At 63.1% G+C, this 57,065-nt stretch carries 50 protein-coding genes and 1 other RNA gene (1 of these 51 running past the window's edge); 33 read left to right on the forward strand and 18 right to left on the reverse strand.

All coding sequences use genetic code 11. From position 1 onward, the window contains the following. Positions 1–388, forward strand: a 388-nt coding sequence (locus tag BN1136_RS03560) for a glutathione S-transferase family protein (RefSeq protein ID WP_043808063.1), incomplete at its 5' end; no start/stop codon positions are given. A 130-nt stretch (positions 389–518) separates the two neighbouring features. Here the strand turns inward: BN1136_RS03560 and asnB are convergent. The 3 genes from asnB to BN1136_RS03575 form a co-directional block, all read right to left on the reverse strand. Next, complete coding sequence (gene asnB, locus BN1136_RS03565) at positions 519–2,183, reverse strand: asparagine synthase B (RefSeq protein ID WP_043759785.1); 1,665 nt, start codon at positions 2,181–2,183, stop codon at positions 519–521. A gap of 204 nt (positions 2,184–2,387) precedes the next feature. Then, positions 2,388–2,756 carry a cupin domain-containing protein gene (locus BN1136_RS03570; protein WP_043759787.1) on the reverse strand — a complete coding sequence of 123 codons (369 nt, stop codon included), beginning with the start codon at positions 2,754–2,756 and terminating at the stop codon, positions 2,388–2,390. Between the two features lie 140 nt (positions 2,757–2,896). After that, entirely contained in the window at positions 2,897–3,646 is a 750-nt protein-coding gene (locus BN1136_RS03575; RefSeq protein ID WP_043759790.1) for an HAD-IIA family hydrolase, read from the reverse strand. A gap of 201 nt (positions 3,647–3,847) precedes the next feature. On the opposite strand from BN1136_RS03575, the gene BN1136_RS03580 reads away from it, so the two are divergent. Further along, positions 3,848–4,867: an adenosine deaminase gene (locus BN1136_RS03580; RefSeq protein ID WP_043759792.1), complete on the forward strand. Its 1,020-nt coding sequence runs from the start codon at positions 3,848–3,850 to the stop codon at positions 4,865–4,867. 96 nt (positions 4,868–4,963) lie between these two features. Here BN1136_RS03580 and BN1136_RS03585 read toward each other — a convergent pair whose 3' ends face one another. From BN1136_RS03585 to BN1136_RS03595, 3 genes are all read right to left on the reverse strand, one after another. Then, positions 4,964–6,073 (reverse strand): alkene reductase, encoded by a 1,110-nt coding sequence (locus BN1136_RS03585; RefSeq protein WP_043759794.1) that lies wholly within the window; start codon positions 6,071–6,073, stop codon positions 4,964–4,966. A 170-nt stretch (positions 6,074–6,243) separates the two neighbouring features. Then, positions 6,244–7,785 (reverse strand): TerC family protein, encoded by a 1,542-nt coding sequence (locus BN1136_RS03590; protein WP_043808065.1) that lies wholly within the window; start codon positions 7,783–7,785, stop codon positions 6,244–6,246. Positions 7,786–8,134: 349 nt separating this feature from the next. Further along, positions 8,135–9,061, reverse strand: coding sequence for a cation diffusion facilitator family transporter (locus BN1136_RS03595; protein ID WP_043759797.1), 927 nt, complete (start codon positions 9,059–9,061; stop codon positions 8,135–8,137). A 169-nt stretch (positions 9,062–9,230) separates the two neighbouring features. Between BN1136_RS03595 and ydiJ the strand changes: the two genes are divergently transcribed. From ydiJ to BN1136_RS03625, 6 genes are all read left to right on the forward strand, one after another. Further along, on the forward strand, positions 9,231–12,287 hold the full coding sequence (gene ydiJ, locus BN1136_RS03600) for a D-2-hydroxyglutarate dehydrogenase YdiJ (protein WP_043759800.1): 3,057 nt from the start codon (positions 9,231–9,233) through the stop codon (positions 12,285–12,287). Beyond that, positions 12,287–12,775, forward strand: a complete 489-nt coding sequence (locus tag BN1136_RS03605; protein ID WP_043759803.1) for a hypothetical protein — start codon at positions 12,287–12,289, stop codon at positions 12,773–12,775. Before ydiJ ends, BN1136_RS03605 begins: the two co-directional genes overlap by 1 nt. A gap of 126 nt (positions 12,776–12,901) precedes the next feature. Then, positions 12,902–13,363 carry a hotdog fold thioesterase gene (locus tag BN1136_RS03610; RefSeq protein ID WP_043759805.1) on the forward strand — a complete coding sequence of 154 codons (462 nt, stop codon included), beginning with the start codon at positions 12,902–12,904 and terminating at the stop codon, positions 13,361–13,363. Positions 13,364–13,543: 180 nt separating this feature from the next. Beyond that, complete coding sequence (locus BN1136_RS03615; RefSeq protein WP_043759808.1) at positions 13,544–15,436, forward strand: DEAD/DEAH box helicase; 1,893 nt, start codon at positions 13,544–13,546, stop codon at positions 15,434–15,436. Between the two features lie 309 nt (positions 15,437–15,745). Continuing rightward, a complete protein-coding gene (locus BN1136_RS03620) occupies positions 15,746–16,228 on the forward strand; it encodes a putative pterin-binding protein (RefSeq protein WP_043759810.1) in 483 nt (160 codons plus the stop codon). A 1-nt stretch (position 16,229) separates the two neighbouring features. Then, complete coding sequence (locus BN1136_RS03625; RefSeq protein ID WP_043759812.1) at positions 16,230–18,146, forward strand: putative bifunctional diguanylate cyclase/phosphodiesterase; 1,917 nt, start codon at positions 16,230–16,232, stop codon at positions 18,144–18,146. A 96-nt stretch (positions 18,147–18,242) separates the two neighbouring features. On the opposite strand, the gene BN1136_RS03630 is transcribed toward BN1136_RS03625, so the two are convergent. Together BN1136_RS03630 and rnt are read right to left on the reverse strand one after the other, a co-directional pair. Then, positions 18,243–19,565, reverse strand: coding sequence for a Na+/H+ antiporter family protein (locus BN1136_RS03630; protein WP_043759814.1), 1,323 nt, complete (start codon positions 19,563–19,565; stop codon positions 18,243–18,245). 265 nt (positions 19,566–19,830) lie between these two features. Next, entirely contained in the window at positions 19,831–20,490 is a 660-nt protein-coding gene (rnt, locus tag BN1136_RS03635) for a ribonuclease T (RefSeq protein WP_043759816.1), read from the reverse strand. Between the two features lie 145 nt (positions 20,491–20,635). On the opposite strand from rnt, the gene BN1136_RS03640 reads away from it, so the two are divergent. Continuing rightward, positions 20,636–22,609 carry a methyl-accepting chemotaxis protein gene (locus tag BN1136_RS03640; RefSeq protein WP_043759818.1) on the forward strand — a complete coding sequence of 658 codons (1,974 nt, stop codon included), beginning with the start codon at positions 20,636–20,638 and terminating at the stop codon, positions 22,607–22,609. 68 nt (positions 22,610–22,677) lie between these two features. Continuing rightward, the gene (locus BN1136_RS03645) at positions 22,678–23,553 is read left to right on the forward strand and encodes a flagellar protein MotY (protein WP_197068419.1); all 876 of its coding nucleotides are present in this window, start codon (positions 22,678–22,680) and stop codon (positions 23,551–23,553) included. Positions 23,554–23,662: 109 nt separating this feature from the next. On the opposite strand, the gene suhB is transcribed toward BN1136_RS03645, so the two are convergent. Further along, the gene (gene suhB, locus BN1136_RS03650; protein WP_043759823.1) at positions 23,663–24,466 is read right to left on the reverse strand and encodes an inositol-1-monophosphatase; all 804 of its coding nucleotides are present in this window, start codon (positions 24,464–24,466) and stop codon (positions 23,663–23,665) included. A gap of 200 nt (positions 24,467–24,666) precedes the next feature. On the opposite strand from suhB, the gene BN1136_RS03655 reads away from it, so the two are divergent. From BN1136_RS03655 to emrD, 8 genes are all read left to right on the forward strand, one after another. Then, positions 24,667–25,122: a hypothetical protein gene (locus BN1136_RS03655; RefSeq protein WP_043759824.1), complete on the forward strand. Its 456-nt coding sequence runs from the start codon at positions 24,667–24,669 to the stop codon at positions 25,120–25,122. 180 nt (positions 25,123–25,302) lie between these two features. Further along, complete coding sequence (locus tag BN1136_RS03660) at positions 25,303–25,911, forward strand: glutathione S-transferase family protein (protein WP_043808066.1); 609 nt, start codon at positions 25,303–25,305, stop codon at positions 25,909–25,911. A gap of 31 nt (positions 25,912–25,942) precedes the next feature. Further along, the gene (locus tag BN1136_RS03665) at positions 25,943–26,605 is read left to right on the forward strand and encodes a glutathione S-transferase family protein (protein ID WP_043759826.1); all 663 of its coding nucleotides are present in this window, start codon (positions 25,943–25,945) and stop codon (positions 26,603–26,605) included. A gap of 195 nt (positions 26,606–26,800) precedes the next feature. After that, on the forward strand, positions 26,801–28,327 hold the full coding sequence (locus BN1136_RS03670) for an ABC transporter substrate-binding protein (protein WP_043759827.1): 1,527 nt from the start codon (positions 26,801–26,803) through the stop codon (positions 28,325–28,327). Next, entirely contained in the window at positions 28,324–29,286 is a 963-nt protein-coding gene (locus tag BN1136_RS03675; RefSeq protein ID WP_043759828.1) for an ABC transporter permease, read from the forward strand. The genes BN1136_RS03670 and BN1136_RS03675 overlap by 4 nt, the downstream gene beginning before the upstream one ends. Positions 29,287–29,288: 2 nt before the next feature. Beyond that, positions 29,289–30,095 (forward strand): ABC transporter permease, encoded by an 807-nt coding sequence (locus tag BN1136_RS03680; RefSeq protein ID WP_043759830.1) that lies wholly within the window; start codon positions 29,289–29,291, stop codon positions 30,093–30,095. Continuing rightward, complete coding sequence (locus BN1136_RS03685) at positions 30,092–31,522, forward strand: ABC transporter ATP-binding protein (protein WP_043759832.1); 1,431 nt, start codon at positions 30,092–30,094, stop codon at positions 31,520–31,522. Before BN1136_RS03680 ends, BN1136_RS03685 begins: the two co-directional genes overlap by 4 nt. A gap of 274 nt (positions 31,523–31,796) precedes the next feature. Further along, positions 31,797–32,996 (forward strand): multidrug efflux MFS transporter EmrD, encoded by a 1,200-nt coding sequence (gene emrD, locus BN1136_RS03690; protein ID WP_043759833.1) that lies wholly within the window; start codon positions 31,797–31,799, stop codon positions 32,994–32,996. A 161-nt stretch (positions 32,997–33,157) separates the two neighbouring features. Here emrD and ssrS read toward each other — a convergent pair. Both ssrS and zapA read right to left on the reverse strand, forming a co-directional pair. Then, positions 33,158–33,340: non-coding RNA, 6S RNA (gene ssrS, locus BN1136_RS19640), on the reverse strand. 16 nt (positions 33,341–33,356) lie between these two features. Beyond that, positions 33,357–33,689 (reverse strand): cell division protein ZapA, encoded by a 333-nt coding sequence (gene zapA, locus BN1136_RS03695; protein ID WP_043759835.1) that lies wholly within the window; start codon positions 33,687–33,689, stop codon positions 33,357–33,359. Between the two features lie 173 nt (positions 33,690–33,862). Between zapA and BN1136_RS03700 the strand changes: the two genes are divergently transcribed. The 6 genes from BN1136_RS03700 (at position 33,863) to gcvP (ending at position 42,224) form a co-directional block, all read left to right on the forward strand. Further along, a complete protein-coding gene (locus BN1136_RS03700) occupies positions 33,863–34,432 on the forward strand; it encodes a UPF0149 family protein (RefSeq protein WP_043759838.1) in 570 nt (189 codons plus the stop codon). 192 nt (positions 34,433–34,624) lie between these two features. Beyond that, positions 34,625–35,848 carry a 2-octaprenyl-6-methoxyphenyl hydroxylase gene (ubiH, locus tag BN1136_RS03705; RefSeq protein ID WP_043759840.1) on the forward strand — a complete coding sequence of 408 codons (1,224 nt, stop codon included), beginning with the start codon at positions 34,625–34,627 and terminating at the stop codon, positions 35,846–35,848. 98 nt (positions 35,849–35,946) lie between these two features. Then, the gene (locus BN1136_RS03710; protein WP_043759843.1) at positions 35,947–37,167 is read left to right on the forward strand and encodes an FAD-dependent 2-octaprenylphenol hydroxylase; all 1,221 of its coding nucleotides are present in this window, start codon (positions 35,947–35,949) and stop codon (positions 37,165–37,167) included. 381 nt (positions 37,168–37,548) lie between these two features. Next, positions 37,549–38,646, forward strand: a complete 1,098-nt coding sequence (gene gcvT / locus BN1136_RS03715) for a glycine cleavage system aminomethyltransferase GcvT (protein WP_043759846.1) — start codon at positions 37,549–37,551, stop codon at positions 38,644–38,646. Positions 38,647–38,724: 78 nt separating this feature from the next. Then, positions 38,725–39,114, forward strand: a complete 390-nt coding sequence (gcvH, locus tag BN1136_RS03720; protein ID WP_042076214.1) for a glycine cleavage system protein GcvH — start codon at positions 38,725–38,727, stop codon at positions 39,112–39,114. A gap of 233 nt (positions 39,115–39,347) precedes the next feature. Continuing rightward, positions 39,348–42,224 (forward strand): aminomethyl-transferring glycine dehydrogenase, encoded by a 2,877-nt coding sequence (gene gcvP, locus BN1136_RS03725; protein WP_043759848.1) that lies wholly within the window; start codon positions 39,348–39,350, stop codon positions 42,222–42,224. A gap of 87 nt (positions 42,225–42,311) precedes the next feature. Here the strand turns inward: gcvP and BN1136_RS03730 are convergent, their stop codons facing one another. Further along, positions 42,312–42,800, reverse strand: coding sequence for a VOC family protein (locus tag BN1136_RS03730; protein WP_043759850.1), 489 nt, complete (start codon positions 42,798–42,800; stop codon positions 42,312–42,314). A gap of 47 nt (positions 42,801–42,847) precedes the next feature. Beyond that, on the reverse strand, positions 42,848–43,060 hold the full coding sequence (locus BN1136_RS03735) for a hypothetical protein (protein WP_043759852.1): 213 nt from the start codon (positions 43,058–43,060) through the stop codon (positions 42,848–42,850). A 427-nt stretch (positions 43,061–43,487) separates the two neighbouring features. Here BN1136_RS03735 and BN1136_RS03740 point away from each other — a divergent pair, with 427 nt between their 5' ends. Further along, the gene (locus BN1136_RS03740) at positions 43,488–44,237 is read left to right on the forward strand and encodes a class I SAM-dependent methyltransferase (RefSeq protein ID WP_043759854.1); all 750 of its coding nucleotides are present in this window, start codon (positions 43,488–43,490) and stop codon (positions 44,235–44,237) included. Positions 44,238–44,342: 105 nt separating this feature from the next. Here the strand turns inward: BN1136_RS03740 and BN1136_RS03745 are convergent, their stop codons facing one another. Further along, on the reverse strand, positions 44,343–44,588 hold the full coding sequence (locus tag BN1136_RS03745) for a hypothetical protein (protein WP_043759856.1): 246 nt from the start codon (positions 44,586–44,588) through the stop codon (positions 44,343–44,345). A 110-nt stretch (positions 44,589–44,698) separates the two neighbouring features. Between BN1136_RS03745 and BN1136_RS03750 the strand changes: the two genes are divergently transcribed. Then, positions 44,699–46,009 (forward strand): MFS transporter, encoded by a 1,311-nt coding sequence (locus BN1136_RS03750; protein ID WP_043759858.1) that lies wholly within the window; start codon positions 44,699–44,701, stop codon positions 46,007–46,009. 68 nt (positions 46,010–46,077) lie between these two features. Here BN1136_RS03750 and ahpF read toward each other — a convergent pair whose 3' ends face one another. From ahpF to BN1136_RS03765, 3 genes are all read right to left on the reverse strand, one after another. Next, positions 46,078–47,664, reverse strand: a complete 1,587-nt coding sequence (ahpF, locus tag BN1136_RS03755) for an alkyl hydroperoxide reductase subunit F (RefSeq protein ID WP_043759860.1) — start codon at positions 47,662–47,664, stop codon at positions 46,078–46,080. A 142-nt stretch (positions 47,665–47,806) separates the two neighbouring features. Beyond that, positions 47,807–48,373 carry an alkyl hydroperoxide reductase subunit C gene (gene ahpC / locus BN1136_RS03760; RefSeq protein WP_043759863.1) on the reverse strand — a complete coding sequence of 189 codons (567 nt, stop codon included), beginning with the start codon at positions 48,371–48,373 and terminating at the stop codon, positions 47,807–47,809. Positions 48,374–48,991: 618 nt separating this feature from the next. Continuing rightward, entirely contained in the window at positions 48,992–49,438 is a 447-nt protein-coding gene (locus BN1136_RS03765; RefSeq protein ID WP_043759865.1) for a CBS domain-containing protein, read from the reverse strand. A 211-nt stretch (positions 49,439–49,649) separates the two neighbouring features. Here BN1136_RS03765 and queA point away from each other — a divergent pair, with 211 nt between their 5' ends. From queA to nlpI, 7 genes are all read left to right on the forward strand, one after another. Beyond that, positions 49,650–50,717, forward strand: a complete 1,068-nt coding sequence (queA, locus tag BN1136_RS03770) for a tRNA preQ1(34) S-adenosylmethionine ribosyltransferase-isomerase QueA (RefSeq protein ID WP_043759867.1) — start codon at positions 49,650–49,652, stop codon at positions 50,715–50,717. A 117-nt stretch (positions 50,718–50,834) separates the two neighbouring features. After that, a complete protein-coding gene (gene tgt / locus BN1136_RS03775; RefSeq protein WP_043759869.1) occupies positions 50,835–51,971 on the forward strand; it encodes a tRNA guanosine(34) transglycosylase Tgt in 1,137 nt (378 codons plus the stop codon). A gap of 50 nt (positions 51,972–52,021) precedes the next feature. Next, entirely contained in the window at positions 52,022–52,357 is a 336-nt protein-coding gene (gene yajC, locus BN1136_RS03780) for a preprotein translocase subunit YajC (RefSeq protein ID WP_010675070.1), read from the forward strand. An 18-nt stretch (positions 52,358–52,375) separates the two neighbouring features. Next, entirely contained in the window at positions 52,376–54,229 is a 1,854-nt protein-coding gene (gene secD, locus BN1136_RS03785) for a protein translocase subunit SecD (RefSeq protein WP_043759871.1), read from the forward strand. A 9-nt stretch (positions 54,230–54,238) separates the two neighbouring features. Then, positions 54,239–55,186, forward strand: a complete 948-nt coding sequence (secF, locus tag BN1136_RS03790) for a protein translocase subunit SecF (protein WP_043759873.1) — start codon at positions 54,239–54,241, stop codon at positions 55,184–55,186. A 101-nt stretch (positions 55,187–55,287) separates the two neighbouring features. Next, positions 55,288–55,656, forward strand: a complete 369-nt coding sequence (locus BN1136_RS03795; protein WP_043759874.1) for a rhodanese-like domain-containing protein — start codon at positions 55,288–55,290, stop codon at positions 55,654–55,656. Positions 55,657–55,746: 90 nt separating this feature from the next. Further along, a complete protein-coding gene (gene nlpI / locus BN1136_RS03800) occupies positions 55,747–56,679 on the forward strand; it encodes a lipoprotein NlpI (protein WP_280634145.1) in 933 nt (310 codons plus the stop codon). A 133-nt stretch (positions 56,680–56,812) separates the two neighbouring features. Here nlpI and BN1136_RS03805 read toward each other — a convergent pair whose 3' ends face one another. Further along, positions 56,813–57,065 carry the 3' end of a U32 family peptidase gene (locus BN1136_RS03805; protein WP_043759878.1) on the reverse strand. The gene runs 620 nt beyond the window's last position, so 253 of the gene's 873 nt are visible here — the last part of the coding sequence; its start codon lies beyond the right edge, outside the window; it ends in the stop codon at positions 56,813–56,815.

Genomic DNA, 57,065 nt, shown 5'->3' on the forward strand with positions numbered 1-57,065 from the left:
GTCCGCCCCCCTGGAGCGGGCCCGGGTGCGCCAGATCGTCAACATGATCGCCTGCGACATTCACCCCCTCAACAACCTGCGGGTGCTGAACTACCTGGGGGAGCACTTCAGGGCGGGCAAGGAGCAGGAAGCGGCCTGGTATCGCCACTGGATTGACGAGACCTTCAGCGCCCTGGAGCAGTTGCTGATGACCACCGCCGGCATCTATTGCGTCGGCAACGAGGTGACCCTGGCGGACTGCATGCTGGTGCCCCAGGTCTACAACGCCCGCCGCTTCGACATGACCCTGGACGACTACCCCACCATCAATCGCATCGTCGCCAACTGTGAACAGCTGCAGGCCTTTATCAAGGCCGCCCCCGCCAATCAGCCGGATGCGCAGGTCTGATGCCAGGGCATCCGTTTCGGTAGGCGCACAGTGCCGTGCTCGACAGATCGGGCGATAGCCGTGACGAATGGCTGACATGAAAAAGCCCCTCTCAGGAGGGGCTTTCTGCTATCCGGGGCTGTGCCTTGGCTCAGTAACCCTGCTGGTGGACGTCCATCACGGCGCGACCGGACGGGTCGGCCATCTCCTTGAACTTGGCATCCCACTCCAGCGCGGTGGGGGTGGAGCAGGCGACCGACTTGCCGTAGGGCACGGTGCGGGCGGCGGACTCCAGCGGGAAGTGCTCGTCGAAGATGGCACGGTAGTAGTACGCCTCCTTGGTGAGCGGGGTGTTGATGGGGAAGCGGAACGCCGCCGCCTCGAACATCTGATCCGTCACTTCCTGCTCGACCATGGCTTTCAGGCTGTCGATCCACGAATAACCTACGCCGTCGGAGAACTGCTCCTTCTGGCGCCACGCCACCTCGTGGGGCAGCAGATCCTCGAAGGCTTCCCGCAGGATGTGCTTCTCGATCTTGCCCTTGCCGCACATCTTGTCGGCGGGGTTCAGGCGCATCGCCACGTCCATGAACTCCTTGTCGAGGAAGGGCACGCGACCCTCCACGCCCCAGGCGGCCATGGACTTGTTGGCCCGCAGGCAGTCATAGAGGTGCAGGGCAGACAGCTTGCGCACCGTCTCCTCGTGGAACTCTTTAGCGTTCGGCGCCTTGTGGAAGTAGAGGTAGCCGCCAAACAGCTCGTCGGAGCCTTCGCCCGAGAGCACCATCTTGATGCCCATCGCCTTGATGTAGCGCGCCATCAGGTACATGGGGGTGGAAGCGCGGATGGTGGTGACGTCATAGGTCTCGAGGTGATAGATGACGTCCCGCAGGGCATCCAGCCCCTCCTGCACCGTGAAGTGGATCTGGTGGTGGATGGTACCCAGATGATCGGCCACCTTGCGGGCTGCGGCGAGATCCGGGGAGCCTTCCAGACCCACGGCGAAGGAGTGCAGCTGGGGCCACCAGGCTTCGCTCTTGCCATCGTCTTCCACCCGGCGGGCGGCGTAGAGCTTGGTGATGGCGGAGATGACGGACGAATCCAGACCGCCGGAGAGCAGCACGCCGTAGGGCACGTCACACATCAGCTGGCGCTTGACTGCCGCTTCCAGAGCGGCCTTGAGCTCGGCTCTGTCGCTCTGGTTGTGCTCGACCGCACCGTATTCCATCCAGTCGCGCTTGTACCACTGTTTGAGCTCGCCATCCTTGCTCCACAGGTAGTGTCCCGGCGGGAAGGTTTCGACGCTCTTGCACACCGGCACCAGGGCCTTCATCTCGGAGGCGACATAGAAGTTGCCGTGCTCGTCGCGGCCGGTGTAGAGGGGGATGATCCCCATGTGGTCGCGACCGATGAGGTAGGCGTCCTGCTCGGCATCGTAGAGGATGAAGGCGAAGATGCCGTTCAGATCGTCCAGGAAGGCGGGGCCCTTCTCCTTGTAGAGGGCGAGCAGCACCTCGCAGTCGGAGTGGGTCTGGAAGCGGAAGTCGACCTTGAGGTTCTTCTCCAGCTCCTTGTGGTTGTAGATCTCGCCGTTGACGGCCAGCACGTGGGTGCGCTCGGGGTTGTACAGGGGCTGGGCGCCGTTGCCCGGGTCGACGATGGCCAGGCGCTCGTGCACCAGGATGGCCTTGTCGGAGCTGTAGACGCCGGACCAGTCAGGCCCGCGGTGACGCAGTCGCTTGGACATCTCCAGGGCCGATTTGCGCAAGGTGGCGGAGTCGGTCTTGATGTCCAGAATGCCGAAAATAGAACACATTGGCGGTAATCCTCTTGATTTTTATATGAGCCCCCCACGTTTGGGCTCGAAATTCCATTTACATTCCTCGCCAATCACAATGCCTAGCGGAAAACCCTTTTGCAAGCGGGAAAACCGCAGAAAATCATGCCGTAAGCGTCAAGCTGCGCCAGGGGATGGCGACCGTCCGGCCGCCGGGGAAGGGGAGTGAGGTTGACGTGCGCGTCAGGTCGCGGCGGGTTCGAAGATCACGTAGAGCTTGCGGCAGGGGACCAGGGTCTCCCACTCGCCGACAAAACCGGCGGGAATGACGAACTGATCCCCGGGTTTCAGGTGCAGCTGGCCGCCCTGGCCGTCGTGGATGCAGGCCTCGCCCTCCAGCATCTGGCAGTATTCGTGCTCGGTGTAGTGCACGGCCCAGCGGCCCGCCTCGCAGGACCAGAAGCCCACGTGAAACTGCTGGCTGGGGTCGGAGTAGTGATTCCAGGCGGTCTGAGATGGGTTGCCCGCCCTGATGCGATCCCTTGCCGGCATCAGCGGGGTGGGGGAGACGGCGTGCTTGTCCAGCAGGATCCAGTCGTTCAGGCTCTTCATGGTGCGTCCTTGCGGTGGCGGGGAGCATCCTGCTCCCGTTTAGTTTGTTTAACAATGTTGCGCTTACGTTAAACGATGACGGCCCCCTTGCCAAGGGGGCCGTGCTGGTGGGTTGCCGTCCGGGCGAGGTGGCGAGGGGATCAGACGATGTCGATGTCGACCACGGAGTCGAAGATGTGGTTCGGCCTAAACGGCATGCGGTCGATGTCCGCCACCTTGCTCACCCCAGAGAGCACCAGTACCGTCTCGAGACCGGCCTGGAAGCCCGCCAGGATGTCGGTGCGCAGGTTGTCGCCGATGATGATGGTGTTGTCGGAGTGGGCCTCCATCCGGTTGAGCGCCGCGCGGATGATCCAGGCGCTCGGCTTGCCCACGTAGAACGGCTTCTTGCCGGTCATTCGCTCGATGGGGGCGCACAGGGCGCCGCAGGCCGGGTACATCAGGGGGCCGTGGGTATCCGGGTTGGTGGCGATGAAGCGGGCACCCTGATCCACAAACTTGGCGCCCAGCTGCATCATGCTCCAGTTGTAGTTGCGGGTCTCGCCCACCACCACGAAGTCGGGGTCGATGTCGGTGATGGTGAAACCGGCCTTGTAGAGCTCGTGGGTCAGGGCCCCTTCACCGATCACATAGGCCTTCTTGCCATCCTGACGCTTGAGAAAATCGGCGGTCCCCATGGCGGAGGTGTAGAAGCACTCCTCGGGCACCTCGATGCCGGCGGAGCGGAAGCGGTTTTGCAGATCTTTCTGGGTCTGGGCCGGGTAGTTGGTGAGAAACAGCAGCTTGCTGCCCTGCTCCAGCAGGCGGTGGACGAAGCGATCGGCACCGGGCACCAGATCGTTGTTGTGCAGGATGACGCCGTCGATGTCGCAGATGACGCTTTTCTTCATGAATACTCCTTGTCGGGCACAGGCGCGGGGGCGAAGGCTCCCACCTTTTAATGTCTTCAATCGGTTATGGTTTTTGTGTCGCCATTATAAGGCGCTTTGATGACAAGTCTCCCTTGGTGCGACAGATGGGTGCACAATGAAAGGGAAGGAGGGCGTCGCCCTGGCCACGCTCGAAGCGGATCTGACGATGGAGCCGTCACCATGGATACCTTTATTGCCGATTTGCCCAAGCTGGAACTGCACCTGCACATCGAGGGCACCCTGGAGCCCGAGCTGATGTTCGCCCTTGCCCGGCGCAATGGCGTGGCGCTGCCCTGGCCCGACGTGGCGAGCCTGCGCACCGCTTATGAGTTCGACAGCCTGCAATCCTTTCTCGACCTCTACTATCAGGGGGCCAGCGTGCTGGTCACCGAGCAGGACTTCTTCGATCTCACCTGGGCCTACCTCGAGCGCTGCGTGGCGGATCACGTGGTCCACGTGGAAATTTTCTTCGATCCCCAGACCCACACCGCCCGCGGCATCCCCTTCGAGACGGTGCTCGGCGGCATAGAGCGGGCGCTGAAGGATGGCGAAGAGGCCTTCGGCATCAGCTGGCGGCTCATCATGAGTTTCCTGCGCCATCTGAGCGAAGAGGAGGCGTTCGCCACCCTGGCGCAGGCCGAGCCGCACCTCGCGCGTCTGCACGGGATTGGTCTGGATTCGAGCGAGCTGGGCAATCCCCCCGGCAAGTTTGCCCGGGTGTTTGCCCGATGCCGCGAGCTGGGGCTGCCGGCGGTGGCCCATGCGGGGGAGGAGGGGCCGGCGGACTACATCTGGCAGAGCATCCAGGAGCTGCAGATCCGGCGCATCGATCACGGGGTGCGCTGCAGCGACGAGCCCGAGCTGGTGCGCTACCTGGCGGATACCCGGCTGCCGCTCACCGTCTGTCCGCTCTCCAACGTGCGCCTCAGGGTGTTCGACGAGATGGCGCATCACAATGTGCTGCACCTGCTGGAGCAGGGGCTCTGCGTCACCATCAACTCCGACGACCCCGCCTATTTCGGCGGCTACATGGGGGCGAACTTCCAGGCCCTGGCCGACGGGCTTGGCGCCAGCCGAGAGCAGCTCTGCCGCCTGTGCCTCAATGCGGTGGAGGCCAGCTGGCTCGATCTGGCCGACAAGGTGCGTCTGACCCGGGAGATCCGCGGCTATGCCGCGACCCACGGGGTGATCCTGCACTGATGGCCCGCGTCAGCCTGCCGCCCGCGCAATACGCACAATAAAAGAGAGGCCCGCCAGAAATGGCGGGCCTCTCTCGTCTCAGGGGGGGGCCGAGGATCAGGCCCCTTCGGCCTCATAGACGGGGTAGTCGATCAGCCCCTTCTCGCCGCCGCCAAACAGGGTGGCGGGATCGTGGGGGGCGAACGGGTAGCCGTGACGCAGGCGGTTCGGCAGATCCGGGTTCGCCACGAAGGGGCGGCCGAAGCCTATCATGTCCGCCCAGCCCGCCTCGATGGCGGCACGCGCCCGCTCACCGTCGTACTTGCCCGCATAGATGAGGGTGTTGGGGAAGGCATCCCTCAGCCCCTGCTTGAAGCTCTCTGCCATCAGGGGGGCGTCGTCCCAGTCCGCCTCGGCAACGTGCAGGTAGGTGACATTGAGGCGGCCCAGCAGGCGGGCGGCGGCCAGATAGGTCTCCTGCGGATTGGCGTCGACGGTGCCGTTCAAGGTGGTGAGCGGTGCGAGGCGCACCCCAACCCGATCGGCGCCGATCTCGTTGCAGACCGCCTCGGTCACCTCTTTCAGGAAGCGCAGCCGGTTCTCAAGGGATCCGCCGTAGCCGTCGGTGCGGGCGTTGGATTCGGAGTCGAGGAACTGGTTGATGAGGTAGCCGTTGGCGGCGTGCAGCTCGATGCCGTCGAAGCCCGCCTCCATGGCGTTGCGGGCCGCCTGGCGAAACTGCCCCACCACGGCGTCGATGTCAGCCTGGGTCATGGCGCGGGGGGTGACCGTCTCGACAAACCCGGGGGCATCGCTGCCGTTGTCGACAAACACCTTCACCCCTTTGGCCTGAATGGCGGAGGAGGAGATGGGCTGGGCGCCGCCGATGTTGTCCGGGTGGGTGACTCGGCCCACGTGCCAGAGCTGGGCGAACATGGTGCCGCCTTTGGCGTGCACGGCGTCCGTGACCCGTTTCCAGCCGGCCACCTGTTCGGCGCTGTGGATCCCCGGCGTCCAGGCATAGCCCTTGCCCATGGGGTCGACTTGGGTGCCCTCGCTGATGATGAGGCCGGCGTCGGCACGCTGGGCGTAATAGGTCGCCATCATGGCGTTGGCCACATCGCCGGGCTGACTGGCGCGGGAGCGGGTCATGGGGGGCATGACGATGCGGTTGTTGAGGTGCAACTGGCCGAGGCGAAGGGGGCAGAACAGGGGATCGTGGTTCATGGTGAACTCCTCGTGTTGGAATGGAGGAGACTCTAGCGGTGATGACCATTGCGAAAAAGAGGGGAGATTGCAGAAGAGAATTGCCGTTTTCACAGCAATAGCCCTGATCCCGTGGCGGACACCATGAGAAAGAGGGCCCGGGGGCCCTCTTGTCATATGGCGACTCTGGCTCAGGCGTCGACAGGGGTCACGCGAACTCGCTCGATGCGGCGCTCGCTCACCCCCATGACCTCGAAGCGGAACTGGCCGAGGTGCAGCTGCTGACCGGCCTCGGGCAGGCTGCCGAAGTGGGAGAGCAGCATGCCCGCCAGCGTCACGTACTCGTCGCTCTCGCTCACCAGGCCGTCGCAGTTCAGGGCCTGCTCGACCTGGTGGATGTTGGTGCTGCCGTTGATAAGCCAGCCTGCGCCGTCGATGACCACGTCCGGGGCCTCGTCCTCGTCCGGCAGCTCGCCCACGATAGCCTCCAGCAGGTCGTGGGTGGTGACCAGCCCCTGGATGACGCCGAACTCGTCCGCCACCAGGATGAGGCTGCCGCGCGCCTGGCGCAGCTCCGCCAGCAGGCGGATCACGTTGATGGTCTGCGGCACGATTATGGGGTCGTTCTGTCTGGCCAGCTCGGCCAGGGATTGCCCCTCGTTGAGGGCAAACAGCAGATCCCTGGCCTTCACCACCCCGATGATCTCGTCCAGCTCCCCGTCGCAGACCGGGAACAGGCTGTGAGGGGCCCGCTGCAGCAGGGTGCGGATCTCCTCGGCGCTGTCATTCACGTCGATCCACTCCATCTCGGCCCTGGGGGTCATGATGGTGCGGATGGAGCGCTCGGCCAGGGAGAGCACGCCGCTCACCATGTAGCGTTCTTCCTCACCGAAGCCGGGGGGCAGGGGGGCATCCTGCTCCTCTTCTTCGTCTTCTTGCGGGTGTGCGGAGCGCTTGTTGCCCCCCATCAACTTGAAGATGGCAGCCGTGGTGCGCTCGCGCAGGGGCTGGCGGGCCTCATGGCGCAGGGCACTGCGCTGGGCCAGCTGGTTGAAGAACTCGATGAGCACCGAGAAGCCGATGGCCGCATAGAGGTAGCCCTTCGGAATGTGGAAGCCGAAGCCCTCCGCCACCAGACTGAAGCCGATCATCAGCAGGAAGCTCAGGCAGAGCACCACCACAGTGGGGTGGGCGTTGACGAAGCGGGTCAGGGGCTTGGAGGCGAGCACCATCACCACCATGGCGATGGTCACGGCGGCCATCATGACGCCGAGGTGATCCACCATGCCGACGGCGGTGATGATGGAGTCCAGGGAGAAGACCGCATCCAGCACCAGGATCTGGGCGATCACCACCCCGAAACCGGCATAGACACCGGTCGCCCCCTGCTCCTCCGGTTTGGCCTCGAGCCGTTCGTGCAGCTCGGAGGTCGCCTTGAACAGCAGGAAGAGACCGCCTCCCATCAGGATGAGATCCCGACCGGAGAAGGGGTGATCCCAGACATGCAGAATGGGGGTCGTCAGGGTGACCAGCCAGGACATGACGCTGAGCAGCCCCAGGCGCATCAGCAGGGCCAGGGAGAGGCCGATGATGCGCGCCTTGTCCCGCTGGGCGGGGGGCAGTTTTTTCACCAGGATGGCGATGAAGACCAGGTTGTCTATCCCGAGTACGATTTCCAGGATGATCAGGGTGAGCAGACCGACCCAGATAGAGGGGTCCAGCAAGAATTCCATGTAATAAACCTCAGTTAAAACAGATGCGGCGAATATGGGTCACGGCAAGGGGACCGTGGAGAGCTGGGCATCTCGTCAGAGGCGTTGGTTGAGCAGGTACAGATAGGCTTTGATGGGGAAAGACGAAGGGCTACTTCGGGGATTGTCCATGATGGGCAATAAAACCTCGGGTCAAAAGTGAGCCCTGATGATAACGGCTCGCAGCCATTTGGCAATAGGTCTGTGATGGCCCTGTGACAAGGGGGTTGCCAGGGGGGATGGACGGGCTGGCGGCGTGCGCATCAGCCGCATCAAGGGATTTTCACGCGGGGCCTGTCGGCCCCGCGTGCGATCGGGTCGTCGGCCGGGATCAGAGCCAGCGTTTCTCCCGGGTGAAGCAGACCGACAGCCAGGCATCCCCCAGGGTGTCGCCGAGGCGGGACCAGAGCTCCTGGCGCAGGGCATCCTGGCGCTCGACGGGCCACTCCTGGCCCGGGGCCACCAGGATGTTGAGTTCGAGATCGAAGCGGCGACCGCTCTTTGCCAGGTGGCTGTAGCACTCGACCCCATGGCGCTGGCGCAGGGCCTCGACTTCGCGGGCGACCAGGCGGGAGACGTCCCCCTTGGGGGCGATTTTCAGCACCTCCCGCAGGTTGCGACCCAGCACCTTGATGGGAATGAGGGTGGCGCACAGGGCCAGGAGAGAGACCAGCACGGGATCGATGTAGCGGTTGTAGTGGCCGTAGCCCAGGGTATCGAGGCCGATGGCGACCACGAAGCCGGCGAGCAGGGTGGCGCTCAGCAGGGTATCGACCAGCCACTCCTTGGAGTCCACCCGCACCAGCTCGGAGTCGACTCGTTCGGCCACGTCGGCCTCGATGAGGTAGAGGACACCGCAGAAGAAGGTGGAGACGGCGGCGTAGATGAGGGCATGGCCGAGGTCTATCTCCCGTCCACCGGCCAGCAGGGAGGTGATGCCGCCATAGAGGGCACCGAGACAGAGCAGCAGAATGATGGCGCCGTTGATGACGTTGGCGATAGGTTCGAAGTGGGCATAGCCGTACTGGAAGCGGGCGTCTGAGGGGCGGGTGACCAGGTAGGCGGTGATGAGACCCAGGCCCGTCATGCCCATGCTGAACAGGGTGAAGATGCCGTCGAGCATGATGGCGTTGGAGCCGACGAAGAGGCCATAACCGATGCCGAAGATGGCAAAGGTGATGCAACCAAACAGCGACAGGGTCAGCGCCTGTTTTTCGGTGCGGATAAGCGTACTGATAACATGGCTGTAATGAGCCATAAAAGTCCTCCTTTCAAATGGTGAAGATTGCGCGCGCAAGCGGTTTTCTAGCTGATATACTGCCCGCTCACATGTGAGCGGACTGGTTCGGGAGCCCGCGAAGAGGCTGGCCCGAATGGTCGTTGTCGCCGGAACTCCGGCATCAAGCAAAGGAAGGGAACAAGGATTCATGATCCCGAGACTCGATTACCAGGACAGTTTGTCACCTACAACCCTGCAGTTTCTTGAGTTGCTGGCGCGCTCAGCATTTCGTGGTGATATCGAAAAGTCTTATGCAAGCCGGTTGGCGATGGCGACGGATAACAGCGTCTATCAGGTGGTACCTCAGGCGGTGCTCTATCCGCGCAGCGCGGATGACATAGCGGTGATGCTCAAGCTGGCCCAGGGGCACGAATACGCGGCCTTGAGTTTCTTCCCTCGCGGCGGCGGTACCGGCACCAATGGTCAGTCCTTGGGCGGCGGCATTATCGTCGATCTCTCCCGCCATATGAACCAGATCCTGGAAATTAATCTGGACGAGGGCTGGGTACGGGCCCAGGCCGGGGTGGTGAAGGATCAGCTCAACGCCTATCTCAAACCCCATGGCTACTTCTTCTCACCGGATCTCTCCACCTCCAACCGCGCCACCCTGGGGGGCATGGTCAACACCGATGCCTCCGGGCAGGGGTCCCTGGTGTACGGCAAGACCTCGGATCACGTGCTGGGTCTGAAAGCCGTGCTGGAGAACGGCGACATCATGGCCACCGAGCCGGTCAACGGTTCGCGGCTCCAGGACAAGCTGGCCCTCGAGAGTCGCGAGGGAGAGATCTATCGCACCCTCTATCGCATCGGCAAGGAGCGGCGCGCCGACATCGAGGCGACCTTCCCCAAGCTGAACCGCTTCTTGACCGGGTACGATCTCAAGCACCTCTATATCCCCGAGAGCGACACCCTGGATGTGAGCCGGGTACTGTGCGGATCTGAAGGCTCTTTGGGCTTTATCACCGAGGCGAAGCTCAACATCACCCCCATCCCGCGTTACCGGACGCTCGTCAACGTCAAATACGACAGCTTCCCCTCGGCGCTGCGCAACGCCCCCTTCATGGTGCAGGCTCACGCCCTGTCGGTGGAGACCGTGGACTCCCGCGTGCTGGGGCTGGCCCGGGCCGACATCATCTGGCACTCGGTGAAGGATCTCATCCAGGACGTGCCGGGCAAGGATCTGCAGGGGCTCAACATCGTCGAGTTTGCGGACACCGACGAGGCCGACCACCAGGCCAAGGTCGCCGAGCTGTGCCGGCGTATCGACGGATTGCTGACGAAGGGAGAGGCCGGGGTCATCGGCTATCAGGTGTGCGACCACCTGCCGAGCATCGAGACCATCTACGGCATGCGCAAGAAGTCGGTGGGGCTGCTCGGCAACGCCGAGGGGCGCAAGAAACCGGTGGCCTTTACCGAAGACACCGCGGTGCCGCCGGAATCCTTGGCCGATTTCATCATGGAGTTTCGTGCCCTGCTGGATGGCCACGGCCTCGACTATGGCATGTTCGGCCACGTGGATGCAGGGGTGCTGCACGTGCGCCCGGCGCTGGACCTGTGCGACCCCGAGCAGGAGGTGCTGCTGCGGCGCATCTCGGATCAGGTGGTGGCGCTCACCGCGAAATACGGCGGCCTGATGTGGGGGGAGCACGGCAAGGGATTCCGCTCCGAATACAGCCCCGCCTTCTTCGGCGAACTCTGGGAGGAGCTGCAACGGGTCAAAGGCGCCTTTGACCCCGCCAACCGCGTCAACCCGGGCAAGATCTGCATGCCCTATGGCAGCGGCGCCGAGCTGGTCTCGGTGGACGGGCCCAAGCGCGGCAAGTTCGACAGGCAGATCCCGGTAGCGGTGCGAGAAAGCTATACCCGGGCGCTCGATTGCAACGGCAACGGCCTGTGCTTCACCTTCGAGACCGACTCCCCCATGTGCCCCTCGGTCAAGATAAGCAAGGACCGGCGTCACTCCCCCAAGGGACGGGCAGGGCTGATGCGCGAATGGCTGCGCCAGCTGGCGGAGCAGGGCTTCGATCCCCTCGCCGAAGAGGTAGCGCTGCAAAGCGGCGGTCTGCGCGTCAAGCAGATTGTCGACAAGTTCCGCAATACGGTGGCCCGCGCTCGCGGCCAGTATGACTTCTCCCACGAGGTGATGGAGGCGATGGAGGGGTGTCTTGCATGCAAGGCGTGCACCAGCCAGTGCCCCATCAAGGTGGATGTGCCCACCTTCCGCGCCCGATTTATGCAGCTCTATCACAGCCGCTACCTGCGCAGCCCCAAGGATTACTTCGTCGGCACCGTGGAAAGCTATACCCCCCTGCTCGCCAAGGTGCCCAAGCTGGTCAACTTCTTCCTGGAGAAGGAGTGGGCCCAGAAGGCGGCCGAGAAGAGCATCGGCATGGTGGACGTGCCGCTGCTCTCCGTGCCGACCCTGACCGATGAGCTGCGGGACAACCGGGCCCGCTACTTCGACCTGCCGGGCCTCGAGGCCATGAGCCCCGAGCAGCGTAAAAAAGTGGTGCTCATCGTGCAGGATCCCTTCACCAGCTACTACGATGCCCCCGTGGTGCGCGACCTGGTGAAGCTCGCCGGCAAGCTCGGGCTGCAGCCCTATCTGCTGCCGTTCAAGCCCAACGGCAAGCCCCAGCACGTGAAGGGATTCCTGCGCGCCTTCGCCCGCACCGCAGCGAGCAGCGCCCAGTTCCTCAACAAGGTGGCGGCGCTGGGCATTCCCATGGTGGGGGTGGATCCCTCCCTGGTGCTCTGCTATCGGGATGAGTATGCCAAGGCCCTGGGCCCGGCCCGCGGCAACTTCCAGGTGCTGCTGCCCCAGGAGTGGCTGCTCTCCCTGCCGGCCGAGGCGCTGCCGGTGCGGGAAGCGGCGGGCACCGAACCCTGGTATCTGTTTGCCCACTGCACCGAGAAGACCGCCAAGCCGTCGACCCACGGCGACTGGAGCACCCTGTTCAGCCGCTTTGGCGCCAGGTTGCAGCCGGTGTCTGTTGGCTGCTGCGGCATGGCGGGCACCTATGGTCATGACGCCAGGCAGGTGGAGAACTCCAGAGGGATCTATGGCCTCAGCTGGGCCGAGCCCCTGGCGCGCCTGCCGAAGGATCGCTGCCTCGCCACCGGTTATTCGTGCCGCAGCCAGGTCAAGCGGATGGAGGGGGAGAAGCTCAGGCACCCGCTGCAGGCCTTGCTGGAACTGGTCTGATGCTCAGCTTCCCCAAGGGATTCCGGGTGCCAAAGGCGTATCGGCACCCGCATTTCCTGCTGCTGCCTGCCACGCCCTCCCAGGCGGTGCTGGAGTTCGTCGCCATCCTGCGTGAGCGGGAGCAGCTCCACCAGCTGTTTCGGCCGAACGACCCCTGGCCCTCGGCCGACTTCAGCCTGAGCCAGCACGAGGCGGATCTGGAGTGGCAGGAGTCAGAGTTTCTGGCCAAGCGCTCTTTTGCCTATGGCCTCTGGAGTCCGGAGCGGGAGCCGCAGTTTTGGGGCGGTGTCTACCTTTACCCCTCCGTGTTGCCAGAGGTGCAGGTGGAGCTCTTTTTCTGGAAGGTGGCCGAGGCACCGCTCACCGATGGCGAGCTTGAGGCCGAGTTGCGCGCCTGGCTTGGCAAGGTTTGGCGCTGGCCCGAGCCGCGTCTGCCGGGGCGGGAGATGCCCTGGGTCGAGTGGCCCGGGGTGACCTACCCTTGGTGAGCTCCAGCCCGGATACCGGATGCCCCACGCGGGGCATCTTTTTTTTCCGGCCTTTTTCGCCGACACTGCACGTTCGCCGACAAAGCTTGACGATAACCCGTTGATCACACAAGGAGTCCGCTCGCTATGAGTCAAGAGAACGCCCCCATCTGGCGCAAGCCCATGAGCCTTGAGGGGCTCAACGCCAGCTCCCGCAACACCCTGATGGCTCACCTCGACATCGTCTACACCGATTTTGGCCCCGACTGGCTGGAGGCCACCATGCCGGTGGATCACCGCACCCATCAGCCGCTCGGCATGTTGCACGGCGGGGCGTCCGTGGTGCTGGCAGAGACGCTCGGGTCTCTGGCCGCCAATATGGCAGTGGGGGAGGATAGCTATTGCGTGGGGCTGGAGGTCAATGCCAACCACCTGCGGGCCAAGCGGGAAGGGGTGGTGACGGGGCGCTGCTCGCCACTGCATCTGGGGGCGACGACCCAGGTGTGGCAGATAGAAATTCGCGATGAACGTGGTCGTTTATTGTGCTCCAGCCGGCTCACCATGGCGGTGCTCAAACACAAGCGGGAACGGGACTCCGGCGCAGTCTGATCGGCAATAACGCACCATGAGTGAAAAATAAGCAAGCCATACTCGTCAGATCCCTCTATAATTGCCAACGTCTTGAGAGGCTTATCACATTTTTCAAGACAGCAGAACAAAGTGGCGCTATAATCGCCGCCTTTTTGCTATTCCGCGGTGTTAGCCGCCTGCCTTAATCTGGAAGAATCTATGTCTGATACCGAACAACTGCCCCTTTTTAGTGAGCTTGGACTGGCCGCGCCCGTACTGAAAGCGCTGCAGGACGTGGGCTATGAGCGCCCGTCCCCCATCCAGGCCGCAGCAATTCCCCACCTGATGGCGGGCCACGATCTGCTGGGGCAGGCACAAACCGGTACAGGGAAGACCGCTGCTTTTGCCTTGCCTCTGTTGTCTCGTCTGGAAGCTGGTAACCGCAACACCCAGATCCTGGTGCTGGCGCCGACCCGCGAACTGGCCCTGCAGGTGGCTGAAGCGTGCCAACGCTATGCCCACCACATGCCTGATTTCCACGTGCTGCCCATCTACGGCGGCGCCTCCTACGAAACCCAGACCCGCGCCCTGCGTCGCGGTGCTCAGGTTGTCGTGGGTACTCCGGGCCGTGTGATGGACCTGATCCGTCGCAAGAACCTGGACCTCTCCGGTCTGAAAGCCCTGGTGCTGGACGAAGCGGACGAAATGCTGCGCATGGGCTTTATCGACGACGTTGACTGGATCATGGATCAGTGCCCGTCTGGCCGTCAGGTTGCCCTGTTCTCTGCCACCATGCCGGAGCAGATCCGTCGCGTGGCCCAGAAGCACCTGAAGCAGCCCAAAGAGATCAAGATCGCTTCCAAGACTGCCACCGCCACCACCATCCGCCAGCGCTACTGGCAGGTGACCGGTCTGCACAAGCTGGACGCCATGACCCGTCTGCTGGAAGTGGAATCCTACGAAGCCCTGCTGGTGTTCGTACGCACCAAGAACGCCGCCGAAGAGCTGGCTGGCAAGCTGGCTGCCCGCGGCCACGCCTGTGAAGCCCTGCACGGTGACATCCCGCAGAAGCTGCGTGAGCGCACCGTCGACAAGCTGCGTCAGGGCCAGCTGGATATCCTGATCGCCACCGACGTGGTCGCCCGTGGTCTGGACGTCGAGCGCATCACCCACGTGGTGAACTACGACATTCCCTACGACACCGAGTCCTACGTTCACCGTATCGGCCGTACCGGCCGTGCCGGTCGCAAGGGCGAGGCCATCCTGTTCGTGGCGCCGCGCGAGCGCCGCATGCTGCGCGCCATCGAGCACGCGACCCGTCAGGCCATCGAGCCGATGAAGATGCCGAGCACCGAGGACATCAACCAGCACCGTCTGGCCAAGTTCAAGGAGCGCATCCGCGAAACCATGATGGGCGAAGAGCTCGAGATCTACCACAACCTGGTGAACGAGCTGATCGAAGAGGATTCTGCCGATCCGCTGGAGCTGGCTGCTGCGCTGGCCAAGCTGGTACAGGGCGACCAGCCGCTGCTGCTGGATGACTCCATCCCGGATCCGCTGCTCAATGCCGGCAACGATCGCGGTGGCTTCGAGCGTCGTGAGTTCAACGACCGCGGTGGTCGTGACTTCGGTGACCGTGGCGATCGTCCGGCCCGTCGCATGCCCTCCCTGGAGCCGCGTCCGCTCAAGGACAACCCGGACGTGGAGATGGAGCGCTACCGCGTAGACGTGGGTGCCCATCACGGCGTCAAGCCGGGCCAGATCGTCGGCGCCATTGCCAACGAGGCGAACATCGAGAGCCGCTTCATCGGCAACATCGACATCGCAGACGACTTCTCCACCGTGGACCTGCCCAAAGGCATCAGCCCCGAGGTGCTTGAGGTGATCAAGAAGGCTCGTGTCTGCCAGCGCCCGCTGCAGATCAGCCGCTACACCGAAGTGCCGGCCGGTGGCAACACCAGCAGCCGTCCGCCGCGCGGTGATCGTCCGTTCCGCAGCGACCGTCCTTTCAACAAGGATCGCCGTCCCCAGGGCGACCGTCCTTTCAACAAGGATCGTCGTGAAGGCGGCTTCAACAAGGATCGCAAGTTCAGCAAGCGTCGCGACAGCTAAGCCCGCATCGCACTGACAAGAGGCCGCTCATGGAGCGGCCTTTTTTGTGCCCGTCATTCGGCCAAGCCCTGCGGCCCGGTTATGTCGCGAAGGGGCGGGGGTCTCTAGCGTTGCCGATAAGGGGGCCGACATTGTGTAATCCGGAGCTGGCTAATCGGGTGCTGGCAAGACAACGCGGCCTGCAGCGGCGCCCATGAGGAGTGGCGACTGAGTGCGACTTTGGTCTGAAGGGAAACACCGGCATTTGCATATGGGTCGATTGAGTGCGATGAATACAGTCACCAGAATGCTATGACAAGGAGGGTCAGCATGGGGAAATGGCTTGGCGGGGTGCTGGTGTTGTCTGGGTGTCTCGTGTCGGGGATGGTGTCGGCTGAGGAGTCCTTCCTCCGTATAAAGGGGAATGGCTGCTGCGGTGGCAAGGGGGAGGCGGTGCTGACCCGGGCCGAATTCGAGGCGCTGCCCCAGACGGAGGTGAAGACGGGGACGCCCTGGACCGAGGGGGTGCATATCTATCGCGGGGTGCTGCTGCGGGATCTGCTCGGTGCCTACGGCCTGAAGAGTCAGGAGATCAAGGCCCTGGCCATCAATGACTACTGGGCTGTGCTGCCGAAGGCGGATGGGGACAAGTATGCGGTGCTGCTGGCCGAGAAGCAGGACGGCAAGCCATTGACCCTGCGCAACAAGGGTCCGCTCTGGATCGTCTATCCCCTCTCGGATCATCCCGAACTTGACAAGGAGCTCTATCACAACCGGATGGTGTGGCAATTGGCCGCCATCGAGAGCCAGTAAGATGCTGCGCGGCAAGTTTCTGACCCTTCTTCTCATGGTGACCAGCTTTCTGGGGGTCGCCATCTGGTCGGTCTGGAACTATGACCGCGCCTTCAATGCGGTGGCACGCTACACCCAGCTCTCCGCCTGGTCGTTGGCCCAACTGGAGCTTGAAGTCCACGCCTTCGATGAGGCGCTGAAGTTGTATCGGGCTCGCGCCGTCAGCCGGGAGGAGATGAACAAGCGCTTTGACATCGCCTGGAACCGGCTCGATGTCTTCTTGCATGGGGAGGAGGCAAAGTCGGTTCGGGCACGCTTCGATGCGGACAAGGCGGTCGGCGGAATACTGGTCCTCTTCGAGTCGTACGAACAGGAGGTGGTGAGCGGGGAGCCGGACTCTCCCGGGCTCAAGGCGTTGACGGCGGCACTGGATGAAGACATGCAGGCGGTGCGGGACGTGATGGTGAAGAACTTCACCGGGCCCTCCGCCATCGCGCAGCAGGAGTTGATCAACGAGTCGCGGGCCCAGAACTTCTTTATCCTGGGGTTCCTGATGCTGGCGACCATGGTGATGTTGCTGCTGCTGTTTCGCGAGATGCGCCATCAGCACTTTCTGGCGTGGAATGATTCCCTGACCCGATTGCCAAACAGGGCTGCGCTCATCAAGCACCTCCAAGAGCGAACCAGGCATCGGAAGTCACGAAGTACCATCACCGTCTGTCTCATCGATCTCGGCCACTTCAGGGAGGTCAACGACAGCCTTGGCTACGAGGTGGGGGACAGCCTGCTCAGGGGGCTCGCAGCCCGGATCCGGCGCGCGTCTGGCCCGGGGATCTTCGTCGCCCGTACCGGCAGCGACGAGTTCGCACTCATTATATCCGGGGCCATGCCCGCCTTTCTCCGTTTCCCGTTTCTGGAGCAGCTGCGCAGCGATTTGGCCGAGCTGGTGTTTGCGGCGGATCCTGCCCATCGGGTTCGGGTCTTCATGGGGATCAGCCAATACGTGCGGCCGAACCACACACCGGAGGAGATGTTGCTGTTTGCCGATATTGCCCTCGACAGCGCCAAGCGCAAGCGACTGCATCGCAACGTGGTCTTCTCCAGCAGCATGTTCCGGCTCCACCAGCGCAAGCGCCAGCTCTCGGCCGAGTTGCGCGACCTGATCCAGTCTCCGGACTGCCCGCAGCTTCGTCTCGACTATCAGCCCATCGTGCGCAGCCAGAGCGTGGTGCGGCTTGGCGCCGAGGCGCTGATCCGCTGGCAGCACCCGGAATACGGCGCGATACCTCCCCTCGATATAGTCGCGCTGGCGGAAGAGAACGGCCTGGGGGAGGCGCTGGGGGAGTGGATCATCCGGCGGCTGCAGCAGGATCTTGCCGGCTTCCCGGCGGCCCTGCTCGAGCCGCTGGAGATCTCCATCAATCTCTCTGGCTCCATGTTCAACATGGGGCTGGCGACGGCGCTGGCAGCGCAGATGGAGGAGGGCCCCCTGGGCCTGGACCAGCTGATTGTGGAATTGACCGAAACCATTGCCCTGGACGATATTGCCCTGAGCAAGCAGATCATCCACGCCCTGCGCCAGACCGGTGTGCGGGTGGCCCTCGACGATTTCGGCACCGGCTGGTCCTCCTTCTCCTACCTGCGCGAACTCTCTTTCGACAAGCTCAAGATCGACCGCTCCTTCATCACCGCCATCGACAAGGATCCCCGTCAGGCGCTGTTCGTCGAGACCATCACCACGTTGTCGCACCAGCTGGGGGTGCAGGTGGTGGCAGAGGGGGTGGAGACCTGGGAAGAGCTCAGGGCGGTGCTTGAGATCGGGGTGGACGAGATCCAGGGGTACTTCTACTCGAAGCCCTTGCCGCTGCCGGAGTTCCTGCTGTTCTGCTGCCGTCATGCGGCCCGAGACACGGCCATGAAAGCGGTGGCGCTGGGTTAGCCCGTCGACCCGTCCCCACCTCCTGACGCGCCACCAGAGACAGAAAAGGCGACCCCAGGGGGTCGCCTTTTGTCTGCCTGTTTGTCCTGAATGGGCTCAGAGCACCATGGCGGCGATCCAGCCGAAGATCACCAGCGGGATGTTGTAGTGGATAAAGGTGGGGACCACGCTGTCCCAGATGTGGTCGTGCTGGCCATCGGCGTTGAGGCCCGACGTGGGGCCCAGGGTCGAGTCGGAGGCGGGGGAGCCCGCATCTCCGAGCGCGCCGGCGGTGCCCACCAGGGCGATGGTCGCCATGGGCGAGAAGCCGAGGTGGATGCACAGGGGCACGTAGATGGTGGCGATGATGGGCACGGTGGAGAAGGAGGAGCCTATGCCCATGGTGATGAGCAGCCCCACCAGCAGCATCAGGAAGGCGGCCAGCCCCTTGTGACCGGCCATCATGCCGGAGACGGACTGCACCAGGCTCTCGACACCGTGGGTCTCCTTCATCACGGCGGCGAAGCCGGCGGCGGAGATCATGATGAAGCCGATGAGGGACATCATGCGCACCCCCTGGGTAAAGGCGTCCTGACTCTCGCGGAACTTGATGACGCCGCCACAGGTGAAGATGACGAAACCCGCCAGCGCCCCGAGGACGATGCTGTTGGTCATCAGCTGCAGGCCCAGCGCCACGGCGATGGCCAGCAGGGCGACCCAGATGTGGTTCAGGTTGAGATCCACCGTCTCGGGCTCGGCGGCCAGGATCTTCTGCAGGTCATACTGGCGCGGCTTGCGGTAGGTGAAGAAGACGGCGATGAGCAGGCCGACGAACATGCCCAGCACCGGAATGGCCATCGCCAGCGGCAGCTGGCTGTATTCCACCGGCACGCCGTTGTCGACGAGGTTCTTGGCCAGGATGTTGTTCAGGAAGATGCCGCCAAAACCCACCGGCAGCAGCATATAGGTCGCGGTCAGGCCGAAGGTGATGACGCAGGCCACCTGGCGGCGATCGATCTGCATCTGGGCCATGACGTGCAGGAGCGGCGGGATCAGGATGGGAATGAAGGCGATGTGTACCGGGATCAGGTTCTGGGAAGAGATGGAGACCGCGAGCACGGAGGCGAGCAGCAGGCTCTTGACCCAGAGGATGCGGGCGCTGCTGGCATCCTTGCCGAGCTGGCTTATCACCTTGCGAGCCAGCAAGTCGGTGATGCCGGAGCGGGAGATGGCCACCGCGAAGGCGCCCAACATGGCGTAGGAGAGGGCGATCTCGGCGCCGCCACCCAGACCACCGGTGAAGGTGCTGAGGGTCTGCTCGAGGGAGAGTCCGCCGAGCAGACCACCCACAATCGCACCGATGGCGAGGGAGACCACCACATTGATCCGCAGCAGGCTGAGCACCAGCATCAGCGCCACTGCGATAACAACAGGATTCATTTGATTTCCTTATAGTTTGTGTTGCTGTCTGTCGTGTGAAAGGCAGTTAGTTTGCGAAAAACGTGACAAATGTCGAGAAAAAAATCGGCCATAGCCGTGATTCGGCAGCATCTTGTCGTTGAGTATGGATCTGGGCTTGAATCTCGTCCCTCTTTGGCTCCCATGCCAGGCAGAAGGGCATTCAGTCTGACCTGATGGGCGGCCTGGCTACCCCGGAAACAGACAGGCTGCCATGGGGCAGCCTGTTGCAGGAGTGCTCAGGCACTCACTGTTCGGCCTCGCCGGCGGCTTCCTCCGGGTTGGCGGGCGGCCAGCCTCCCAGGCTCTTCCAGCGATTGACGATATGACAGAACAGCTCGGTGGTGCGTTCGGTGTCGTAGAGGGCGGAGTGCGCCTCTTTGTTGTCAAAGGGGATGCTGGCGCTCTGGCATGCCTTGGCGAGGACCGTCTGCCCCAGGGCCAGGCCCGAGAGGGCCGCGGTGTCGAAGGTGGCGAAGGGGTGGAAGGGATTGCGCTTGAGGCCGGCCCGCTCGGCGGCGGCCATGACGAAGCCGTGATCGAAGGTGGCGTTGTGAGCAACGATGATGGCACGGCCACAATCCTGCTCTTTCATGCCCTTGCGCACTCCCTTGAAGATCTCGGTGAGTGCCTCCTTCTCCTCCACGGCGCCGCGCAGGGGATTGAAGGGGTCGATGCCGGTGAACTCCAGCGCCGCCTTCTCCAGATTGGCGCCCTCAAAGGGGGTCACGTGAAAATGGAAGATCTGGTCGGGCACGAGCCAGCCCTGTTCATCCATCTTGAGGGTATGGGCTGCGATTTCCAGCAGGGCATCTGTCTTGGCATTGAATCCGGCGGTTTCAACATCGATGACGACGGGGTAAAAGCCACGAAAGCGGCCCTTGAGGGTGTGAACGGCGTCGGTCATGGTATCTCGGTCGGCGTGAAAGGAGGCGGCATTATGGCAAAAAAGCAGGCCCTTGTCCCTCACCTGCCGATATGAGGATGGTATCTGGTTCTATTTGAAGCACTTGCGCCTATAATTGGCGACTTCAACCATGGAGGGAGAGGCGATGAAAAAGCTGGGATTGGCACACAAGATGCTGCTGGTAGTCTGTCTGCCACTGCTGGCCCTGTTGTTCTTTTCCGGTCGGTACGTCTATGAACGCTACCAGGTCGAACAGGAGATGAGCGAGGCGCTGGCCGCGCTGGCCGTGGTGAAGGAAGCGGCACAGCTGGCCCATGAGCTGCAAAAGGAGCGTGGCATGTCGGCCGGTTTCCTGGGCTCCGGCGGCAACAAGTTCCGCGATGCCCTGCCGACCCAGCGCAAGGTGGTCGACACCCTGCTGCAACGCTTCCAGCAGGATCCGGCCCTGCTGGCCCTGACCGAGGTGCAGCAGGGGCTGGCCGGGCTGACTGCCATGCGTGAGCGGGTCAGCGCCCTGGGGGTCGAGGTGGCGGATCAGGTCGGCTTCTATACCCGCCTGGTGACCCGGTTGCTGGCCGTGGTGGATCAGATCAGTGTCGATAGCCACGACGCCACCATAGCGCTGCAGACCAATGCCTATGCCGCCTTCTTGCAGAGCAAGGAGCGCATGGGGCTGGAGCGGGCAACCCTGAGCAACGTGTTCGGGCGCGACAGCTTCACGCCGGCACTGTTGCAGCAGTTCATCTCTCTCCTGTCCGCCCAAAACACCTACCTCGAGCGTTTCCAGGCGGTGGCGAGCCCCTCCCAGCGTCAGTTGCTGAGCGACAGCCTGGCTTCCCCGGTGGTGGCCAGGGTGGCACAGATGGAGAAGCTGGCCCTGGAGAAGGCGACCAGCGGCGGATTCGGGATCGATGCGGAGGCCTGGTTTGCCCTGAGCACCGACAAGATAGGCCTGCTCAAGGAGATAGAAGACAGCCTCTATCGGCAGCTGCTCGAGCGGGTCGAGCAGATGCGGGCCAGGAGCGCGAGCGCCTTCTGGTGGGGGGCGCTCGGCGTGCTTCTGTGCATTGCCCTGACCACCTTCGTCAGCTGGCGGGTGGTGCGGGATCTGCACCTGGGTTTCATGGCCCTGCACCAGACCTTCAAGAAGCTGGTGCAGGAGAACGACCTGACCGTGCGGGTGAACTGGCGCTCGGGGGACGAGCTGGGGGCGCTGGCACAGGACTTGAACCGCTTCCTCGCCCATCTGGAGAGTCTGTTGCTGGCGGTGCGCCGCTCCTGCGACGTGCTGATGCACAGCGCCGCCACCTCCGCCAGCGTCATTGCCGAGGTGAATGCCGGCGTGGCCAAGGGATTCGGGCAGGTGGATCTGGTGGCGACCGCCGCCACCGAGATGGCCTCGACGGTGGCCGAGATTGCCCGCAACGCCACCCAGACCTCCCAGGCGACCCAGCAGGCCATCGGCCGGGCCCGGCAGGGTGACAAGGAGGTGGATCAGACCATAGACGCCATCCAGCAGGTGGCGGGCACCCTGGCCGACACCCGGCAGCTGGTGGACAGCCTGCATCGGGACACGGAGTCGGTGGGGGAGGCCTTGAGCCTCATCAAGCAGATTTCCGACAGGACCAATCTGCTGGCCCTCAATGCGGCCATCGAGGCGGCCCGCGCCGGGGAGTCCGGGCGCGGCTTTGCGGTGGTGGCCGAAGAGGTGAGGGCGCTCGCCGGGCGCACCCAGCAGGCGGCGGACGAGATAGAGCAGATGCTGGGTCGCCTGCGCCAGGGGGCCGATCAGGCGGTCACGGCCATGCATATGGGCACGGAGCAGGCAGGCCTCAGCGTGACGGAGGCCAAGCGGGCGGGGAATGAGTTGACCGACATCGTCAACGAGGTGCGCAAGGTGAGCGACATGACCGCCCAGGTGGCCACCGCGACCGAGGAGCAGCGCTACGTGACGGACGATATCCAGCACAACGTGTTGACCATCCGCGAAGTGTACGAGGCGCATCGCCAGCATTCTGAAACCCTGCAGCAGCACAGTGCCGAGCTGGACCAACTGGCCAGGGAGCTGGCGGGGCGTCTCGCCAGCTTCAAACTGATGGCGCATTCTTCCCCCCACTGAGCGTTTTGCCCTAAAGCTTGCCCCGCCACGGCCGATAGATAATTCGAGATATCGTGGAGGGCAAGCCGTTGAATGCTTGGGTGTTAGGGTTGGTCAGCATATCAGTGAGTATGCAGTTGCAGGCGGGAGTGACCGAATTCGGCGCCGGCCTGGATCAATCCGTCTGGCGCCTGACTTCGGATACCCAGGTGGAGTGCAGGCTGGAGCATCCCATTCCCCGCTGGGGCACGGGGGCTTTCGTCAGCCGGGCGGGTCGCAAGATCAATCTGGATTTCGAGCTGAAAGGACAGCGCCCCCAGGCGCGCACCCAGACAGTGAGCCTCGGGATCATGCCTCCCAGCTGGCGCCCCGGTGTCGCGGGGCGGCAGATAAGCCAGTTGCAGTTTTACCAGCAGTTCGACGGCCTGGTCGCGGGCCAGACCGCCTGGACCATGCTGGACGAACTGGAAGGGGGGCGCATGCCGACCTTCCAGTATCGTGACTGGTATCGTCAGGACAGGCCGGTCCGGGTCTCCCTCTCCTCGGTCAACTTCAGGGTCAAGTACCAGGCCTTCATGGACTGTCTGAGCGGCCTTTTGCCCTACAGCTTCAACGACATCGCCTTCAGCGTGCTCTCCTACGACAAGAACAGCGATCAGTTGTCACCGGCCTCCAAGCGGCGACTGGCGATGATCGGTGACTATGTGAAGGCGGACAAGAGCATCGATGTGGTGGTGATCGACGCTTACAGCGACAGCTATGGCGGCCGCTGGCCAAACCAGAAGCTCTCCGAGAAGCGGGCCGATGCCATCAAGCAGGTGTTTGTGGATCTTGGCATCGAGGAGGGCAAGATCTCGGTAGAAGGCCATGGCGAGAAACAGCACGTGGCCTCCAATGAGACGGATGCGGGGCGTGCCAAGAACCGGCGGGTGGTGATCAACATGGGCCGTAACGGCACCATCTGACCGGGTGGCCGTGGTGAGGGCGGCCTCTTTTCTCATGCCGCCATGAAATCCAGCCATAAAAAAATGCCAGTCGGCCGGGCCGACTGGCATTTTTTTCAAGGATACGCGCTTACTTGGCCAGGGATTCCGGCAGTTCTTCGCGGATCTTGCCGAGCATCTCTTTCAGGACGCGGGGGTTGGCCACGACGATGTTGCCGGAGTTCTCGTAGTTGTGACCACCGACGAAGTCGGTGACGATGGCGCCGGCTTCCTTGGCCAGCAGCTCACCGGCTGCGGTGTCCCAGGGCTTCAGGCCGATTTCCCAGAAACCGTCGATGCGACCGGCGGCCACATAGGCCAGATCCAGGGCGGCAGAGCCGGCACGACGGATGTCGGCACACTCGATGAACATGCTCTGGAACATCTTCAGGTAAGACTCGATGTGGTGCTTCTGCTTGAACGGGAAACCGGTGGCCAGGATGGTGCCGGACAGCTCTTTGGCCTTGCCGACACGGATACGGTAGCCGTTCAGCTGGGCGCCGCTGCCACGGGTGGCGGTGAACAGCTCATCGCGGATGGGATCGTAGATGACGGCTTGTTCGGTCTTGCCCTTGACGCGCAGAGCGATGGAGACGGCAAAGTGCGGAATGCCCTTGACCAGGTTGGTCGTGCCATCCAGTGGGTCGATGATCCATTGGTAATCCGGATTGGTACCGGCGATCTCACCAGACTCTTCAGCCACGATGCTGTGTTCCGGGTAAGATTTTTTGATGGTATGAATGATGGCCGCTTCGGCGTCACGGTCAACGTTGGTCACGAAGTCATTGCTGCCCTTCTGGATAACCTCGATGTTCTCGGGTTGAGAGAAGGCTTTTACTACAACTTGACCGGCGTTGCGCGCAGCGCGCACGGCGATATTCAGCATCGGATGCATAGGTTCACCACTGGATGTTAAAGAACGGGGGATAAAAGGACGCGGTATCTTACCAGTATTCCGGGGAATGGCAACCATTATAGCCTGGCACGTACATATCCCGGACTGATAGATCTGACGGCTCCAATAAAGGCTCATCTTCGTCTAATCTTATCGCGACAGCTGGATAACAGGCTGTGGTTAGCATAGGGACATGAACCATGAATCTGTCATTAGTCAGTCAAAAACCGTCGGCGACGACAACATTGGACGTGTTGGCCGCCTTGCGTCGTGCCAACGGGTCAGGGGATTACTTCCGCGAGGTCAGGGTGACGGAGCCGGAGCAGTGGCAACCGTCGAAGGAAGAGGCGGCCGTCTTGCTGCTGGAAGACGATGATGGGGCATGGCCGGCCCCCGTCTGGAGCACCAGCGGCGACACCCTGGGGCTGCCGGTGTTGCCGCTTCTGGTGCAACGGCAATTTGATCGGCCTCGCCAGGGGCCGGACGTCAGGGATCCACATTTCTATTTCGTCTCCAACGGCATCGTGCTGGACGAGGGGGAGCTGACGGACCCCGCCTGCAGCCTGGTATTGCAGAGCAAGCTGGGATCCTACTTCCCGCTGCTCTCCCGCCTCATCCTGCTGCGTCAGCGTCAACCCATGGTGCTGTGCAGCTAGCGGCCCATCTCCCCTGATGCAGACTGTTCAAGCGGCGCAATATTTGTCATAAGGAACAAGGAAATATGTTACACCGGTGGGCCGGTATAACATGTTCCAACAGACCGATATGCGCCGCGAGCCATGGCGCCTGCACGCCAGACGACAATGGTTCGTGTCTGCGTCGCCACAGGAGGTGAGATGAAGATTTATGAATTGAAACGGGCCCCCAACGCCCGCCGGGTCAGGATGTTTCTGGCGGAGAAGGGGATCGAGATGGCCTATCAACAGGTCGATCTGGGCGGGGGGGAGAACCTCGCGCCCGAGTTTCTGGCCAAGAACCCGGCGGGGCGTATCCCGGTGCTCGAGCTCGATGACGGCACCTATCTCAGTGAGACCCTGGCCATCTGCCGTTATTTCGAAGAACTGCATCCCGAGCCCAACCTGTTTGGCCGCACGGCACTGGAGCGCGCCACCGTCGAGATGTGGAGCCGCTTCATCGAGTTCAACCTCTGGTTGCCGACGGGCATGGCGTTTCGCCATATCACAGGTTTTTACAAGGACAGAGAGACCGTCTTCCCCGAGTGGGGCGAAGAGTGCAAGCAGCAGGCCCTGACCTGGTTTGCCAAGCTCGATGCCAGGCTGGCCGAGCACCCCTATGTGGCGGGGGAGCGCTTCACCATCGCCGACATCCTGGCCCTGTGCTCCATCGACTTTGGCAAGGTCGTCGATATTCGCATCGCCCCCGAACAGCGTCATTTGCAGGCCTGGCACGACAGGGTGAGCTCTCGTCCCAGCGCCCAGGCCTGATACTCATGTGTGAACATTCAAGGAGTCCAAGATGATAGATCTGTATACCGCCGCCACTCCCAATGGCTTCAAGATCTCGATCGCCCTCGAAGAGCTGGGGCTGCCCTACCGGGTGATCCCCCTCGACTTCTCGACCATGGAGCAGAAGCAGCCCGAGTTCCTGGCCATCAACCCCAATGGCCGCATCCCGGCCATCGTCGATCGGGACAACGGGGATTTTGCGGTGTTCGAGTCAGGCGCCATCCTCCTCTATCTGGCGGAGAAGGCCGGCAAGTTACTGCCCCAGGATCCCAAGCGCCGCTCCCAGGCGATTCAGTGGCTGATGTTCCAGATGGGCGGTGTCGGTCCCATGATGGGGCAGGCCAACGTCTTCTATCGCTACTTCCCCGAGAAGATCCCGGCCGCCATCGAGCGTTACCAGAAGGAGGGGCGCCGCCTCTTCGAGGTGCTCGACGGCCACCTGGCGAATCATGAGTACCTGGCCGACGAGTACAGCATCGCCGATATCGCCACCTGGCCCTGGGTGCGCATTCATGACTGGAGCGGTATCTCCATCGAGGGGCTGGTGCACCTGCAGGCCTGGATGGCACGGATGGAGGCCAAGCCGGCTTGCCAGAAGGGGATCACCATACCGCCGCGCAACGAGACCCCCGAGGATCAGGTCAAGCGGGCACAGCAGATGGTGACTCGCTGACGCCATCATGATGGCCCTGACGGGCCATCTTTTTTATTCCCCTTTGACTCCCCGTTGTTTGACGATCTGCATCGCAGTCGCTTTTTGTCTTTCAAATAAGCTATTTATCAAAAATCAAAAGTCATTCTTCCTGATTAATTGTTATGTTATAACACTATTTCTTTGGTTGATGAACATGAAGCTTGGATGGAAAGGATGACAAAAAAATGCACCGCAGCCGGGTGGTTCGCCCTGGCTCTGATGGCAGGAACGACTGCAGCCGACGGCAAACCGCTTGCCATGGTGGGGCCCTGGGAGATCCACAGTGTCGACCCCGCCAGCAACGGGGTCTTCTTTACTCGCATGCAGGTGGCGGAGACCCTGGTAGATGTCGATGGGAAAGGCAATCTGCAACCCGGGCTTGCCAGTGAGTGGTCGCGTAGCGATGACGGTCTGCAGTGGCGATTCACGTTGCGCCCCGGGGCCCGTTTTCACGATGGCAGTGAGGTGAGCGCCGAGCAGGCCGCTTTTGCCCTGCAACAGGCCTGGCGCAAGCCCGGCGTGATGACCAGCGCTCCCATTGCGTCCATCGAGGCTGGAGATGGCGTCTTGAAGGTCACCCTGAGCGAACCCTTCGCCTCCCTGCCGGCCGTGCTGGCCCACCCCAGCACCCAGATCCTGGCGAAGGCCGCCTACGATGCCAAGGGGGAGGTAACCCAGGTGATAGGCTCTGGCCCCTACCGCATCACCCGCCTGCAACAACCCCAGCGGATAGAGACTGTGCGTTTCGACGGCTGGCAGGGGGCCAGGCCCGCAATCGAGGAGGTCAGCTACCTGACGGTGGGACGTGCTGAGAGCCGCACCCTGATGGCCGAGAGCGGTCAGGCCGACATCGCCTGGGGGCTGGATCCGGTCAGCATCCGCCGCTTGCAGCAGGCGTCACGGGTCTCCATCGCCTCGGTCACCCTGCCACGGACCATCCAGCTCAAGCTCAATGGCGCCGATCCTCGTCTGAGCGATCCGGTGGTGCGCCGTGCCCTGAGTCTCGCCATCGATCGTCGTGGTATGGCAGCCGCCCTGCTGCGGGATCCCGAGATGGCGGCAACCCAGCTCTTTCCTCCCACTCTGGGGGAGTGGCACCAGCTCGGGTTGACGCCGCTTGCCTATGACGTCAAGGCGGCCCGGGCGGCCTTCGCGGCGGCAGGCTGGCAGCCGGGGAAGGACGGTGTGCTGCGCAAGGGGGAAGAGCGCTTCGCCCTGACCCTGCGTACCTTCCCTGACCGTCCGGAGCTGCCGCTCCTCGCCACGGCACTGCAGGCGCAGTGGAAGGCGGTGGGGGTGGATCTCAAGGTGGCGGTGGGCAACTCGAGCGAGATCCCGGCGGGCCATCAGGACGGCTCGCTCCAGCTTGGTCTCTACGCCCGCAATTATGCCCTAGTACCGGATCCCCTGGTCACGTTGCTGGGGGACTTGGCCCCTGCCGGTGCGGACTGGGGGGTGATGAACTGGCACTCCCCGGCCATGACGCAAACACTGACCCGCCTTGCCACGCAAGCCTTGTCGCCCACAGACGCCGCTGCGGCTCGCCGGGAGATAGCCACGACACTGCAACAGGAGTTGCCGCTCCTGCCCATCGCCTGGTACCGCCAGAGCGCGGCGGTCAGTCGGGGGCTGGAGGGGTTTGAACTCGATCCCCAGGAGCGCAGCTATGGCCTGGACAAGTTGACATGGAGCGCACGATGACAGCGACACCCTTGTCTCGCGTCATGGGGATACTGGGCCAGCGTCTGGTGCAGGCGCTGGTGGTTGCCCTGCTGGTGGCCGGACTCTGTTTTCTGATGGTGCAGTCCCTGCCCGGAGACATCGCCTTTCGCATCGCGGCGGGTCGTTATGGCTATGACTATGTCACCGCCGAGGCGGCCAACGCGGTGCGCAGCGAGCTGGGGCTGGCCGGCTCGGCCCTTGCCCGTTTTGGCGACTGGCTGTGGGCCTTGCTGCAAGGGGATCTCGGCAGCTCCCTGGTGACGGGCGCACCGGTCGCCACCGACGTGGGTCATCACCTGGGCGCCACCCTGACGCTCGCGAGCGCCTCCGTGGTGCTGGCGCTGGTGGTGGCGCTGCCGCTTGGCAGCCTGAGTGCGCTGCGCCCGGGGGGATGGTGTGATCGCCTGACCCTGGGCTGGAGCGTGCTGATGCGTGCGTTGCCCCCCTTCTTGCTCGGCCTGGTGCTCATGGTGATGCTCTCGGTGGAGCTGGGCTGGGTCAGTGCGGCAGGGCACGGGGAGGGGAGCAACCTGCTGCTGCCCGCCCTGACCCTGGGATTGGGGCTCTCCGGCGTGCTCTCCCGGGTGGTGCGTGAAAGCGTGCTCACCGTGGTGCAGTCCGGTTATTACCGATTTGCCCTCACCAAGGGGCTTTCGCTGGCCCGGGTTTTCTGGCGCCACGGTCTGCGCAACACCGGGGTCAGCATCATCGCCTACACCAGCGTGCAGCTGGTGCTGCTCATCGAGGGGGTCGTGGTGGTCGAGAGCCTGTTTGCCTGGCCCGGGATCGGCCATGCGCTGGTGCACGCCATCTTCTGGCGCGACATCCCCATGGTTCAGGGGACCGTGCTGGTGCTAGCGGTGCTCTTCGTGTTGCTCAATACCCTCACCGACCTGCTTTGTCTTGCCATTGACCCCCGTGGTCCCAAGGAGTCCTGATCATGTCGTTGTCTGTCAAAACGGGGCTGGGCCTGCTCCTGCTGGTGGTGCTGTTTGCCCTGCTGGGCCCCGTGCTCTGGCCCGATCCGGCGGCTCAGGATCTGGCACAGTTTCTGGCTGAACCCTCCTGGCAGGAGCCCCTCGGGCGGGATCAGATGGGGCGCAGCCTGATGGCGCGCCTCGCGGCGGCGACCCGGCTCTCCCTGCTGCTGGGACTGCTGTGCGTCATCACGGCGGCGCTGTTGGGGTCATTGCTGGGCTGGCTCTCGGCCTGGCGCGGCGGCTGGGTCGACGGTCTGCTGCGCAGCCTGGCCGACGGCGTGCTGGCCCTGCCAGGCCTGTTGCTGGTGCTGCTCTTCTCCGCCATGGCCCAGGGTGGCTTTGCCATCCTCTATCTCGGGTTGGCCATGGCCCAGTGGGTGGAGTATTACCGGGTGGTGCGTGCCCGCAGCCGGGGGCTGCTCGCCTCGCCCCAGGTGGAGGCGTCCCGTCTGCTGGGATTCGGCCATGCCCATGTGGTGCGGCGCCATCTCTGGCCCGAGCTCGCCCCCCAGTTGCTCACCATGATGGCCTTCGGCCTAGCGGGTGCCATTCTGACCCTCTCTACCCTGGGCTTTGTCGGAGTGGGCATTCAGCCGCCCACGCCCGAGCTGGGGCTGATGATGACGGAGGCGCTGCCCCACTATCAGGAGGCTCCCCGTCTGCTGCTGGCCCCCATTCTTGTCATGGGGCTGATGTTGCTGGCTCTGGTGCTGCTTCATCAGACGCGCGGCCTTGACATGCCATCTTCACAAGGAGCCACCTCATGACGGCCATTCATATCAAGGGGTTGCAGGTCGATGATGGCCAGAAAACCCTGTTGCAGGCGCTGGATTTCACCATTCATCCCGGCACCGCCTTGACCCTGATCGGGGAGAGCGGTTCGGGCAAATCCCTGTTGGCTCATGCCCTGATGGGGACGTTGCCAGCCCCCCTGACAGGCCGGGGCGAGATGGTGTCGGGTGGCCGCCATCACAACCTGGCCGACACGCCTCGCCTGCGCACTCTCTGGGGGCGGGAGCTGGCGATGCTGCCCCAGGAGCCGGTGCTGGCGCTGGATCCCACCATGAGGTTGCTTGCCCAGGTGGAGGAAGGGTGGCTGCCAGGGGGCAAGGAGGCCCGATCGCGGGCCCGCGCCGCCCTCGAGCGGCTTGGACTGGCCGGGCGGGAGGGCGCCTTTGTACACCAGCTCTCGGGAGGCATGGCCCAGCGCGCGGCCTTTGCCGCCGCCACCCTGGGGGAGGCCCGTCTGCTGGTGGCCGACGAGCCCACCAAGGGGCTCGACAGCCGGGCCGCAGCCAGGCTGGGTGCCTTGTTGCTGGGCTACCTGGCCCGTGGACGCCATCTGCTGACCATCACCCATGATCTCTCCCTGGCCCGCGAATTGGGGGGCTGGGTGCTGGTGGTCAAGGGAGGAGAGATCGTGGAGCAGGGGCCTGCCGAGCGTGTGCTGCACACGCCATCCCATGCCTATACCCGGGCCCTGCTGGCGGCGGAGCCTTCCGCCTGGCCCGAGGCGGTCGTCCCTCCTACCGGTGACTGGCTCATCCGCGGGAAGGGGCTTGCCATGGGATATGGGGATCAACCCCTGTTCACGGGGCTCGACCTTGCCCTGGCGCAAGGGGAGCGAATGGCCATCATGGCGCCGAGCGGCGCGGGCAAGAGCACCCTCGGCAACGTGCTGCTGGGTCTGCAACGCCCCCTGCAAGGGGAGGTGCTGCGCCGGGAAGGGATAGCCCCCTGCCGCTGGCAGAAGCTCTATCAGGATCCGGTGCAGGCCTTTGCCAGCCGGGTGCGCCTCGCCACCCAGTTCGATGATGTGCTGCGTCTGCACAGGCTGCCTCGCCATCGGCTTGTCGACTATCTGGCCCGGTTGGGGCTGGATGAACGGCTGCTGACGCGCCTGCCAAACCAGGTCTCGGGAGGGGAGCTGCAGCGGCTGTCGCTTATCCGGGCCCTGCTGCTGCGCCCCGTGCTGCTGTTCGCCGATGAGCCCACGTCCCGGCTCGACCCCCTGAGCCAACAACAGACCATCGCCTGTCTGCTGGAGGAACTGGGAGAGATAGGCTGCGCCCTACTGCTAGTGACCCATGACGAGGGGCTGGCCGGCAAGGTTGCTCCTCGTTGTCTGAGACTGGGGGAGGCGGGTACCCCCATGTTCGAAGGCGCGTCGGCCGAGGTGAGAAGAGTGGGGTAAAGAGGGGACAGGATGAATCCTTCCCCCATGATGAGATGACAGTGACGGGGCCTTGGGCCCCGTCGCATTAGAAAAACTTGGGGAAGCAGATTATAAAGATTCGTTCGTTTTTTGTGACATGAATCACTAAGATTATCGCAAGCCAAAGAGCGTCCTGCTCCTGGCGGGTGCGGGTCCTCCGCCTTGTTTCATTTCTTCAACGACCCTTGTCTGACTCCTCCTGCAGATCCCTGCCCGGAGGGTGGCGGCTTATTGATTTTTTCGGACGACAGCTATGTATCGGCACAGTTTCTATCCCCTGTTTTTCCTGACCATCCTGATGGTCGCCGTGGGTCAGATGACCCAGACCCTCTATGTGCCCTCCATTCCCATGATGGCGGGGGACTTTCATGTGGCCTCCGGCCAGTTGCAGGCGGTGATGGCCTGCTACCTGATCCCCTATGGCCTCTCCCAGTTCGTCTACGGCCCCCTGTCCGATCGCATCGGCCGTCGACCCGTGCTGCTCATCGGCATGATGGTGTTTCTGGCGGGAACCCTGACCATTCAGATCATCCCGCACTTCACCGCCCTGCTTGCCGGCAGCTTCATCCAGGGGCTGGGCACCGGCGCCGGGGGCGCCATGAGCCGGACCGTGATGCGGGATCGCTACAGCGGCGCCGAGCTCAACCGCGCCAACAGCCTGGTGAGCATGGGGGTCATCTTCTCGCCCCTGCTGGCCCCTGTGCTGGGGGGCTGGCTGACCGAGCTGTTCAACTGGCGCGCCGGCTACTGGTTCCTGTTCGGCTTCGGCGCCCTGACCACCCTGGCCCTGCTGGCCTGGTTTGGCGAGACCTTGCCTGAGGCGGCCCGGCAGCAGCCGCTGCGCGTCGGCGCGGCCTATCGTCACGTGCTCGGCAACCCGCGCTTTCAGGGCAATCTGCTCTGCCTGATGGCCACCTTTGCGGGGCTCGCGGTCTTCGAGGCGGCGGCCGGGGTGTTGCTGGGGGATGTGCTGAGGCTGAGTGCCCGTACCGTGAGCGTGCTGTTCGTGCTGCCGTTGCCGGGTTATCTGTTCGGGGCCTGGCTTTCCGCCAGGCTGAGCTATCGCCTGAGCCAGGGCAAGCTGATGCGCCTTGGCATCGCCTTCCTGGCGCTGGGGGCGCTCATCATCCTGCTGCCCGGCCTGTTCGGGGTCGTGAGTGCCGCCTCCCTGGTGGGCGGGGCAGCGGTCTACTTCATCGGCAGCGGCATCCTTTATCCGACCGCCACCTCCTGCGCCATCGAGCCCTTCCCCGGCCAGGCGGGCACCGCCGGCGCCATTCTCGGTGGCATGCAGAACCTGGGGGCCGGGGTGGTCACCCTGCTGGCGGCCAGCTTCCCGATGACGGGGCAGGTGACCCTGGGCGCCATCATGGCCGTGATGGTGCTGATCGTGGCGCTGAGCTTTGTCTGGCAACGCCACCACGGCTCCCCCCGGGAGCAGATGGCGGTCTGATGGGCCGTACCCTGCGCAAACCCGCCCCTGTGGCGGGTTTTTTATTTCCCCCAGGTCGCGGTGGAACAGGAGAACGCTGATAAGCGCACAGGGTGAAGAGGGGCAGGGGAGGGGGAAGCAGGCAAAGAAAAAGCCCGTCGTGATGACGGGCTTTTTTGGGTAGGTACCCCGGAGATGCCGTTGCCGGTTTGGGCCCTTGAACCGTCGGTTCAAGGCGGAGATCTAATCTGGCCGCAGGCTTCTCGGTCGGGCCGAGCATGCTCAATAGCCAGAAGGCAGACCCCCTGTTTGGTATGAATATCGGCTCGGGGACTTGAACCGGCTGACAAACACTCCAGGGAATTTCAAAACTCGGTGCGATTAGGGCTGTTGCCCCTCCTCGCTGGATTCACCGTATTGACCGTGCTCGATCAAGGCTGCCTCTATGGTGCGTTGCAGCATCTTGATCCGCTTGTCCATGGTCTCAGAGTATTGGTGGTTTTTCTCTTTTTCAAGGCAGAGCTCGTGACAGAAATTGAGCGCTGCCATGACTGCCAGCTGTTCGTTGCTGGAGACCTTGGAACGTTGACGAAGCTCGATGAGCTTGTCGGTCAGCTGGTCGGCGGCCTGGCGCAGGGCATCCTGTTGTCCCAGGGGACAGGACACCTTGTAGGGACGTCCCAAAATGACGATTTCTACGGCCTCTATGCTCATGCCTTCCTCAATACGGCGGGGCTGATTTCCGCCTTTATCCACGTGGACAACTGGGCGGGACTATATAGCGCAGATGCAGAACTTTCAAGGCCTTGCTGGCTCTGGAGAGGGGAGAATGCTAGGATCCGGGCCATAAATTCTGCATATTTGCCTGAACTTTGAGCGGATCCCCGATGAGCAAAACGAACCCCCTGAAATACGTGGCCGTGGCCGACCTGATGGAGCAGCACGAGCTGATGGCGACGGCTGTCGAGGCCCATGGCGTGATCTGCGGCCTGGTGTGCGGTGGCGTGGCACTGGACGACAAGAGCTGGTTGCCCCATTTCAACGATCTGGTCAACGACGGCTTCGGCTTGCCGGCCCCGGTGCGCCAGGTGATGACCGAACTCTATCAGGAGGTCATCGAGAGCCTGATGGCGCAAAAAGGGGTCGAGTTGCTGCTGCCGAATGACGAAACGCCCCTCGACGAGCGCATCGATGCCCTGGTGGACTGGTCCCAGGCCTTCCTCGCCGGTTTTGGCGTGGTGCAACAGGAGCTCTCCAAGGCATCCGAAGAGCTGCAGGAGATGATCCAGGACATCGCCAGCATCACCCAGGTCTCTGCGGAGTTCGATCAGGAGGACGACGAGAACGAAGCCTCCTTCCTGGTGCTCTACGAACATGTACGCCTCGGGGTCATGATGGCGTTCGAGGAGTTCGGCAAACGCCCGGACGCGCCGAGCACCCCGCCGACCCTGCATTGAGCATCCGGTCTTCCCGGTACATGAGAAAAAGAGCGCCCCCATGGCGCTCTTTTTTGTAGCTGGTGGGGTGAAACCGGTGGGGACGGCACGCCGGTGCGCGGCGCCAGATCGCTTTTTTGCCCGTGGCTTCGCATCCCGCCTGCCGGCTTTGTGATACGATTGGCCCACGTTTTTTGCCTATGCCCTCTTCTCATGTCTCAATCTGATCTGGCTCACGTTGACGTGACGATCGTCGGCGGCGGTATGAGCGGTGCCGTGCTGGCCCTCTCCCTCGCCGCCCTCCGGGGATCGGACGGTGCCCCCCTGCAGATCCTGCTGCTGGAGGCGAGCGCCCCCGAGCTCAATGCTCATCCCGGCTTCGACGCCCGCGCCATCGCCCTCTCGGCGGGCACCTGCGAGGCGCTGACCCGCCACGGCATCTGGTCCCGTTTCACCCCCCATTGCACCCCCATCACCGACATTCACGTCTCGGATCGGGGCCACTGCGGCCAGGCCAGGCTGTCGGCGGCGGAATATGGCTTGCCGGCGCTCGGCCAGGTGATCGAACTCTCTGCCGCCGGGATCGAGTTGCAGCGGGCCCTTGCCGCCACCCCGCAGATACGGGTGTGCTGCCCGGCCCAGCTCGCACAGATTGAGCCCGACGAAGAAGGGGTGACCCTGACCCTCGCCACGAACGAGCGCTATCGGACCCAGCTGCTGGTGGCGGCGGATGGGGGCAACTCCTTCGTGCGCCAGCACTTCAAGATGCCGGTCAGTCGCCACGACTATGGCCAGAGCGCCATCATCGCCACGGTGAAGACCGCCCTGGACCCCGCCGGGCGGGCCTTCGAGCGCTTCACCGAAGGGGGGCCGCTCGCCCTGCTGCCGATGCAGGAGGGGCTCTCCTCCCTGGTCTGGAGCCTGGCGCGGGACGAGGCACAGGCCCTGATGGCGCTGGACGACGCGGCGTTTCTCGCCCGCCTGCAGCAAGCCTTTGGCTGGCGCCTCGGGCGTTTCGAACGCACCGGCGTGCGCCACCTCTATCCGCTGGTGCTGACGGTGGCCGATTATCCCCTGGCCCAGCGCACCGTGCTGGTGGGCAACGCCGCCCATCTGCTGCACCCCATCGCCGGTCAGGGCTTCAACCTCGGCATGCGCGACCTTGACCTGCTCACCCGCGCCGTTGGCCAGGCGCTCCTGGCGGGGGAGGACATCGGCAGCTTCGAGGTGCTGAACGGTTACTGGCAATCGCGCCGGGAGGATCAAGCCCAGACCGTCTGGCTCACCTCCTCCCTGGCCCAGCTCTTCTCCAACGGCCACGCTCCCCTGGTGGCGGGGCGCAACCTGGCGCTCTCTCTGATGGGGCGACTGCCCTGGCTCAAGGCGCCGCTGGCTTCCCGCACCCTGGGGTTCGTCACCGACGTGTGCCGGCCATGAGGCGCCGCCTGGCCCGGTGGACACGACATATCGAAGAGGCGCGCCCGCGGGCGTGGCTCCGCTGATCCCGGGGATCAGCCACGAAAGGACATAAGAGAATGCAGATGCAAGAAGTAGATGTGGTGATCGTTGGCGGGGGCATGGTGGGCCTGGGGCTGGCCGCAGCGCTCAAGAACCGTGCGCTCAAGGTGGCCATCGTGGAGGGGCAGCTGCCGGAGCCCTTGCTGGGCGAGGCGCCGGACATCAGGGTCAGCGCACTGAGTCTGGCCAGCCAGCGCATCCTGCAGGGGGTCGGAGCCTGGGCCGGGATCGAGGCTCGCCGCCTGCAGCCCTACGAGAAGATGGCGGTGTGGGAGCAGGACAGCTTCGGCCAGATCGCGTTCGACGCCGCCCCCCTGCGTCAGCCGGCGCTCGGCCACATCGTCGAGAATCGGATCATCCAGCTGGCGCTGCTGGAGGCCATCGAAGGGGCCAGCAACATCCGGCTGCTGACGCCGGCCCGGGCCAAGAGCCTGCAGAGCGGTCCAGCGGGATCCCTCCTCTTGCTCGAGGATGGCCAGGCCATCTCGGCCAGACTGGTAGTGGCCGCCGATGGTGCCCACTCCTGGGTGCGCCGTCAGGCCGACATCCCGCTCACCAGCTGGGACTATGGCCACCACGCCCTAGTGGCGACGGTGCGCTGTGCCGAGCCCCACGAGGCGGTCGCCCGCCAGATCTTCACCCCCCAGGGGCCGCTCGCCTTCCTGCCCCTGTGGCAGCCCGATCTCTGTTCCATCGTCTGGTCGGTGCCCGCCGCCCGGGCCGAGGCGCTGTGCGCCTGCGATGACGACGCCTTCAATCGCCAGCTCACTGCCGCCTTCGACGCCAGGCTCGGGCTGTGCAAGGTGGAGGGGGCCCGCAGCGCCATCCCGCTCACCGCCCGCTACGCCCGTGACTTTGCCCGCGAACGTCTGGTGCTGGTCGGGGATGCGGCCCACACCATACACCCGCTGGCGGGGCAGGGGGTCAATCTGGGGTTGCTGGATGCGGCGGCTCTGGCGGAGCAGATCCTCAGGCACCACGGCATGGGGGCAGACATCGGTCTGCTCGCCAACCTGCGGGGTTACGAGCGCTGGCGCAAGAGCGAGGCCGCCCGCATGCTGGCGGCGATGGAAGGGCTCAAGCGGCTGTTTGCAGGCAGCAACCCCCTCAAGAAACTGGTGCGCGGGGTGGGGCTCTGTGCCGTCGACGGGCTGGGCCCCCTCAAACAGGGCGTGATCCGGGCGGCCATGGGGCTGGATGGGGAGCTCCCCGCCCTGGCCAAGGGTGAAAAAATCTAATATTACCCCGGTGTTTTAACAAGAAAACTAATCTGACAAGGCTGCATACCCCTGCGGGGTGTCAGCCTTTAATGTTGGCAATCAGCGAAACGTTTTTCTGTAAATTGTGACGAAGCGGTTAAAATCAACATTAAATCTTGTCGATGTGCGGTTTGCACTGTTTTTATCACTGTTTTTGCCTTAGTGTCTGGTGTCAGTGTATCGGGTGAGGATTAGTTTTTTTTGAGCGGCGCCACGGCGCGCTTGTCATATAATCCGCACCGTTCAAGGAATCACTCCTGCCCGCCCGGGCGGGAACGAGCACAGAGCTTGTGGTCCGTTTTTCCCGACGAGCCGGGGCGGATTGCGAGTGTTGTCGCGAACGCTTAAGGAAACACAGCGATGATCCAGACTACTGTATTGCATCCCAAACACCTGGAAGCGGGTGCCAAGATGGTGGACTTCCACGGTTGGGAGATGCCCATCAACTACGGCTCCCAGCTGGAAGAGCACCACGCGGTGCGCACCGATGCAGGCATGTTCGATGTCTCCCACATGACCATCGTCGATTTGACCGGCGAGCGGGTCAAAGCCTTCCTGCAACACCTGCTGGCCAACGACGTGGCCAAACTCACCGTCTCCGGCAAGGCCCTCTACAGCGGTATGCTGACCCCGGAAGGCGGCGTCATCGATGACCTCATCACCTATTACCTGACCGATACCTTCTACCGCCTGGTGGTGAACTCCGCCACCCGCGAGAAGGATCTGGCCTGGATCCGTCACCACGCCCAGGACTTCGGTGTGGACGTGACCGAGCGCCCCGAGCTCGCCATGATCGCGGTGCAGGGGCCGAATGCGAAGGCCAAGGCGGCCAAGGTGTTCAGCGCCGAGCAAAATGCTGCGGTTGAAGGCATGAAACCCTTCTTCGGTGTGCAGGCTGGCGAGCTCTTCATCGCCACCACCGGCTACACCGGTGAAGATGGCTACGAGGTCGTGGTGCCGCAAGAGCAGGCGTGCGATCTGTGGCAGGCGCTGCTGGACAACGGCGTGGCCCCCTGCGGCCTGGGCGCCCGCGACACCCTGCGCCTCGAAGCGGGCATGAACCTCTATGGCCAGGACATGGACGAGTCGGTCTCTCCGCTTGCCGCCAACATGGCCTGGACCATCGCCTGGGAGCCGAGCGATCGCGCCTTCATCGGCCGCGCCGTGCTGGAGGCCCAGAAGGCCGCCGGCAACCAGCCCAAGCTGGTGGGTCTGGTGATGGAAGAGAAGGGCGTGCTGCGTGCCGGCATGCCGGTCACCTTCACCAGCGAGAGCGGCGAAGTGCGCGAAGGGGTGATCACCTCGGGTTCCTTCTCGCCGACCCTGGGCTACAGCATCGCCCTGGCGCGGGTGCCCCGCGATATCGGCGAGCAGGCCCAGGTCGAGATCCGCAAGAAGCTGGTCACCGTCAAAGTCACCAAGCCGGCGTTCGTGCGCAACGGCCAGCCATTGGTGTAATCATTCATTGCGGCGAAGGGAGTTCCCTTCGCCGAACCGTTTTTGTTGAAGCGATCCAAGAGCATAAAGGAAGCACAAATGAGCCATATCCCGAGCGAACTGAAATATGCCACCTCCCACGAGTGGGTCCGTGTTGAAGCCAATGGCGAAGCCGTGGTCGGTATCACCGAGCACGCCCAGGATCTGCTGGGTGACATGGTGTTCGTCGATCTGCCGGAAGTGGGCAAGCAGGTGAGCGCCGGTGAAGACTGCGCCGTGGCCGAGTCCGTCAAGGCCGCCTCCGACATCTACAGCCCGGTGAGTGGCGAGATCCTGGCCGTCAACGAAGAGCTGGAAGGCAGCCCCGAGCTGGTCAACTCCGATCCGTACGGCGCTGGCTGGCTGTTCCGCATCAAGCTGGACGACGCGGGCGAGCTCGCCAACCTGCTGGATGCCGACGGCTACCAGAACGTGGTGGACGAAGAGTAATGCCCCCGGGCCCTGCCAACACAGCAGGGCCCTCTTGTATGCCTGCCATCCTGCGGCCATGGAGGTTGCAGGAAGGGCGCAGCCTTTGCGCCTGCGGGATGCCCCTGCCGCATCCCCCGTCTGCCCGCGGCGGACACAGAACATGAGTGGAGCCGGTATCTGCCGGCTACAGGAACATCAGGTCTTGGTTATCAGAACGTCATGCCAGGACTTAATTACCAGGAAATAGGGAAATGACCCAGTCACTGTTTGAACTCGAGCAAAAAACCGATTTCATCCGCCGTCACATCGGCCCGGGTGAGGAAGAACTGCGGGCCCTGCTCGCCACCGTGGGCGCCGAGAGCCTGGACGATCTGATTGAGCAGACGGTCCCCGCCGCCATCCGCCGCCCGGGGCCGCTCGGGATCGGCGCCCCCATGACGGAAGTGGAAGCCCTGGCCAAGCTCAAGGGCTATGCCGCCAAGAACCAGATTGCCAAGAGCTACATCGGCATGGGGTATCACGATACCCACGTGCCCCACGTCATCCTGCGTAACGTCTTGGAAAACCCGGGCTGGTACACCGCCTACACCCCTTATCAGCCCGAGCTGGCTCAGGGCCGTCTCGAAGCCCTGCTCAACTTCCAGCAGCTGACCCTGGATCTGACTGGCATGGATCTGGCCAGCGCCTCCTTGCTGGATGAAGCCACCGCCGCCGCCGAAGCCATGGCGCTGGCCAAGCGCATGGCGAAATCCAAGTCCAACACCTTCTTCGTGGCCGACGACGTGCACCCCCAGGTGATCGACGTGGTCAAGGAGCGCGCGGTGCACTTCGGGTTCGACGTGGCGGTGGGCCCCGCGAGCGAGGCGGTGAGCGAAGAGGTGTTCGGTGCCATGTTCCAGTACCCGGGCACCACCGGCAACGTGACCGATCTGCGCGCACTGATCGCGGCGGTCCAGGCCCAGAAAGGGCTGGCCTGCGTCGGGACCGATATGCTCTCCCTGCTGCTGCTCAAATCCCCGGGTGAACTGGGTGCCGACGTGGTGTTCGGCAGTGCCCAGCGCTTCGGCGTGCCCATGGGCTACGGTGGCCCCCACGCCGCCTTCTTCGCCACCCGCGACGCCTACAAGCGCTCCATGCCGGGCCGCATCATCGGCGTCTCCAAGGATGCCCGTGGCAAGGCCGCCCTGCGCATGGCCATGCAGACACGCGAGCAGCACATCCGCCGCGAGAAGGCCAACTCCAACATCTGTACCGCCCAGGTGCTGCTGGCCAACATGGCGAGCTTCTATGCCGTCTACCACGGCCCGGTGGGGCTGAAGACCATTGCCTCCCGCGTACACCGTCTGACCACCATCCTGGCGCTGGGTCTGAAAGCCAAGGGCGTGGCCCTCAAGCACGACAGCTGGTTCGATACGCTCACTGTACTGGCAGGCGACAAGGCTGCCCTGATCGCCAAGGCCGAAGGGCTGGGCATCAACCTGCGTGGGGATCTGGACGGCGCCGTGGGCGTCTCCCTCTCCGAGACCACCACCCGCGGTGACGTGGCCGAGTTGTTCGAGCTGTTCCTGGGGGCGGGCCACGGCCTGGATGTCGAGGCTCTCGACAAGGCGGCCCAAGGCCATCACGGCATCCCGCAGGATCTGCTGCGCACCGACGCCGTGCTGACCCACGAAGTGTTCAACAAGTACCACTCCGAGACCGAGATGCTGCGCTACATCCACCGTCTCGAAGCGAAAGATCTGGCGCTGAACTACGCCATGATCTCGCTCGGCTCCTGCACCATGAAGCTCAACGCCACCGCCGAGATGATCCCGGTGACCTGGCCCGAGTTCGGCAAGCTGCACCCCTTCGCGCCGCTCAAGCAGACCCAGGGCTACCAGCTGCTGCTGGCGGATCTGGAAGACTGGTTGGTGAAGGTGACCGGTTACGACGCGGTCTGCATGCAGCCCAACTCCGGCGCCCAGGGCGAATACGCAGGCCTGCTCGCCATCAAGAAGTACCACGAGTCTCGCGGCGAGGGGCATCGCGATGTCTGCCTCATCCCGGCGTCCGCCCACGGCACCAACCCGGCCTCCGCCCAGATGGCGGGCCTCAAGGTGATCGTCACCGCCTGTGACAAGGCCGGCAACGTGGATCTGGACGACTTGCGTGCCAAGGCCGCCGAGGTGGGAGATCAGCTCTCCTGCCTGATGGTGACCTACCCCTCCACCCACGGGGTGTACGAAGAGACCATCAAGGAGGTGTGCGACATCGTGCACCAGTATGGCGGTCAGGTGTATCTGGACGGTGCCAACATGAACGCGCAAGTGGGCCTCACGGCTCCTGGCTTCATCGGGGCGGACGTCTCCCACCTCAACCTGCACAAGACCTTCGCCATCCCCCACGGCGGTGGTGGTCCGGGCATGGGCCCCATCGGTGTGAAACAGCACCTGGCACCGTTTGTGGCCGGTCACGCCGTGGTCAAGACCGACAAGGAGAGCCGTGACAACGGCGCCGTGTCGGCCGCACCGTTCGGCTCGGCCAGCATCCTGCCCATCAGCTGGATGTACATCGCCATGCTGGGGGACGAGGGGCTGAAGAAATCCACCCAGGTCGCCATCCTCAACGCCAACTACCTGGCCAAGAAGCTCGGCGAGTCCTTCCCCGTGCTCTACACAGGTCGCAATGGCCGGGTGGCCCACGAGTGCATCCTGGACATCCGCCCGCTCAAAGAAGCCTCCGGCATCAGCGAGATGGACGTGGCCAAGCGCCTGATGGACTACGGTTTCCACGCGCCGACCATGAGCTTCCCGGTGGCGGGCACCCTGATGGTCGAGCCGACCGAATCCGAATCCAAGCGCGAGCTGGATCGCTTCGTGGAAGCCATGACCGCCATCCGCGCCGAGATCGCCAAGGTGCAGGACGGCCACTGGAGCCTCGCCGACAACCCCCTGGTCCATGCCCCGCATACCCAGGATGACGTGATGGATGCAGAGTGGAATCGCGCCTACACCCGTGCCGAGGCGGTCTTCCCGTCCGACGCCGTGCGCGCCAGCAAGCTGTGGCCGTCGGTGAACCGCATCGACGACGTCTATGGCGATCGCAACCTGTTCTGCTCCTGCGTACCGACCGAAGACTACGCCAACTAAGCGGCGTGCCGTGAAGGGCTGACAGCCAATACGCACAAGGCCACCCCCAGGGGTGGCCTTGTTGTTTGTGGTGTCCGCGCAAACGGGCTATTCGCCCCGGCGCGCCGCCTCTATGGTGGCAATGTCAATCTTGCCCATCTGCATCATGGCCTCGAAGGCGCGCCGCGCGGCCTCGGGGTCGGGATCCGTGATCGCCTCGGTGAGGGCCAGGGGGGTGATCTGCCAGGAGATGCCCCACCTGTCCTGGCACCAGCCGCATTCACTCGCCTGACCGCCGTGCTCGATGATGGCGTGCCAGTAGCGATCCGTTTCGGCCTGGTCCTGGGTGGCCACCTGAAACGAGAACGCCCAGTTGTGGCTGACCCCGGGCCCGCCGTTGAGGCCGAGGCAGGGGATCCCCATCAGGGTGAACTCGACCGTCAGCACGTCCCCCTGCTTGCCAGCGGGGTAGTCGGCCGGGGCCCGGTGTACGGCACCGACGGCGGAGTCGGGGAAGGTTCGGGCGTAGAAGTGCGCCGCCGCTTCGGCATCCCCGTCGAACCAGAGGCATATCCGGTTCTTTGCAGCTTGCGTCATCTCATTTCTCCGTTGAAAACAGCGGGGCCGTTGCCGGCCAGATACTGCTATGGGGAGGGAGTGGCGGCCGATGCGGCCGCCGTGTCGGTGGCCTGTACGGCGGCACTGAGCTGCAGCTTGAATTGATCCAGCTGCGCTCTGGCCTGTTTGGCCTGTTCCGCCTGGAGTTTTCCGGTGGTTGCCGCCGTGCTGACCAGTTCGCCGCCGCACCCGGTCAACAGGGTAGCGATAAGCGGCAGCAGGTATCTGGATGTCGACATGGATCCCCCATGGCCTGGTGGTCAACAGTGTGCGCCTCCCTCGGCGAGGCCGTTCAGGGTTGAGTGTAGTGCCAGAGTGAACATGGACGCTTGAAGGGGGGTCGCTCCCTTCCGTCTCACTCCGTCACAGGCCAATGCCTTATCACTGGGGGATCTGCCAGGTTCAAGCCTTGTCCAGGCTTGAATACCCTGCTCTGCGGCCTGGCTGTCACGACCACTCTGCCAGTTCCCGATGAACCCATGCCCAAGGGGATATCACCAAGGCACAGGGTATGGCAGGCGCCGATACGGAGGGTGCTGACCTTGGCCAGGTCCGTTTTTTGTGGCAGTCAAGTGCCCTCATGCGGTTGCCCCGACGCTGGATATTGGTGCAGGATGCCTGAACGGCATCATGCGAACCCGCGTGATCCACCACAAGGAGCGAGCGATGGACAGCACCCAGCGATTCTCGACCCGGGTCGAGGCCTATGTGAAATATCGCCCCGGCTACCCGGCGGCCATGCTGGATTTTCTGGCAAGCAACTTGGACATGGGGCCCCAGACCCAGGTGGCCGACATCGGGGCCGGCACCGGCATCCTGACGGCCCTGCTGGCCCCCCGGGTACAGAAGGTGTGGGCGGTGGAGCCCAATGACGAGATGCGCGGCGCTGCCAGGCGAATGCTGGCGGACGTGGGCAACATCGGCTGGCTGCACGGCAGTGCGGAGGCCACCGGCCTGCCGACGGGCTCGGTGGATCTGGTGACGGTCGCCCAGGCGTTTCACTGGTTCGATCGCGCTGCTTTTCGGCAGGAGTGCCAGCGCTTGCTCAGACCCGGTGGCCGGGTTGCCCTCATCTGGAACGATCGGCTGATGAACACCGACTTTCTCAAGGCGTACGAGGAGGGGCTGCACGCCTATTCGGGAGACTACGAAGAGGTCAATCACCGCAACCTCGGCGAGGCCGATTTTCGCGCCTTCTTCACCGGGGAGTACCGGCTCGATCGCTTCGAGAACAGCCAGTTGTTCGATCTCGACGGGGTGCTGGGGCGGCTCAACTCCTCCTCCTATGCGCCTGTCGTCGGCACCCCGGCCCACGATCAAATGACGGCGCTCATCCGCCGCGAGTTCGAGCGCCATGCAGTGAACGACAAGATAGCGTTCAACTATTGCACCCTGGTCTACAGCGGCCGGGTATGAGGCCGGAGATGACAAGGCCCTCGCCAGCAGCGAGGGCCTTGTGTTAAGGGGCCGGACTGCTGCATCGGGATGATGCGAAGCAGCCTGTCGCAGGGGACGGCGACGCTAGCCTTTATCGAGGCCGAGGATGGTCATGGCCTTGGCCATGGTATCGACCGATTCCTGATGCTTGCCCGCCTTGTGCAGGTTCTCTCCGTCCGCTCTCAACTGCTTCACCTCGGCCAGCTGTTCGGCACTGAGGGCCGGGCCGGCGGCCAGGGCATCATCGATCTTCTTCATGTCCATGGGACAGTGGAAGGCGAGGACGCCGCCGGAGAAGAGCAGGGCGGTCAACAACAGCATGAGTTTCATCTTGACGATCTCCGTGATGGAACCCGTTAAGCATAGTCCCGTGCTGGCAGGCGGGTTGAAGTGGACGGGAGGCCGGGGCTACCATGATCCTTTCGCCACGAGGAGGTTCCATGACGATCAGACGATTGTTCTCCCCCCTGACCAGCCTGGTGATATTCATTCTGGGTCACGGCCTGTTCAACACCCTGCTGACGCTGCGCCTGTCGGCGGAGGAGGTGTCGGCCCAGGCCATCGGCCTGGTGTCGGCCGCCTACTTCGGCGGGCTGGTGCTGGGCGCCTTTGTCAACGCCCGCCTCATCATCCGGGTTGGCCACATCCGGGCCTATGCGGCCTATGCCTCCCTGCTCTGTTTCCTGTTCCTGCTGCACGGCATGGTGGTCGAGCCTGTCACCTGGGCGGTACTGCGACTGGTGGGGGGCTTCGCCACCGGCGGCCTGTTCGTGGTGCTGGAGTCCTGGATGCTGGTCTCCAGCACCCCGGCCAACCGGGGGCGTCTGATGTCTCTTTACATGATCCTGCTCTACGGCTCCCTGGCTCTGGGCCAGCAGCTGCTGAAGTGGGTGGATCCCATGGTGCTGACCCCCTTCGCCCTGTGCGCCATGGCGGCGACGCTCTCCGTGGTGCCGCTCGCCCTCTCCCGGGTGGCGACCCCTGCCATGGTGGCCCCCCAGGCGGTCGGGGTGCGGGAGCTGGTGCGGCTGACCCCTGCGGGGATGGCGAGCAGCTTTACCTCCGGTCTGGTGCTGGGGGCCATCTATGGCCTGTTGCCGCTCTATTTCGCCGACAGCGGCGCCTCTCTCGCCCGGGTGGCAGACATGATGGCGCTGGTGATCCTGGGGGGCATGTGCCTGCAATACCCCATCGGCCGGATGTCGGATCGCTACGACAGGCGGGGGGTGATCCTGCTGCTCTGCGCCGTGCTGACCTTGCTCGCGATCCTGATGGTGTTGCTGCCGGATGCCTGGCGCGGCCCCGTCGAGGGGAGCCTGGTGTTCCTGCTGGGGGGCATGGCCTTCTCCATCTATCCCTTGAGCCTCAGCCACGCCTGCGACGAGCTGCATCCGGATCAGGTGCTGGGGGCCAATCAGGGGCTGCTGCTCGCCTACAGCCTGGGGGCCATGATAGGCCCCTTGCTGGCCCCCTTCGTCATGGGGTGGTTCGGGCCGCAAGGGTTGTTCGTCTACTTCGCGCTGTGCGGGCTGCTGCTGTCCGCCTATCTGGAGTGGCGCAGGAGGCAGCGGGCTCCCATCCCCCTGGCCGAGCACCAGGTCTTCATGCCGGTGCCGCCCAATACCCCCATGACGGCGGAGCTTGAGCCCAGAACGGATCTGGACGGGGAGGCGGTCCCCACGAGCTATGCCACGCCGGAGCCCACAGCGCCCGAACCAGAGGCGAGCGAACCGGAAGAGGCCAAGTGCTGAGCCTGGCCATTCACCCATAAAAAAACCGACTCCTGGGAGTCGGTTTTTTGTTGGCCTGAAGAGGATTATCAGGCAGTCACGGCGTCGGCCTGGGTGGCCTGGGCCTCAGGAGCCGGGTTGCGAATGAGGTAATCGAACGCACCCAGGGCAGCGGTAGCACCAGCCCCCATGGAGATGATGATCTGTTTGAACGGCACCGTGGTGGCGTCCCCTGCGGCGTAGACGCCGGGCAGGGAGGTGGCGCCCTTGGTGTCGATCTCGATCTCGCCAAAGCGGGTCAGGGCAATCTCGCTCCCTTTCAGGAACTCGGTGTTCGGCACCAGACCGATCTGGACGAAGATGCCGGCCACCGCCAGGTGCTTGATTTCCCCGGTGGTGCGATCTTCGTAGTCCATGCCCACCACCTTGCTGCCGTCCCCGATCACTTCTGTGGTGCGGGCGCTCATGATGATGTCGATGTTGCCCATGGAGCGGGCCTTCTTCTGCAGCACTTCGTCGGCACGCAGGGTATCGGCAAACTCCACCACGGTGACGTGTTCGACGATGCCGGCCAAGTCGATGGCCGCTTCGATGCCGGAGTTACCGCCACCGATCACCGCCACGCGCTTGCCCTTGAAGAAGGGACCGTCGCAGTGGGGGCAATAAGCCACGCCTTTGGTGCGGTACTCGAGCTCACCCGGCACGTTCAGGTCGCGCCAGCGGGCACCGGTCGCCAGGATGACGGCGCGGCTCTTCAGGGTGGCGCCGGAGGCGAGATCCACGTTCACGTAGCCATCCTTGCTGATGGCGGCGGCACGCTGCTCGGTGATCACTTCCACGCCGTACTGCTTGACGTGCTGCTCCAGGCTGGCGGCGAGCTTGGGGCCCTCGGTGTAGGGCACGGAGATGAAGTTCTCGATGCCGACGGTGTCCATCACCTGGCCACCGAAACGCTCTGCGACGATGGCGGTGCGGATGCCTTTGCGGGCGGCATAGATAGCGGCAGCGGCGCCAGCCGGGCCACCGCCGACGACCAGCACGTCGTAGGGGTCTTTTTCACTCAGTTCAGCGGCCTTGCGCTCGGCGGCGCCGCTGTCGACCTTGGCCAGGATCTCTTCCAGGGAGATGCGGCCCTGGCTGAACGGCTGACCGTTCATATAGACGTTCGGGACCGCCATGATCTGGCGCTCGTTGACCTCGTCCTGGAACAGGGCGCCGTCGATCATCACGTGCGTGATGTTCGGGTTCAGGGTCGCCATCAGGTTCAGGGCCTGCACCACGTCCGGGCAGTTGTGGCAGGAGAGGGAGATATAAGTCTCGAAGTGGAACTCACCCTTCAGATTCCTGATCTGCTCCAGCACGGCCGGATCGGCCTTGGAGGGGTGGCCGCCGCTTTGCAGCAGGGCGAGCACCAGGGAGGTGAATTCATGACCCATGGGGATGCCGGCAAAGTGCACGCGCGGGGCCTGGCCCTGGGACGCGATGCTCATGGAAGGCTTGCGGGCGGCAGTGCCAGAGGTCTGGGTAATCTTGGGGGACATCTCGGCGATCTCGGTGGCCAATGCCAGGAGTTCGGCGGATTTGTCGCTGTCGTTGCCGGACACGCTGATCTCGATGGGATTGACGATGTACTGCAAGTAACCGTTGAGTTGTTGTTTGAGGTTGGTATCTAACATGGTCGAATTCCTTCTTGCTGAATGCGGGTCGGCGATATGACTGAATACAGTAGAGGCTGGGCCGAAAAGCAGGCCGTCGCCCTTGAGCCAGGCCGGAAAACAGACCGGCCCTGAAACGGGCCGGTCTTTAGAGCGGGGAGGCTTAGATTTTGCCTACCAGATCCAGGGACGGGGCCAGAGTGGCTTCGCCTTCTTTCCACTTGGCCGGGCAGACTTCACCCGGGTGAGCGGCAACGTACTGGGCAGCCTTGACCTTGCGCAGCAGCTCCAGAGCGTCACGACCGATGCCGCCAGCGTTGATTTCAACGATCTGGATGACGCCGTTCGGGTCGATAACGAAGGTACCGCGGTCAGCCAGGCCAGCTTCTTCGATCATCACGCCGAAGTTGCGGGTGATGGTGCCGGTGGGGTCACCGATCATCGGGTACTGGATCTTCTTGATGGTGTCAGAAGTGTCGTGCCAGGCCTTGTGGGTGAAGTGGGTGTCGGTGGAGACGGCGTAGATCTCGACGCCCAGCTTCTTGAAGGAAGCGTAGTTGTCTGCCAGGTCGCCCAGCTCGGTCGGGCAAACGAAGGTGAAGTCAGCCGGGTAGAAGAACACCACAGACCACTTGCCTTTCAGGTCAGCGTCGGACACCTGAACGAATTTGCCTTCGTGGTAGGCGGTAGCGTTGAACGGCTTGATTTCAGTGTTGATGTAGGTAGACATGTATTTGCTCCTTGGTGATGTACATATGCCTGTCTGGTGTTGAGTCTTGTGCCAGACGAGGTGCTTAACTTTCGATGGAGGCATCATAGTGGCTTTTTCTAATCGGTCAAAGCCACAATTTTGAATCACATAAATCTATTTATTAGATAGACCATCGCAACTGTACCTGACATGAATATCTCAGGCCTGCAGAGATAACTCATTGTCGAAGTTCAATTTCTGTCCTCCATGTCACATTTTCAAGGCCCGGGTGGGATCTTGTTTTATATGGCGGGGTGGGGAAGGGGTGGCGGGAGTGGAAAAATGCGGACAAAAAAATCCCGGCGCGGTCGCAAGGACAGGGCCGGGTCATCAAACAAGGAATGGCGATATAAATGCTTTACAGCAAAGACTAACTACGGGGTGTGCAAACTTGCGGATATATGAAGAGAAGACGTCGGGTGCACAATCCTCATCTCCTCTTCGGCAACCATTGCATGACGGGCATCTTAGTGTGATGAAGATCACATTGCAAGTTTGTGGTGTAATTTTTCAGTCAAACTGAAAGTGTTTCAGCCTTATAGCCGTTTAAATAGGCTGAAAACGCTTTTATTGTAATTTTATTACAGGTATTCATGATCAAAAGTCGGTGGGGGGCTCCTGTTCTTCCATCAGCTCCAGCAGGTTGATGGCCACCGCGATAAAGTCAGACTCTGTCACTATGCCCACCAGTTTGCGCCCCTTGAGTACCGGCAGGCAGCCATATTTGTGGCGCTGCAGATAGAGTGCCGCCTCCTTGATGCCCGCATGGGGATCCACGCTCGCCACCTGGCGGGTCATGATCTCGTCGAGCTGGACACTGTCGGTGAATTCCGCCTCCCGCTCCGGGTTGATCAGCAGCAGCTTGGACTCGCGGGTGGCCAGGATGTCGGAAAGGGTGACCAGGCCCAGCAGGTGGTGGTGCTCGTCGACGATGGGGATGTGGCGGATCCGCTCCTGCTGCATCAGCTCCATCGCCTGCTTGACGCTGTTCTCCGGACCCAGGGTGAAGGGATGTTCAGTCATGATCTCGGATAGGGTCATCATGGTGGGCCTCCTTGTGTATCTGCTTTCACCCTAGCCCAGCCCCGGCGGGCAGAACATGATCAGGGTCAATACAAAAGAGTAAAGGTTTTTTAACGGGGGGTGTCTCACAGAATTGCCCGCTATCCCTTGTCTGCCTTGGGTTTTTAGTCTTTTGGGTTGCCTTGCAGGAGGGGGATAACTAGACTAGCCGCCGATTCCCCCGAGGTGAAAGATGCAAGTATCCGATTTTCATTTTGATCTGCCAGACGAGCTGATTGCCCGCTACCCGATGGCGGAGCGGACCGCCAGCCGCCTGCTGCAGCTCGATGGTCAAACCGGCGCCCTGCGCCACGGTCACTTTGTGGATGTGCTTGACCAGCTCAACCCCGGCGATCTGCTGGTGTTCAACAATACCCGGGTCATCCCCGCGCGCATGTTTGGCCAGAAGGCCAGCGGCGGCAAGCTGGAGGTGCTGGTGGAGCGCATTCTGGACGAGCACAGCGTGCTGGCGCACGTCCGCTCGTCCAAGTCCCCCAAGCCAGGCACCCGACTGATCCTGGATGCCGGTGCCGACGGCGTGCCCGTCGAGGCCGAGATGTGCGCCCGTCACGACGCCCTGTTCGAGATCCACTTCCTGGACCCGCGCCCTGTGCTGGAGATCCTGGAGGCCATCGGCCACATGCCGCTGCCGCCCTATATCGACCGCCCCGACGAGGACGCCGACAAGGAGCGCTACCAGACCGTCTACAACCAGAAGCCCGGTGCCGTGGCGGCGCCGACCGCCGGCCTGCACTTCGACGAGCCGCTGCTTGAACGGATCCGCGCCAAGGGGATAGAGACGGCCTTCGTCACCCTGCACGTAGGGGCGGGCACCTTCCAGCCGGTGCGCGTCGACAAGATTGAAGATCACCACATGCACTCGGAATATGCCGAGGTCCCGCAGGAGGTGGTGGATGCCATAGCCGCAACTCGCGCCCGTGGCGGTCGCGTCATTGCGGTGGGTACCACCTCGGTGCGATCGCTCGAGAGCGCGGCCAAGGTGACCCTGGCCCAGGGCAAGCCGCTGGCGCCTTTCTTCAGCGACACCGACATCTTCATCTTCCCGGGCTACGAGTTCCAGGTGGTCGATGCCATGATCACCAACTTCCACCTGCCCGAATCCACCCTGATCATGCTGGTCAGCGCCTTCGCCGGCTACGACAACGTGATGACCGCCTATCAGGCCGCCGTGACCGGGCAGTACCGTTTCTTCAGCTACGGGGACGCCATGTTCGTCACCCGTCGCCGGGCGCAGGCTTAAGCCTCGCCCTTCAGAAGCCGTTCAGGGATTGGTTGTCAGTATCCCGGCCGGCTTCTTTTTTCCGGGCCCATCGGGCCCTCCGTTGTCAGACTGTTTCTCTGACTGATAGAGGTAGCAATGAAATTTGAACTGAAAACCACCGATGGCCGTGCCCGTCGCGGCCAGCTGGTATTCGAGCGCGGCACAGTGCAGACCCCGGCCTTCATGCCGGTCGGCACTTACGGTACCGTCAAGGGGATGACCCCGGAAGAGGTGCGCGACACCGGCGCCCAGATCCTGCTCGGCAACACCTTCCACCTCTGGCTGCGCCCGGGTCAGGAAGTGATGCGCGCCCATGGCGATCTGCACGACTTCATGAACTGGCAGGGGCCCATCCTGACCGACTCCGGCGGTTTCCAGGTGTTCAGCCTGGGTCACATCCGCAAGATCACCGAGGAGGGGGTGCACTTCCGTCACCCCATCAACGGCGAGAAGATCTTCCTCGACCCCGAGAAGTCCATGGAGATCCAGTACGATCTGGGCTCCGACATCGTGATGATCTTCGACGAGTGCACCCCGTACCCGGCCACTTATGAAGAGGCGCGCAAGTCCATGGAGATGTCCCTGCGCTGGGCCAAGCGCTCCCGGGACAAGTTCGATGCCCTGGGCAACAAGAACGCCCTGTTCGGCATCATCCAGGGCTCCGTCTACGAGCCGCTGCGGGATGTCTCCCTGGACGGCCTGCTGGAGATCGGCTTCGACGGCTATGCGGTCGGCGGTCTCGCCGTGGGTGAGCCCAAGGAAGACATGCACCGCATCCTCGAGCACGTCTGCCCGCGCATTCCGGCGGACAAGCCGCGCTACCTGATGGGGGTGGGCAAGCCGGAGGATCTGGTGGAAGGGGTGCGCCGCGGCATCGACATGTTCGATTGCGTGATGCCGACCCGCAACGCCCGCAACGGCCATCTGTTTACCACCGATGGGGTCGTCAAGATCCGCAACGCCAAGTACCGGGAAGACACCAGCACCCTGGATGCGGACTGCGACTGCTACACCTGCAAGAACTACACCCGCAGCTATCTGTACCATCTGGACAAGTGCAACGAGATCCTGGGTGCCCGTCTGAATACCATCCACAACCTGCGTTATTACCAGCGCGTGATGCAGGGTTTGCGGGACGCGATCGAGCAGGGTAAATTAGACGACTTTGTAACTGAGTTTTACCGTCGGCAAGGGAAGCCTGTGCCTCCACTGGCTGAAAATGACGTGAAATAACAACGATATATAAGTTAGTTTTCAAATCTACATCAATAAGAGGTTGTTAAATGAGCATTATCTCCAAGGCGTATGCAGAAGGCGCGGCTCCGGCAGCACAGGGTGGTGGCATGGAAATGATCATCATGCTGGCCGTGTTCGGTCTCATCTTCTATTTCATGATCTACCGTCCCCAGGCCAAGCGTGCCAAGGAGCATCGCAATCTGATGAGCTCCCTCTCCAAGGGCGACGAAGTGCTCACTTCCGGTGGCCTGGTCGGCAAGATCGCCAAGGTCTCCGCCGATAGCGACTACATTGTGCTGGCCCTGAACGATCAGACCCAGGTCACCATCAAGCGTGACTTCGTCTCTGCCGTTCTGCCCAAGGGTTCTATCCAGTCCCTCTAATCTCCCGAGGAGCACAGCGTGTTAAATCGCTATCCGCTGTGGAAATACCTGATGGTGATCGTCGTGATCGCCATCGGTTTTCTATATGCAGCCCCCAATCTTTACGGCGAAGACCCGGCTCTGCAGGTCTCTGCCAGCCGCGGTGCCGAAGTCAAACTAGAAACCCTCGATCAGGTGAAAGAGACGCTGGAGGCAACCGGGATCCCGGTCAAGCATGCGGCGTTCGAGCACGGCTTCATCCTGATCCGTTTCAATAACACCGAAGACCAGCTGAAGGCCCGTGACATCGTCGCCAACAAGCTGGGGGACAACTTCATCACCGCCCTCAACCTGGCACCGTCCACCCCCGCCTGGCTCGAAGCCATCGGCGCGGCGCCCCTGAAACTCGGTCTTGACCTGCGCGGCGGCGTGCACTTCCTGATGGAAGTGGACATGGCCGAGGCGCTGACCAAGCAGCAGGAGCAGATGGTGCAGGATTTCCGCTCCGAGCTGCGCACCCAGAAGATCCGTTACTCCGGCGTGCGCCGGGTCGGCGATCAGGTGCAGGTGGTGTTCCGTGACGAGGCCGATCAGGTCAAGGCGATCTCCTATCTGCGCCGTCAGAACCCGGATCTCACCTTCACAGGCGAGCAAAAGGGGGATGACTTCATCCTGCTGGCCGCCTTGAGCGAAGCCAAGATCAAGGAGGTGAAGAAGTACGCCCTCGAGCAGAACATCACCATCATCCGCAACCGGGTGAACGAGCTGGGGGTGGCCGAGCCGCTGGTCCAGCAGCAGGGCGCCGAGCGCATCGTCGTCGAGCTGCCGGGGATCCAGGACACCGCCCGTGCCAAGGAGATCCTGGGGGCCACCGCGACCCTGGAGTTCCACATGGTCGATGAGGCCGCCGACATCCAGGCCGCCGCCAGTGGCCGGGTGCCGCCGAGCTCCAAGGTCTACAACGATCGCAACGGTCGTCCCGTGGTGCTGCACAAGCGCGTGATCCTGACCGGTGACCACATTGTGGGTGCCCAGTCCGGCTTCGATGAGTACAGCCGTCCCCAGGTCAACATCAAGCTCGATGGCCAGGGTGGCAACAAGATGGCCAACTTCACCAAGGACAACGTTGGCAAGGGCATGGCCACCGTCTTCATCGAGTACAAGCCGGTGGGACAGCCTGGTCCGGATGGCAAGCGCAAGTTCCGCAAGCAGGAAGAGGTGATCAACGTCGCGACTATCCAGTCTCGTCTGGGTAGCCAGTTCCGCATCACCGGGATCGACAACGCCAACGAAGCCCACAACCTGGCGCTGCTGCTGCGTGCCGGTGCCCTGATCGCCCCCATCCAGATCGTCGAAGAGCGCACCATAGGCCCGAGCCTGGGTCAGCAGAACATCGACAGCGGGATGGAAGCCATCGGCTGGGCCATGCTGGTGATCGTGCTGTTCATGGGGATCTACTACCGTGCCTTCGGCTGGGTGGCGAACCTGGCGCTGACCATGAACCTGGTGCTCATCGTCGGCATCATGTCGATGATCCCCGGGGCCACCATGACCCTGCCGGGCATCGCCGGTATCGTGCTGACGCTCGGCATGGCGGTGGATGCGAACGTGCTGATCTACGAGCGTATTCGTGAAGAGATCCGCAACGGCCGCGGAGTGCAGCAAGCCATTCACATGGGCTTTGATCGTGCCTTCTCCACCATCGCCGACTCGAACGTCACCTCGCTCATCACCTGCGTGATCCTGTTCGGTATCGGCACCGGTGCCATCAAGGGCTTCGCCCTGACCCTCGGGATCGGTCTGACCGCCTCCATGTTTACCGCCATTACGGTATCCCGCGCCATCATCAACCTGGCCTGGGGCGGACGGCGCATCGACAAGCTGCCGATCTAAGGAAGAGACATGTTTCAAATTCTACATTTTGAAAAGCCCATCCCCTTCATGCGCTTCGCCAAGCTGGGGATGGTCCTCTCCGCGCTGGTGACGGTGTTCGCTCTCTACGTTCTGTACGACCGCGGCCTGAACTGGGGGCTGGACTTCACCGGTGGCACCACCATCGAGGTGGGGTTCGAGCAGTCGGTGAGCCTGGACAAGATGCACGAGGCGCTGGATCAGCAGAAGATTGAAGGGGCGACCCTGCAGTTCTTCGGCTCCAGCCGTGACGTGCTGGTGCGCATGACCCCGAAAGAGGGGGTCAAGGTGGAACAGCAGGGCAACGAGGTGCTGGCGGCAGCCAAGTTGATCGACGAGAGTGCCGTGCTCAAGCGCGTCGAGTTCGTCGGCCCCTCCGTGGGTGACGAGCTGGCGACAGACGGTGCCCTGGCCATGCTGGCCTCCATCCTCTGTATCCTGATCTACGTGGCGGTGCGCTTCGAGTGGCGTCTGGCCACCGGGGGTATCCTCTCCCTGGCTCACGACGTGATCATCACCCTCGGCATCTTTGCCTACTTCCAGTACGAGTTCGATCTGACCGTGCTGGCGGCGCTGATGACGCTGGTGGGGTACTCCCTGAACGACACCATCGTCGTGTTCGACCGCGTGCGGGAGAACTTCCGCAAGGTGCGCCGTGGGGATACCGCGGAGATCATGGATCTCTCCATGACCGAGACCCTGAGCCGGACCATCATCACCTCGGGGTTGACCTTCGTGGTGGTGGTGGCGCTGCTGCTCAAGGGCGGGCCGCTCATCCACGGCTTTGCCATCGCCATGGTGATCGGGGTGGCCTTCGGGACCTACTCCTCCATCTATGTGGCGAGCGCCTCTGCCATGTTCCTCGGGGTCAAGCGTGAGCACATGCTGCCGACCCAGGTGGAAAAAGAGGGAGCGGATCAACAAGAGATCCTGCCGTAACAGACAAGGGCGCCGCAAGGCGCCCTTTCTCTTGTGGGCCGGGTGAGTCATGATGCTTCCCACACACCCATCTCCGATTACCCAACGCAAGGAGCAAGCCAATGCAACATAACCCCCGTTTTCTGGCCCTGGTCGAGGCCATTCGTCCGCAGGTGCAGGAAACCGACGTTCACCAGATCAAGCGCTGGCAGGATGAAGGCCGGGATTTTCACCTGGTCGACGTGCGCGAGGAGAGCGAATGGGCCAAGGGCCATCTGCCAGGCGCCACCTACCTGGGGCGTGGGGTGATAGAGCGGGACATCGAGACCCGCTATCCCGATCCGACGACCGAGCTCTACCTCTATTGTGGTGGCGGATTTCGCTCCATCCTGGTGGCGGACAACCTGCAGAAGATGGGGTATTCCCACGTCGTCAGTGTCGATGGAGGCTTTCGTGGTTGGAGTGAGGCCGGATACCCTGTCGAATCCTGATTTATTTGAGGGATAGGGGTTGCGCCACATGACAAACGGCCCCGTGATCTTTACCATATGCGGGGTCAAGCGTAAGCGTCGGAGTGTTCATTGAACGTCAGGATAGGGATTGGATACCTCACGGGTATCCTGTTGTTGCTCCCCATGTGGGGATGCAGCAGTAGCAGTCAGGTACAAACGCCTCAAGTTCCCAAGCCGCAACCCGCTTCACTGGTATTGGCGACCCCTTTGCAGGTCTCCTACCAGAGCGAGTTGGCGCTGGCGCGACTCGGGCAGATGCTCAGTGAAATGGAATTGACGACCGAACAGCGGGCAGAACTCTTCTACGAGCGTGCCGTGGTGTTTGACCGGGTTGGCTTGCGCTCCCTCGCACGGCTCGACTTCAACCGCGCCCTGCGGGAGAAGCCCGACTTTGCCGAGGCTTACAACTTCATCGGTGTCTATCTGGTTCAGCAGCAGAACTATGACGAGGCCTATGAGGCCTTCGATTCGGCCCTGGAGCTGGCCCCGGATTACGACTATGCCTATCTCAATCGGGGGATTGCCCTCTATTACGGCAACCGTCCCGAGCTCGCCACGGCCGATATGAAGCGCTTCTACGAGGCGCAACCGGAAGACCCTTACCGGGTGCTCTGGCTCTATCTGGCCGAGCAGAAGCTCAACGGGCCGGCGGCCATGAGCCGGATGCGCGAGCGGCTCAACAAGTATGACGACGATGCCTGGAACTGGGATCTGGTTCGCCTCTACACCGGCGAGATCAATGCCACCCAGCTGATGACCAACGTGGTGAAAGGGGTGAAGGACAACCGGGAGCTCGCCGAGCGCCTGTGCGAAACCTACTTCTATCTCGGCAAGTTCGAGCTGGCCAAGGGCAACCGCAAGGAGGCCATCAGCTACTTCAAGCTGGCGCTGGCGAACAACGTCTATGACTTCATCGAGCATCGCTACTCCTTGCTGGAGCTGGAGCTGATGGCGCGCAAACCCCTGCCACCGGGAGCCCAGGGCAAGAACGGCAAGGCGTGATGCGTCTGTCGCCCCTGTGAAAAAGGCCTCATTGCGAGGCCTTTTTGCTGTCTGCGATATGGGGTTGCTGCCCGGCTCGGGCAGGGAGCAGGGAGGGGATCATGATGGTCTCCCTGCTGTGCGCTTCTCTTCGTTATTCCACCAGGCTCATGCCCGGGATCTGGCGCCAGTAGCCGTTGCAGTCCCGCTCCTGCTGGAGGGGCAGGGGGGCCTGCCCCTGCGCATTGGCCTTGAAGCGTGCCAGCATGTCCAGGGTGTCCAGCCCCTGGGGGGAGAGACGCACCACGTCCACCAGTCCCGCCATGCCCGCAAGCTCGTTGCCCAGGTTGTAGCAGTAGCCGGACTGGGTCTGGATGCCGTTGAGGTTGAACACCTTCTGCCCCTCG

Source organism: Aeromonas taiwanensis, from assembly GCF_000820165.1.
In the GTDB taxonomy this organism is placed as follows: Bacteria; Pseudomonadota; Gammaproteobacteria; order Enterobacterales; family Aeromonadaceae; genus Aeromonas; species Aeromonas taiwanensis.

Bases quoted from the DNA above. Each gene is read 5' to 3' on its own strand.
- BN1136_RS03605 (WP_043759803.1), top strand. From the start codon at position 12,287: ATGCTCAGCTTCCCCAAGGGATTCCGGGTGCCAAAGGCGTATCGGCAC.
- rnt (WP_043759816.1), bottom strand. From the start codon at position 20,490: ATGACCGACGCCGTTCACACCCTCAAGGGCCGCTTTCGTGGCTTTTAC.
- zapA (WP_043759835.1), bottom strand. From the start codon at position 33,689: ATGAGCATAGAGGCCGTAGAAATCGTCATTTTGGGACGTCCCTACAAG.
- gcvT (WP_043759846.1), top strand. From the start codon at position 37,549: ATGATCCAGACTACTGTATTGCATCCCAAACACCTGGAAGCGGGTGCC.
- BN1136_RS03630 (WP_043759814.1), bottom strand. From the start codon at position 19,565: ATGAATCCTGTTGTTATCGCAGTGGCGCTGATGCTGGTGCTCAGCCTG.
- BN1136_RS03585 (WP_043759794.1), bottom strand. From the start codon at position 6,073: ATGAACCACGATCCCCTGTTCTGCCCCCTTCGCCTCGGCCAGTTGCAC.
- BN1136_RS03685 (WP_043759832.1), top strand. From the start codon at position 30,092: ATGACGGCCATTCATATCAAGGGGTTGCAGGTCGATGATGGCCAGAAA.
- ahpC (WP_043759863.1), bottom strand. From the start codon at position 48,373: ATGTCTACCTACATCAACACTGAAATCAAGCCGTTCAACGCTACCGCC.
- secF (WP_043759873.1), top strand. From the start codon at position 54,239: ATGTTTCAAATTCTACATTTTGAAAAGCCCATCCCCTTCATGCGCTTC.
- BN1136_RS03665 (WP_043759826.1), top strand. From the start codon at position 25,943: ATGATAGATCTGTATACCGCCGCCACTCCCAATGGCTTCAAGATCTCG.
- BN1136_RS03615 (WP_043759808.1), top strand. From the start codon at position 13,544: ATGTCTGATACCGAACAACTGCCCCTTTTTAGTGAGCTTGGACTGGCC.
- BN1136_RS03610 (WP_043759805.1), top strand. From the start codon at position 12,902: ATGAGTCAAGAGAACGCCCCCATCTGGCGCAAGCCCATGAGCCTTGAG.
- BN1136_RS03570 (WP_043759787.1), bottom strand. From the start codon at position 2,756: ATGAAGAGCCTGAACGACTGGATCCTGCTGGACAAGCACGCCGTCTCC.
- gcvH (WP_042076214.1), top strand. From the start codon at position 38,725: ATGAGCCATATCCCGAGCGAACTGAAATATGCCACCTCCCACGAGTGG.
- asnB (WP_043759785.1), bottom strand. From the start codon at position 2,183: ATGTGTTCTATTTTCGGCATTCTGGACATCAAGACCGACTCCGCCACC.
- BN1136_RS03710 (WP_043759843.1), top strand. From the start codon at position 35,947: ATGCAGATGCAAGAAGTAGATGTGGTGATCGTTGGCGGGGGCATGGTG.
- BN1136_RS03735 (WP_043759852.1), bottom strand. From the start codon at position 43,060: ATGTCGACATCCAGATACCTGCTGCCGCTTATCGCTACCCTGTTGACC.
- ahpF (WP_043759860.1), bottom strand. From the start codon at position 47,664: ATGTTAGATACCAACCTCAAACAACAACTCAACGGTTACTTGCAGTAC.
- BN1136_RS03655 (WP_043759824.1), top strand. From the start codon at position 24,667: ATGAATCTGTCATTAGTCAGTCAAAAACCGTCGGCGACGACAACATTG.
- ubiH (WP_043759840.1), top strand. From the start codon at position 34,625: ATGTCTCAATCTGATCTGGCTCACGTTGACGTGACGATCGTCGGCGGC.
- tgt (WP_043759869.1), top strand. From the start codon at position 50,835: ATGAAATTTGAACTGAAAACCACCGATGGCCGTGCCCGTCGCGGCCAG.
- queA (WP_043759867.1), top strand. From the start codon at position 49,650: ATGCAAGTATCCGATTTTCATTTTGATCTGCCAGACGAGCTGATTGCC.
- BN1136_RS03640 (WP_043759818.1), top strand. From the start codon at position 20,636: ATGAAAAAGCTGGGATTGGCACACAAGATGCTGCTGGTAGTCTGTCTG.
- BN1136_RS03580 (WP_043759792.1), top strand. From the start codon at position 3,848: ATGGATACCTTTATTGCCGATTTGCCCAAGCTGGAACTGCACCTGCAC.
- BN1136_RS03595 (WP_043759797.1), bottom strand. From the start codon at position 9,061: ATGGCTCATTACAGCCATGTTATCAGTACGCTTATCCGCACCGAAAAA.
- BN1136_RS03620 (WP_043759810.1), top strand. From the start codon at position 15,746: ATGGGGAAATGGCTTGGCGGGGTGCTGGTGTTGTCTGGGTGTCTCGTG.
- BN1136_RS03745 (WP_043759856.1), bottom strand. From the start codon at position 44,588: ATGAAACTCATGCTGTTGTTGACCGCCCTGCTCTTCTCCGGCGGCGTC.
- BN1136_RS03670 (WP_043759827.1), top strand. From the start codon at position 26,801: ATGACAAAAAAATGCACCGCAGCCGGGTGGTTCGCCCTGGCTCTGATG.
- BN1136_RS03740 (WP_043759854.1), top strand. From the start codon at position 43,488: ATGGACAGCACCCAGCGATTCTCGACCCGGGTCGAGGCCTATGTGAAA.
- yajC (WP_010675070.1), top strand. From the start codon at position 52,022: ATGAGCATTATCTCCAAGGCGTATGCAGAAGGCGCGGCTCCGGCAGCA.
- BN1136_RS03730 (WP_043759850.1), bottom strand. From the start codon at position 42,800: ATGACGCAAGCTGCAAAGAACCGGATATGCCTCTGGTTCGACGGGGAT.
- BN1136_RS03625 (WP_043759812.1), top strand. From the start codon at position 16,230: ATGCTGCGCGGCAAGTTTCTGACCCTTCTTCTCATGGTGACCAGCTTT.
- BN1136_RS03795 (WP_043759874.1), top strand. From the start codon at position 55,288: ATGCAACATAACCCCCGTTTTCTGGCCCTGGTCGAGGCCATTCGTCCG.
- ydiJ (WP_043759800.1), top strand. From the start codon at position 9,231: ATGATCCCGAGACTCGATTACCAGGACAGTTTGTCACCTACAACCCTG.
- BN1136_RS03700 (WP_043759838.1), top strand. From the start codon at position 33,863: ATGAGCAAAACGAACCCCCTGAAATACGTGGCCGTGGCCGACCTGATG.
- suhB (WP_043759823.1), bottom strand. From the start codon at position 24,466: ATGCATCCGATGCTGAATATCGCCGTGCGCGCTGCGCGCAACGCCGGT.
- BN1136_RS03660 (WP_043808066.1), top strand. From the start codon at position 25,303: ATGAAGATTTATGAATTGAAACGGGCCCCCAACGCCCGCCGGGTCAGG.
- BN1136_RS03575 (WP_043759790.1), bottom strand. From the start codon at position 3,646: ATGAAGAAAAGCGTCATCTGCGACATCGACGGCGTCATCCTGCACAAC.
- gcvP (WP_043759848.1), top strand. From the start codon at position 39,348: ATGACCCAGTCACTGTTTGAACTCGAGCAAAAAACCGATTTCATCCGC.
- BN1136_RS03750 (WP_043759858.1), top strand. From the start codon at position 44,699: ATGACGATCAGACGATTGTTCTCCCCCCTGACCAGCCTGGTGATATTC.
- BN1136_RS03680 (WP_043759830.1), top strand. From the start codon at position 29,289: ATGTCGTTGTCTGTCAAAACGGGGCTGGGCCTGCTCCTGCTGGTGGTG.
- BN1136_RS03675 (WP_043759828.1), top strand. From the start codon at position 28,324: ATGACAGCGACACCCTTGTCTCGCGTCATGGGGATACTGGGCCAGCGT.
- emrD (WP_043759833.1), top strand. From the start codon at position 31,797: ATGTATCGGCACAGTTTCTATCCCCTGTTTTTCCTGACCATCCTGATG.
- BN1136_RS03765 (WP_043759865.1), bottom strand. From the start codon at position 49,438: ATGATGACCCTATCCGAGATCATGACTGAACATCCCTTCACCCTGGGT.
- BN1136_RS03590 (WP_043808065.1), bottom strand. From the start codon at position 7,785: ATGGAATTCTTGCTGGACCCCTCTATCTGGGTCGGTCTGCTCACCCTG.